Genomic DNA, 57671 nt, shown 5'->3' on the forward strand with positions numbered 1-57671 from the left:
GATCGACACGGAGCGGGAGAACGCGGAGAAGGAGGCCGAGAAGAAGAAGGAGGAGGAGAAGCCCGACGAAGGCTTCTTCGGCTGGCTCGCCGACGCGGTGAAGTCCGCGTTCAACGCGATCCTCGACGCCGTCACCGCGGTCTTCGACGCCGCGCGCAAGGTCGTCAACGGCATCATCGACACGTTCAAGGAGTGGGCCAACAAGGCCATCGACTTCGTACGTGACCTCGCCATCAAGGCGATCAATGTGCTCGCGGACGCGCTGATCGCGATCGGGGACGTGCTGCTGGCGGCGTTCCCGGAACTGCGGGACAAGTTCCGCAAGGCGATCGAGGGGCTGCGGGACAAAGCGATCGCCGCGGTCAACGCGCTGGCGGACGGCCTGAAAAAGGCGGTCAACGCGCTGCTCGACGCGCTGGCGGCGGGCTTGAACGCACTGCTGGACGTTCTGGAAGCCGGCATCAAGGCCGTCATCAAGGCCTACCAGGCGGTCATTCTCGGCGCGATCAAGTTCGCACAGGCGGCGATCGAGGCACTCGGCAAGTTCGCGGCACTGATCGCGGACATCGCGCCGGATCCGTTCGGATGGCTGGGCAAGGCGGGCAGCTCGGCGAAGGCCGGCATCAACGACCATCTGTGGGGCGCGATCAAGACCGGCGTCAAGCGGTGGTTCGACACCAAGGTCGAAGGCATCCTCGGCCTGGGCAAGGCCGTGATCAACGTCCTGGTGAAGGGCTGCGTCTCGATCAAGCAGATCGGGAAGATGGCGTGGGACGCGATCATCGCGTCGCTGCCGATGATGATCGCCTCGATCGTGATCGAGAAGGTCGTCTCGATGCTGGTGCCGGCGGCGGGCGCGATCCTGACGATCGTTCAGGGCCTGATGGCGGCATGGCAGAGCCTGAGCTCGATCCTCTCGGCGTTCAGCAAGTTCTGGGCGTACTTGAAGGCGGTCAAGGCGGGCCCGGCGGCATGCCTGTTCGCGGAGGCGGTGGCGGCGGGGATCGTGGCGCTGCTGGACTTCATCACCAACTTCCTTCTGATCCGCATCGAGAGCGCGACGAAGGGCGTCGGCAAACGTCTCAAGGCGATGGCCGAGACGATCATGAAGGGCCTGAAGAAGACGGGCAAGGGCGCGAAGCAGGCGGCGGGCGACGCGGTGAACCGGGCGCGGGGCGCGGTGCGCAGCGCGACGGAGGCGCTGCGGAAGCCGACGGGACCGGCGAAGCCGAAGGGGCCGCGGGTCCCGCCCCGCCGCTCGGCCACGACGGACCGCGGCCCGGGGGCGAACCGGGGCCCGAAGGACGCGACTTCGGACAGGCCGACAAGCAGGACGCCGGACAAGGAGCGGGACCGGCGGCGGGACGAGGACGAGGCGAGGCGGGACCAGCAGAAGCCGGACGCAACGCCGGCGAAGACCCAGGACAGGGCGCCGGACCAGAAGCCGGGCGGCACGCCTGACAGGACGCCCGATCAGAAGCCGGACGCCAAGAAGGACAAGTCCCCGGACACACCCAAGAAGAAAAAGGAGACGGAGGCACCGAAGCGCGAGAAGCCGCGCAAGCCGAAGTCCCCGCTGGGCAAGGCACTCCAGAAGATCAAGGGCAAGGTCAAGTCGGCGCTGAAGAAGGTCCGCAACGCCGGCAAGGCGCTGGGCAAGAAGCTGCGCAAGAGCAAGGTCGGTCAGGCCCTGAAGAACAGCGGCAAGAAGATGCGCGACTTCTTCAAGAAGAAGCGCGACCACATGCGCAATCAGAAGAAACAACGAATTGACCAGAAAAAGCAGCGGCACGACAACCGGAGAAGGAAGGAGAATTCAAAAGACCTCAAGTACGCTCGCCTCCAGAAGATCGTCGCCCGCATACGGCCCCAGATCAACGCGATGCTCAGCAAGGGCATACCGGAAAAGGTGCTCAATGCCGCACTGCGAGCCCTCAAGACATGGCACCGCTTGAGTGGCCTCACCGCGGCCGGAAAGGAGAACTTCGATGTCATTGCGTCCCTGAACCCGCAGGCGGAGGTAACAGAGGGTGAATTCGACATATTCGACCTGGGCTCCGAGGATGAGGTGACCAATGAAATCAAGAGAAGGATCATAGCGGCCTTCAAGGGGAAGGAGCTCTCGACGCTTGGGGATGTCATGGATGTCTGCGACGACATCGCAGAGGATATTCTCGGGAAGAGGATCACGGAACGAAACAACAACAGCTCTTCCCGTGTTGCGCAGAACAAGAGCAATAGCAAGGGTAATTCCGGAGCCAACAAGGACGCCAAGGGGAAGCTCGAATGGGAGCCGAGCGAGCCCGTCCTGAGGAGGACCCCGGCCAGGCTCTTCCCGGACCGCGTATCCCTGTTCTTCGAGCGTCCTACGCGCAGCAAGCAAGACATAGCGCGCATCGCGCTCGCAGAATTCCGACAGTTCAAGCAATACCACAAGGTGGGCGAGCGCGGGGATCAGGAAGAGTTCATGGACGACTACGGCAATCGATATGTGAAGGCCCATGGAGGCGGCTACGTCCCGCGCTTCGTGGAACGGAACCTTAACAAGGATGACAATCCGAAGGAGAAGAGCAGGGGCATTAGGGCATCCGATCCGAGCGCCCCGTCTGGACCGGAGCAGATTGCCCAGCATGTCCAAGGACCTAAAGGTGGAAAGAAGAAGGGGGCAAAGCGCCGCTCACCCTTCATATCCACGACCAAGGACTCGGCCCAGGGCCTTACGAACGCCAAGGGCGAAAAGCTCGGTGGCGAACATGGTCGAGCGGAAATCGATCTCCTCGAAGTCTCACCCAGCCAAATCTTCGACTTGACCCGCGCAAGCAATCACAAGGCGTACGGTCTGTCCGAGCCAAGTACACCCAAGCAGAAGCAGGCACTTCAGGACGTGATACGCACTCAGGAAGTGCTCGTGCTGGACCCGATTCCGGCAGCTGCCATAGTCAAGGTGTACCGCTAAGGAGAACGACTGATGTCCTTTGACTCCTATCACTGGCAAGAGGCACAGATCGATGACGCCGAACTTGCCCGCGCCCGTTCCCGACTGGCGTCCGGGGAGGGTGACGGGAACAATTTTCTCGCGCTCCTCCGGAGCGACAACATCGTCGCCGTCGGAGTGGCACTCGATCACTATCACCACGCAGAGACACTGACACGCTTCGGTGACGACAACCCATTCGATCCATATAGCGAAGAAGTCCTGGTAAAGGTTCGATCCATCCTCAATAGCCCCATTACGCTGAAAAGCGAAACAGGTGCATACGAAGACGGGGCGAACCATTCCAGCGCACTGCTTGTAATGACGATCCTGGCGGATCCCGATGACTCTGACGACCGTATGGCCATCGCGTCGGCCGTAGAAAAAGCCTCGACGCGCGCTTCGCTCGAGGCTGCGACCGAAGCCGCCGGCGTGATGCTGTCCGATGCGGACACAGTCGACCAGAATCTGCTGAACGCTGTTGCCGAGATCATTTTGGATGAATCCAGAGACGTGTGGGACCGCGTACGCGGCATCGTCGCCCTCGGAAATGTGACGGATCGGCGGGCCGGAGACGTGCTCGCAAAGGCTGCACACCAGAAGAACCAAAAGCTCCAACTTGAGGCAGCAATCATTCTCGCCAGCCGCCATATGTCCACTCACCGAAAGGTCATTGAGGAGATCACTGCGTCATGGCCCGAGGATGCGGATTATCCGGAGTCGCTCGTCCTTGATGCTTTGCGGGCATCGAAGGCTGACGGGCCGTAAGAAGCGCAGACCCATGACCTGGTTCACACCGAGGCAATAGAGGAAATCCATGACCCGCTACGCAGACATACCCAAACCCATCCGCTCCGGCATCGTCGTCGTCGACCCCGAGCGCGGCACCCCCCAACGCATCATCGTCCTCCAGTTCAACCCCGACACCCTCGAACGCTCCCTCGCCCCCCAGTCCGCCGGCGGCAGTGGTGACGCCGGCGGAGGCGGAAGTGGAGGGGATCGCAATGAGGCCCTCCGGCTGAAGGGGCCCGCCGAGGAGAGTTGGAAGTTCACTGCCGAGATCGATGCGACCGATCAGTTCGAGGTCTCCGCGCCCGACGGGATTCACCCGCAGCTCGCGACCCTCGAAATGCTCGTGCATCCCACCTCCGCCCAGTTGCGGGAGGCCGCCCGCAACACCCAGAAAGGCACCATCGAGATCAGTCCGATCGAGATGCCGCTCACCCTCTTCACCTGGGGGAGCAAGCGCGTCATGCCCGTGCGGCTCACCGAACTGTCCATCAACGAGTCGGCGTTCGACGTCAATCTCAATCCCATCCGGGCCAGCCTCGGCATCGGGATGAAGGTGCTCAGTGTGAGTGATCTGCCGGCCGGGCATCGCGGGGCCGATCTGTATCTCGCGCATCTGGCGCAGAAGGAACGGCTGGCTGCCGCCGCACGCGGCGGGCGGCTGGCGGAGCTAGGGCTTGGACGGGGGCTGTAGGTCGTGATTGATCCTTATGAGAGTGCGCTGGACGCGATACCGGGGGCCCATCCGTACCCCCGCACCAGCCGGTACCACGACGCGGAGATCGGGGTGCACCGGCAGGCCGACGGGACTGAAGTGCGGTACACCAAGCGGCGGTTGCTGCCGCCGCTGAGTGCGGCCGCCGACGAGACCGCGCCGCACACCGTCAGCAGCGGGGAGCGGCCCGATCATCTCGGGCAGCGGTACTTCGGTGATCCCGGGCAGTGGTGGCAGATCGCGGACGCCAATCCCGTTCTCGATCCCGGTGAGTTGACCGACGAGCCGGGGCGGGAGATCGACATTCCGCTGCCGGGTGGATTCCGTGGTGGGCTCCATGGCTGATGAGCCCATCGGGGCCGGGCCCGTACATCTCACCTTGCACATGGGGCCGAAGCTCACCCGGCCCGTGCCCGCGGAGGTGGCCGAGGCGCTGCTGTCCGCGCAGATCACCATGACTGCCGGCGAACGCAGCGGGTTTCAGCTCGCCTTCGACCTGACCAAGAAGGGGCTGATCACCCGGCGGCTGCTGCCCGAGGGCTTCTTCGATCCGAAGACCCGGGTGATCGTCACGACCTCGATCAAGGGGACGCCGACCGTCATCCTGGACGGGCTGATCGTGCGTCAGGAGGTCGGCGCCAGCAATCAGCCGGGGCAGACCACGCTCACCGTCACCGGTGAGGATCTGACACTGTTGATGGACCTCGAGGAGCGGACGGACCGGTATCCGAATCTGGCTCCGGCGCAGCGGGTGGACCGGATTCTGCGGAGGTACGCCGACTACGGAATCGATCCGTGGATCATCCGTGAGCAGATCCATCAGCCGCCCCGCGAGCAGCTGCGCGTCGACTACCAGACCGGGACCGATCTGCAGTATGTGAATGAGCTGGCGCGAGCCAACGGGTACACCTTCTACCTCGACCCCGGACCGACCCCCGGGCGGTCCGTCGCGTTCTGGGGGCCTGAGCAGCGGCTCGGTCAGCGACAGCACGCGCTCAACGTCAACATGGACAACAACTCCACCGTCGACCAGCTGACCTTCGCCTACGACGGGACCGCGCGCGAGGAGCCGCAGGCGCGCGTGCAGGATCCGCGGACCCGCGATGTGCGCTTGCTGGCGCAGCCCGACATCAGCCCGCTGCGGCCGCCGCTCGGCCGCCGGGCCTCGCCGGCGCTGAAGCGCAAGACCCTGTCCGGTACGGCGAAGAAGGAGCTCGGGCAGGCCGAGGCCGAGACCCTGGCCAGGGCCGCGACGTCGGCGGACGCGATTTCCGGGTCCGGGTCGCTGGATGTCAACCGGCACGGATATGTCCTGCGTCCACGGGAGTTGGTGGGGGTTCGCGGGTCCGGTGTGACCTACGACGGCGACTACTACGTCAAGAGCGTGACGCACAACCTGCGCCCCGGCTCGTACCAGCAGAACTTCACGCTCTCCCGCGAGGGCCTCATCGCCCGCAGCTCGACCGTGCGCCCGTAAGGGACTTCGGCACCTCTGTACGTAAGGACCAGGAGAACTTCGCATGGCTGCAGGACCGAACAACCGGTTTCTCGGCAAGTTCCGGGGGCGGGTGATCGACAACAAGGATCCGCTCAAGATCGGGCGGATCACGGCCCAGGTGCCGGACGTGCTCGGCGACGAGGCGTCCACCTGGGCGCTGCCGTGTCTGCCGTTCACCGGGCGGCAGGCGGGCCAGTACGTCGTGCCGGAGATCGGGGCGGGCGTGTGGATGGAGTTCGAGCAGGGCGATCCCAGCTTCCCCATCTGGACGGGGAGTTGGTACGGGGACGCGTCCGAGGTGCCGCCGCGGGCGGCCGCGGAGCTGCCCGCCTCGCAGCCGGTGGTGATCCAGACGCCGGGCGATCACAAGCTGGTGATGTCGGACGTGCCCGGCGGGACCGGGATTCTGCTCGAGGCCAGCGGCGGTGCGTACGTCCAGATCGACGAGAAGGGCGTGACCATCGGCAACGGCAAGGGGGCGTCGATCGTGCTGATCGGCAACGAGGTCAACATCAACGAGGGCCGGCTGATCGTGCCGAAGAAGCGATGAGCACCAGGAACTACGAAACGGGGAGATACGTGTTGTCCGGGAATCTCGTGAACGGCGGTACCGCGATCAGCTGTCCGCACGGCGGCCGCGTCGTGCCCGCATCCGCGCCCTCGTCCGGTGTCCGGATCGACGGGCATCCCGTGCCCACCGCCGCCGATGTCTTCACCGTCAGCGGCTGCCGGCACATGGTCGACCGTGTGCCGCATCCGTGCACCACGGCCCGCTGGACGCCGGCCCGCGACAGCGTGCTGATCGACGGCTCGCCGGTGCTGCTCGAGGGCACGTCGGCGCTCTGCTTCAGCGCCGCCCTGCTTCCGCAGGGGCCGCCCGTCGTGACCGGGACGGCGAAGGGGGTGGCGTCGCGATGAGGACCGTGAGGACCCGTACCGATATCGCTTTCCCGTACCGGATCGACCGGCTTGGTCGGACCGCGCACGCGGACTACGACGACCATGTGCGCGATCTCGTCGAGCAGTTGCTGTTCACCAGTCCCGGCGAGCGCGTGATGCGCCCCGACTTCGGCTGCGGCCTGCTCGATCTGGTGTTCACGCCCAACAGTCCGGAGCTGGCCTCCGCGCTTGAGCTGTCCGTGCAGGCCTCGTTGCAGCGCTGGCTGGGCGAGCTGATCGACGTGGAGTCGCTGGACGTGGTGAGCGAGGAGAACGTGGTGCGGGTCCATCTGCGCTATGTCGTGCGCTCCACCGCGAACCGGCGCGACGAGGTGTTCGAAGGGAGGGGCGCGGTATGAGCGCCCGCAGCAGCGAGCTCGTCTGCCGTACGGACGGCAGGCGCGCCAAGGTCAGGGAGGCCCGGCTCGGTGGCGTGGACGCGGTCGAGGCCGGTGACGACGGGCTCACGCTGACCGTCACGTTCCTCGGCAAGGCGCCGCACGGGCTGTGCCCGGAGAACATTCGCATCGACGGCGGCCGCCGGGTCACCGGCATCGAGGCCCTCGAGGTGTCGGTCGAGCGCGAGGAGGATCCCGAGCTCGACGACCGGCTTCATGTGACGCTCGACCGCACCGGTGACACCAGCACCTACCGCCTGTCGGTGGTGGACACCGATCCGTACGGACGTCCCGGCACCGCGCCCTTCCCGGGCTTCGACCAGCGGTACTTCTCCGGCGAGTTCGTCTTCCGGCCGGACTGCCCCACGCCGTTCGACTGCAAGGACGAGCAGCCCGATTGCCCGCCGGAGCTGAAGGCCCCGCCGGTCATCGACTACACGGCGCGCGACTACGACACGATCCGCCGATTGATCCTGGACCGGCTGGCGCTGACGACTCCGGACTGGGTCGAGCGCAATGCCGCCGACCTCGGTACGACCCTGGTCGAACTGCTCGCGCACACCGCCGACCGGATCAGCTACCAGCAGGACGCGGTGGCGACGGAGGCGTATCTGGACACGGCGCGGCGGCGTGTGTCGGTCCGCCGGCATGTGCGGCTCATCGACTATCCGATGCACGACGGCGTCAACGCGCGGGCGTATGTCGCGGTCGAGGTGGTACGTGAACTGGCCCTGGCGCCGGGCACGTTCCGGTTCGCCGCGGTCGACGTCCGCACGCTCGGGCCGCGCGACCGGCCCGAGATCGGCACCATCATCGAGGACCGGGATCTGGCCGTGCTCGACGAGCGCGGCTCGGTCGAGGTTTTCGAACCGGTCGTCGGCTCGGAGCCGCTGGTGCTGCGGCCGGAGCACAACACGATCCGCTTCTGGACCTGGGGCGACGAGGTGTGCTCGCTGCCGAAGGGCGCGACCGCGGCGACGCTGCGGGACGAGTGGACGGACGAGGAGTGCACGGCCCGCGAGCTGGAGCTGGCGCCGGGCGATCTGCTGCTGATCGAGGAGGTGCTCGGGTCGCGTTCGGGTACGCCCGGTGACGCGGACCCGGCCCACCGTCAGGCCGTACGCCTCACCTCCGTCACGCCGGTCGTGGACAAGCTGGGCGACCAGCCGGTCCTGGAGGTGACCTGGGCGCGGGAGGACGCGCTCGCGTTCCCGGTCTGTCTCGCCACGCGCGGCGGCCCCGGCTGTGAGCCGGTGGCGGATGTGAGCGTGGCGCGCGGCAATGTGGCGCTGGTCGACCACGGCCGCTCGCTGACGTTCTGCGACGGCACTCCGGAGACGGTCACCGTGCCGCCGGCGTCGGCTGTCCTCGGCTCGTGCGAGCCTTCCGGCTTCGGCTGCTGGGACCGGGACGAAGGCAACCCGACGGCGGATCTGATCAACTCGCTGCTGGACCGGACGCGTTCCGGACGGCTGCTGACCGCCGATCAGATACGAAAGCTCTTCACCGTCGTCGGCGACGATGCGACCGCCCGCGCCGGTCTCGGTCTCGAACTCGCGGGCCGCCGGCGCGCGAAGGTCGTGCCGGGCACGGCGTACGAGCAGGCCGCCGCGCTTCAGACGCTGCTGGCACAGGTGGTCTATCCGGGCATCGAGCCGCGGTTCCGGCCGGTGCTGCAGCGCTCCCCCGTCGTACAGTCCGTGCCGTTCCCGCAGCCGCGCCATGTCTCGGCCGGTCAGGCCGAGCGGCTGGCGGCGATCCCGGGCCGGGTGCGCGATCGGCTTGTGGAGCTGTGGCGCAGCGCCCGCGACCACGACGGGCTCGAAGAGCCGGAGATCGCGGAGCTGACCGTGCTGTTCGGGCTGAAGGTCCTGGAGCGTCTGGAGCTGCGCCGCCATCCGGTGCGCGCGCTGCGGGAGTTGCTGCATCGCAGCGAACGGCTGCTGGCCGCGAAGCTGCGCAGGATCGACGTGCTGTCTGCGCGGGCCCGCGCGGGCGCGGTGCTCGACCCCGGCATCGCCTGGGAGATCGTGCACAGTTGGGGCCCGCAGTACGCGGCCGGGCTCGACCCGGACGAGCCGGTGCTCCACGGTCCTGCCACGGCGATCGTCCAGGACCCGCGGGCGGCACTGCCCGCGGTGACCGCCGTGGACGGCGACGAGCGCTGGACACCGCGGCGCGATCTGCTCGACAGCGGCCCCCGCGACAGGCACTTCGTCGGCGAGCTGGAGGACGACGGCCGGATCGCGCTGCGCTTCGGCGACGGCCGTTACGGCGCCAAGCCGGAGCCCGGGGCGCGGCTCGCGCTGCACTACCGCCTCGGCGGCGGCACCGCGGGCAATGTCGGCGCGGAGGCCATCAACCATCTGGTGCTGTGCCGCGATCCAAAGGCGTCCGACTCCGGCGAACCGATGCCGGTCGCGGGCGTACGCAATCCGCTCCCGGCCGTCGGCGGCACCGGGCCCGAGCCGGTCGAGCAGGTGCGCCAGCTCGCGCCACTCGATCTGAAGCGGACGCGGCTGCGGGCCGTCACCGCCGAGGACTATGCGGCGCTGGCGTCCGGGCTGCCGGGCGTGCAGCGGGCGGCAGCGGAGATCCGCTGGACCGGAAGCGTGCAGGAGGCGCATGTCGCCGTGGACGCGCAGGGCACCGGTGACGCTTCGCCGGAGCTGCTCGACTCGGTGGCGTACGCCCTGGAGAGCTACCGCCGGATCGGGCACGACCTGGTGGTGGCGCCGGCGAGGTCGGTGCCGCTGGACATCGCGCTGACGGTGTGTGCGGCCCCGGGGCATCAGCACGGCCAGATCCTGGCCGAGTTGTACCGGCTGCTCGGCAGCCGCCGGCTGTCCGGCGGACGGCTCGGCTTTTTCCACCCCGATGCGCTGACCTTCGGCGAACCGGTGCGGCTCAGCCGTCTGGTGGCCGCCGCGGCGGCCGTGCAGGGCGTGGAGAGCGTCACGGTGACGCGACTGCGCCGGCTCCTGGATGAGAACCCGCTCGACGACACGGCTTTGGAGGCAGGCGTGCTGCGGCTCGGCCCGCTGGAGATCGCGCGTTGCGACAACGACCCCGACCGGCCCGAGCTGGGCCGGCTGTCGATCGAGCTCGGCGGAGGTGCACGATGAGCGGCTCCTGCGGTTGCGGCTGCGGCGGGCACGACGAGCGCCACGCGCCCGAGGCCCTGTACAACCCGCCGGGCCGGACGGCCCTGGACTACCGGGTGGCCGAGTACGGCTCGTTCCTGGCCGCCATGCTCGACCGGCTGGCCTCGCCCGCCTATCCGGCGCTGCGCGGCCTTACCGTGCGCACTCCGGACGATCCGTCGATCGGGCTGATCGACGCGTGGGCGGTGGTCGGCGATCTGCTGACCTTCCACTCCGAGCGCATCGCCGACGAGGGCTATCTGCGTACGGCGAACGAGCACCGTTCGCTGGCGCTGCTCGGCCGGCTCGTCGGCCACCGGCCGCGGCCGGGCATCGCCGCGGACACTCATCTCGCGTACGCCCTGGACCGTGATCCGCGGGCCGAGGACGTGCCGGTGCTGATCCCGCGCGGCGCGCGCTCCAACAGCGTGCCGTCCACCTCCGACGAGGAGTCGCAGTCCTTCGAGACCAGTGAGGACCTGGTCGCCCGCTGGGCCTGGAACGAGCTGGCGGTGCGGCGTCGCCGGCCCGCCCTGCTCACGCCGGACGATCTGCGCAAGCGGTCCGAGATCTTCGTCTCCGGCACCGATGCCTCGGTGCAGACCGGCGACAAGCTGCTCTTCGTCTTCGGCGGCGGGAACGACACGGCCGGGCAGCGGCAGCTGCTCCCGGTGGCGCGGATCCGCTTCGACCGGGACGACGACGTGACCGCGATCGGTCTGCCGCAGTCCGCGCCGCCGTCGCTGGCCGAGCTGGTGGCCGAGCTGCGCGAGTGGATCGCCCAGGACCCGTTCGAGGTCGAGGAGGGCGAGCCGACGCCCGACAATCCCAATCCGCGGCCGATCAGCCTGCTCATCGAGGACTTCGACGCGCAGGTGCTGGCGCCGCTGCGGGCCGATCTGGACGCGATCACCACGCCGGAGAAGTTCGCGGCCCGGCTCGCCGGTCCGCACGAGCGGCTGGCTGAGGCACAGGCCATCGCCGCGCCGTACGAGGAAGTCGCCTCCTGGTTCGAGGAGTTGGAGGCGGTCGTCGGCGAACTGATGGAACGTGCGGCCGATCTGGAGCCGTCGCGTCCGGCACCGCCGACGGGCGACGGCTCACCGGCCATGCGGGCCCTCGGCGCGGTGCTTCCGGCGCTGCGCACCCGGGTCGTCCGGCCGCCGTCCGGCGCACGCGTGCTGTCCCACGATCCGGGCCGGTACTTCGCTCCGGGCTCGGATCTCGGCGCGCAGCTGCTGTCCGCCCTCGATCCGCGGGTCTCCGACGGGATGTACGCGGCCTGGCGGCAGTCCGCTCCGGCCGTGCCCGCACTGCTGCGTGAGCTGCAGGCGATGCGGGTGACGGCGGCTCCGTTCGGCTCCACGGCACCGCTGAAGCCGGTGCAGGACGAACGGGGGCGGGTCGTCAGGCAGTCGGACTGGCCGCTCGGCGGCTCGTCGCTGACTACGATGCGGGTCGTGTTCGACCCGGCGGGACGGGTGCCGGTGCGCGCCGAGTTCCAGCACATCGAGACCGGTTTGTCGGTGCAGGTCTCGGAGAATCTGCCGTCCGAGAAGACCTTCCCGCTCGGTCCCGGCCAGGTCGCGCTGATGACCCGGGCCGCGCAGGACCACGATCTGAGCTGGCTGAGCCGGCGTCCGGCGGACTCCCAGGAGCCCGGGGTGACGGCCCAGCTGCTCTCGGCGCTGCCGGAGCGGACGCTGTTCGTCTCCCGTCCCGGCGAGGACGGCCGTGTCCATGTCGCGGTCCACAACGGCGAGTCGCTGGAGCGGTATCTGGCTCCCGGCGAGCATCTCCAGATCAAGCACGGCGAGTACGAGGTGACGCTGAAGTACACGGTCGGCAGCGAGCCGGCCAATGTGGAGATCGGCATCGCGACCGTGCCCGAGCAGGCCGACCGCCATGTCCTTCCGCTGGACTCGGTGCACGACACGATCACCGTCGGCAGCTGGGTCGCGATCGAGCGGCCGCGCAAGGGAGCGGAGGGCCCCGACGGCATCCCGGGCGACAAGAATCTGCGGTTCGTGACCAGCCGGGTGACCTCCGTACGCACTGCCGCGTACACCAACTACGGGATCACCGGCCGCGGCACCGAGCTCACGCTCGCCGATCCGTGGCTGGACGAGCACGATGTGCTGCTCTCCACGATCCGGGACGCCACCGTGCACGCGGGCGGTGAGGCGCTGCGACCGGCGGCCGAGCCGCTCGGCGAGGATGTGCACGGCAACGAGATCGAACTGGCCGAGCTGTACGACGGGTTGCGGCCGGGCCGTCATCTGGTGGTGTCGGGCGAACGCACCGACATCCCGAACGCGGCCGGTGTCCGCGGCACCGAACTGGCGGTGATCGCCGCGGTGGAACAGGAGCTGGATCCGCAACTGCCCGGCGACCATGTCCATACGAAGCTGACGCTGACCACCGATCTGGCCTACCGCTACCGCCGCGACACGGTGCGGATCCAGGGCAATGTGGTGCCGGCGACGCACGGCGAGAGCCGTGACGAGGCGATCGGCAGCGGCGATGCGGACCGTGCCAACCAGACGTTCACGCTCTGGCAGTCGCCGCTGACCTGGCTGCCTGCGGACAACCCGCTGGGCGCTACGCCGACGCTGGAGGTGCGCGTCGACGGGCTGCTGTGGCACGAGGTGGACAGCCTCGCGGGCCGGGGGCCGCGCGAGCGGGTGTATGTGTCGGGCACGGCCGGGGACGGACGTACGACGGTGACGTTCGGCGACGGAGTGCACGGCGCCCGGCTGCCCGGCGGCCACGAGAACGTCCGCGCCCGGTACCGCTTCGGCACCGGACAGGCCGCCAACGTACGGGCCGATCGCATCACTCAGGCAGTCACACGGCCGCTCGGCGTCACCGCGGTCACCAATCCGCAGCCCGCGACCGGCGGCGCGGACGCCGACGGTCCCGGGCTCACCCGGCGCACCATCCCGCTCGCGGTCTCCGCACTCGACCGTCTGGTGTCCGTCAAGGACTACGAGGACTTCGCCCGTTCGCGGGCCGGCATCGGACGGGCCGCGGCCCGGGAGATCTTCGACGGGCGGCGGCGGGTGCTGCAGGTGACGGTCGCCGGGGTGGACGACATCGCGATCGGCGAGGACTCGCAGGTGCTGCGCGCGCTGCGCTCCTCGCTCGCCGAGTACGGCGATGCACGGCTCCCGGTCCGGGTCGACGTGCGCGAGCTGGTGCTGTTGCTGCTCGCCGCGCGGGTCAAGGTCGCCCGGGACCACACCTGGACGGTGGTCGAGCCTCGGCTGCGCCGGGCGCTGCTGGCCGAATTCGGCAGTGGGCGGCGCGAGTTGGGACGTCCTGCGCGACTGTCCGACGTCCTGGCGACCGCCCACCGGGTACCCGGTGTGGACTATGTGGACGTGGACGTCTTCACCGGAGTGCCGGCGTCCGTCACCCCCGGCGAGCTGACCGCTCTCGCGGGCTCGCTCGCCGAGCCGCGGACCGCCGTCGGGGCCCGTCTCGCCGAGTACGACGAGGACGTGCACCGCGTCACCGCGAAGGACGGCGAGACGCTCACCCACATCGCCGCCCGGTACGGCATCGCGCTGGCCGAACTGCTGCGGCTCAACCCGGACATCGCCGATACGCGGCCGCTGGAGAAGGGCCGCGCGGTGTTCGTCTTCCGCGGCATCCGGCCCGCCCAGCTCGCGCTGCTGTCACCGGATGTCCCGGACACGCTGATCCTTAACGAGGTCACCGCATGAACACCCACGAAGGGGGCACGGCATGAGCAGGGAGCCGGACGGGCTCGCGGAGCTTCTTCCGCAGTGGCACCGGCTGCGGGACGCCGAGGGCGGCGAGCCGCTGCGCGCCCTGCTCGCGGTGATCGCCGAGCAGGTCGACCGGGTGCGGGACGGTGTCGAGCAGAACTACGAGGACTGGTTCGTGGAGACCGCGGCACCATGGGTGCTGCCGTATCTCGGCGACCTCGTCGGCTTCACCCCGCTGCCCGGCTATGAGCGGGTGCAGGCCCGGGGACTGGGCGGAGACGAGAATTCGCGGGCCCGTCTCGCGGAAGCGCTGGCGCCGCGCCGCGATGTGGCGGCCACGGTCGCCAACCGGAGGCGCAAGGGCACGCTGGCGCTCCTGGAGGAGCTGGCCGAGGACGTCGCCGGATGGCCCTCGCGTGCCGTGGAGTTCTCCCGGCTCGTCTCGCATCAGCAGCCGGTGAAGCTGTACGGACCGGGCACGGAGGCCGCGAACGCGCGCCGTCTGGAGCGCGGTCGGCTCGTCGACGTACGGGAGGGGGCCGCGCTCGATCTGGCCGGCGGGCCGTTCGGCGCGGTCGCACAGTCCGTCAATGTGCGGCGGGCCGGCTCGGCGCGTACGCAGGGCGGCTACTCCCCCGCGGGCGTGGGCCTGTTCATCTGGCGGCTGAAGCCGTACCACGTCACCGAGGCACCGGCGTACTGCATCGACCGGGCCCGCAATCTGTACACCTTCTCGATCCTGGGCAATGACACGCCGCTGGTCACCAAGCCGGTGCCGGAGCCGTCGGCGACGCATGTCGCGACGATCGACCATGTGCCCGCGTACATCCGGCGCCGGCAGCTCCACGACCGGCTCGCGGACTACTACGGGCCCGGCAAGAGCTTCACGATCTGGCGGGACGGCCAGGACGAGCCGGTGCCGTTGTCGGACATCGTGGTGGCGGATCTGACGGACTGGCGCTACCGGCCCAAGCGCGGTCAGGTGGCGGTCGATCCGGCGCTCGGCCGGATCGCGTTCGGCTCGCGTTCCGCGCCGCGCCAGGGCGTCTGGGTCACCTACCACTACGCGTTCTCGGACGACATGGGCGGCGGAGAGTATCCGCGCGAGCGTGAGACGCCGACGGCCGCCAAGGTCTACCGCGTCGGCCCCGGTCAGAGCCATCAGCGCATCATGGACGCGTACGCCGAGTGGCGGGGCGACCGCCGTGGTGGCCGCTGCGGACCCGACGGCATCATCGAGATCACGCACAGCGGGGCGTACCAGGAGCAGCTGGACTTCGACCTCGATCCCGGCGACCGTCTTGAGGTGCGCGCCGCCGAGGGCACGCGGCCGGTGATCCGGCTGCTCGACTGGTACAGCAACCGGCCCGACGCGCTCAACATCCGTGCGCAGGAGGACTGTGCGGACGACGCTCCGCGCATCGTGCTCGACGGGCTGCTGATCACCGGGCGCGGGCTCAATGTCACCGGCCCTGTCGGCGCGGTCGTGCTGCGGCACTGCACGCTCGTGCCGGGCTGGTCGCTGGAGCCCGAGTGCGATCCGCACTCGCCGGAGGAGCCGAGCCTGGTGCTGGACCGGACCACGGCATGCGTGCAGATCGAGCACAGCATCCTCGGCACGATCGAGGTGATCGGCGACGAGGTGAACCACGATCCGCTGGCCATCCACATCCGGGACAGCGTCCTGGACGCCACGGGCCATGACCGGGCGGCGCTGTCGGCCCCGGACTGCCGCCATGCGCACGCCGTGCTGCACGCGCACCGCACGACCGTCATCGGCGAAGTCCACACGCACGCCGTGGAGATCGCCGAGAACAGCATCTTCACCGGCCGGATGAATGTCGCCCGCAGGGGCATCGGCTGCCTGCGCTTCTGCTACGTGCCGCCCGGCTCGCGCACTCCGCGCCGCCACCGCTGCCAGCCGGACCTGGCCGGCCGGGAGAACGCGCAGCTGGTGCGGCCGCTGTTCACCAGCGAGCGGTACGGCACGCCCGCGTACGCGCAACTGGCCGCGGGCTGTGCGGAGGAGATCCGCAGAGGCGCGGACGACGGTGCCGAGATGGGCACCTTCCACGACCTGTACCAGCCGCAGCGCGAGGACAGCCTGCGGGCCCGGCTCGCCGAGTACACCCCGGCCGGCTCCGACGCCGGGATCATCCCCGTCACCTGACACGACATCAACTGCCCAATCTTTGAGGGGGACCCCTTCCCATGCACGCAGACATCTCCCGCAGCACCTTCCGGCCGGACCGGCGCTACTCGGCGGTGATCGCACAGCAGGGCCGCGTCCAGCTCGACGCCGACGCCAACGAGCAGACCGCGATCCAGCTGCAGCAGGCCCGTACGACCGCGGCCGATCTGATCGGGCAGCACGGCGGCCCGAGCGGTGCGACCGGATTCGAGCTGCACTTCACGGGCGACCGGCGGGAGCTCGACGATCTGTCCATCGGCGGCGGCCGCTACTACGTGGACGGCATCCTGCTGGACGCGACGCGTCCCGCGCCCGGCGTCCCGGTCGAGGACGACGCGCACACCGCCGACGAGGGCGAGAAGGACGCGACGCCGGCGCCGCAGCCGCCCGCCACCTGGACGTACTGGGACCAGCCGGACGGCTACCGGGACCCGGAGCGCCCGGGCGACCGGCTGCCGTCGGCCTACCCGTATCTCGCCTGTCTGAAGGTCTGGGAGCGTTCGGTCACGGCGGCCGAGGACCCGCTGCTGCGCGAGGTGGCGCTGGGTTCGGCGATGCCCGACACGGCGGCCCGGCTGAAGGTGGTCTGGCAGGTGCTGCCGCTGCCCGGCTCGCAGTTGGAGATCGAGGACGGCGCGACGAAGGACCAGGTCCGTGCGGCGTTCGCCAAGTGGGCGGCGGCGCAGGCGCCGAGCGCGCGGATGGCGGCGCGCAGCGAGCGTCCCGACCACGCGGACGAGGACCCGTGCCTGGTGAAGCCGGACGCGCGGTACCGCGGCCCGGAGAACCAGATGTACCGGGTGGAGATCCATGACGGCGGAGCGGCGAAGGACGCGACGTTCAAGTGGTCCCGGGAGAACGGTTCGGTGACCTTCCCGGTCGACGAACTCGACGGCACCTGGGTCGAGCTGGCATCGCTCGGCAGCGACGACAAGCTCGATCTGAACGTCGGCGACTGGGTGGAGTTCGTGGACAGTGCCTACATCAGCCGTGGCGAGCCGCTGCCGCTGCTGCGGGTCGAGGAGCTCGATCTGCCGGGCCGGCGCGTTCGGCTCTCCGGCGAGCCGGACCCGTCGGTGGGCCGGCGTCCCGAACTGCATCCGTTCCTGCGCCGCTGGGACCAGCGGACCGCCTCGCGGGGCGCGGGCTCGGCGCCCGGCAAGCAGGGCGCTTCGAAGCTGAAGGGCGGCGCGGTCCGGATCGAGGAAGGCGGCTGGCTGCCGCTGGAGGACGGCGTGTTCGTCTACTTCGAGGCCGGAAAGACCTATCGCTCGGGCGACTTCTGGCTGGTGCCGGCGCGCACCGCGACGGGCAATGTCGAGTGGCCCACGGACGCGGCGCGCCGGCCGCTGCTCCAGGCCCCGGCCGGGAATCAGGTCCACTACGCGCCGCTGGCCTGGGTGCTCGGCGAGGGTTCGGTGGCCGATCTGCGCTTCGCGTTCGCGCCGCTCGCGACCGCCGTACCGGCCGCGGACGCGCAGGCCCTGGCGGCGGAGGAGAGCGCCGAGGCAGAGGCTGCGCCGGTCGAGGTCCTGACGGCGGAAGGTTCCGCCGCTCCGGGCACCGGGCACGACGCCGTCGGACAGCCCGAGAACTGACGCAACCTGGGAAGGAGCACCACGATGGCAACGCCTCTGTCCGCCTCCAGACTGCTCAAGGCGCTGCGTGACGAAGGCCTCAAGGTCGTCGAGCACCGCAGCTGGCGTACGCACAACCGCAACCACAAGGGCCCGTGGGGGCCCATGCACGGTGTGATGATCCATCACACCGTGACCTCGGGCACCGAGAGCTCCGTGGAGCTCTGCTACAACGGCCACTCCAGCCTGCCGGGGCCGCTGTGCCACGGCGTGATAGCCAAGGACGGCACGGTCTATCTCGTCGGCAACGGCCGCGCCAACCACGCGGGCCTCGGCGACGACGATGTGCTGCGCGCGGTGATCAACGAGACCGGGCTGCCGGCCGACAACGAGGCCAACACCGACGGCAACCGGTATTTCTACGGCTTCGAGTGCGTCAACAAGGGCAATGGCACGGACCCTTGGCCCGCCGCGCAGCTGGAGGCGATCGAGAAGGCGGCGGCCGCGATCTGCCGGGCGCACGGCTGGTCCCAGCGCTCGGTGATCGGCCACAAGGAGTGGCAGCCGGGGAAGGTCGACCCGCGCGGATTCACGATGGATTCGATGCGCGCCCGGATCGGGCAGCGCCTCGGCGGCAAGCCGTCGGGACCGACGAAGCCGCCGGCGTCCAAGCCGTCGGCCACGTTCGAGCCGTTCCCCGGAGCCGCCTTCTTCGCGGCGGGCCGGCGCAGCCCGATCATCACGGCCATGGGCAAGCGGCTGGTCGCGGAGGGCTGCGGACGGTACGAGGAGGGACCGAGCCCGGACTGGTCGGAGGCCGACCGCAAGTCGTACGCCGCCTGGCAGCGCAAGCTGGGTTTCTCGGGCAGCGACGCGGACGGTATTCCGGGAAAGGCGAGTTGGGACAAGCTCAAAGTGCCGAACGTCTGATCCGGCCCGGTGCGACGGCGGCCCGGCGCTCTCTGCGCCGGGCCGCCGCCCGTCGTCCGCGGGACATCGGGGGTAACGTCCGGAGCAATGGACGATCTTCCGCTGGAGGGCCGGATGAGCCAGGGCACGACGGCATTCATGGACGCCGACGAAGTGCGCGCGGCACTGCCGATGGGCACGTTGATCACTGCGCTCCAGGAGGCGCTGCGCGCCGGGCTCGACCCGGAGGCCGACCCGGCGCGTGCCGTCGTCCCGGTCGAGCACGGGCAGCTGCTGCTGATGCCGTCGCACTCCTTCCGCCATGCGGGCGTCAAGATCGCCACGGTGGCGCCGGGCAACGCGACACTCGGGCTGCCGCGCATCCAGGGCAGCTATCTGCTGCTCGACGCACGCACGTTGACTCCGCTCGCCGTGCTGGACGGGGTCGCGCTGACCGCCATCCGTACCGCCGCGGTCTCGGCCGCCGCGGCCGACCTGCTCGCCGTGCCGGAGGCCGAACGCCTGGTCGTCTTCGGGACCGGCCCACAGGCACACAGCCATATCGAGGCCCTGTGCACCGTCCGCGAACTGCGGCACATCACGGTCGTCGGCCGTGATCCGGCGCGGCTCGCGAACTTCCTGCGGCAGTACGGAGATTCGGGCCCGGCGGTCGAGGCCGGTACGCCCGACGCGGTGGACCGGGCGGATCTGGTCGCCTGCTGCACCACGGCCCGTACGCCGCTCTTCGACGGTTCGGCGCTGCCCGCGCATGCGACGGTCGTCGCGGTCGGCTCGCACGAGCCCGAGGCGCGCGAGGTGGACGACGAGACGGTGCGCCGCTCGACGGTGGTGGTCGAGGCGCGCGGCGCCGCGCTGCGTGAGGCGGGCGATGTGATCCAGGCCGTCGCTTCGGGAGCGCTGGACCCCGACTGGCTCGTCGGCCTCGCGGATCTCGCGCGCGGCACGGTCGTGGCCGACGGCTCCCGGCCCCGGCTGTTCAAGAGCGTCGGCATGGCCTGGGAGGACCTGGTCGCCGCCGGGGTCGCGTACGACTCGCGCAAGGGGTAGGTGCGCGCAGGTCAGTCGGAGGGAAACGCCGGTCGGACCGTGGGGCAGAATGCGGGCCAAGGCTCGGGGGTGGGAGGGGAAACATCGTGCTGCAGGAGGCGGGTCTTTCGACGTCCGAGGAGGGTGTGTACCGGATTCTCGTGACCCTCGCTTCGGCCACCGCGCGGGAAGTGTCGCAGCGGTCGGATCTGGGGCCCGGCGAGACCGAGGCCGTGCTGTCGGCGCTGGAGCGCAAGGGGCTGGCCAGCAGCGTGGGCGGGACTCCGCGGCGTTTCACCGCCACTCCACCGGATGTCGCGCTCCTGCCCCAACTGCGGCAGCGGGCCGACGCTCTGGAGCAGGCTCGTGTCGCGGTGGGCGATCTGGTGGAGACGTACCGCAGCAATACGCGCCGCCGGGACGCCGGACAGCTCATCGAGGTGATCACCGGCGCCGAGGCGCTGCGGCAGAATCTGCGACAGGTGCAGGACAACGCCCGCCATGAACTGCTCTGGTTCTGCAAGGCCCAGTACGTGGCCATGCCGTCGGGCAGCAACAGCGCCGAGTTCGACGCTCTCGCCCGCGGAGTGCGCTACCGGGTCCTGTACGAGCAGGCCTTCTTCGACGACCCGGGCTCGGTGGACAACGTTGCCAAGGCCGTGATCGCCGGGGAGGTCGCCCGTGCGGTTCCGCAGCTGCCGTTGCGCCTCGCGGTCGCGGACCGGACCGTTGCGGTGTGCCCGCTGGTGCCCGGCGGTCCCGGCGGCAGCCAGGAGGAGCCGACGGCGGCGCTGGTCCGCGGCAGCAGCCTGCTGGACGCGCTGGTCGCGCTGTTCGAGCGGTACTGGGAGACCGCCGTGCCGTTGAACGTGACGGAGTCCGGGGCCGTCAGCGGCACGGACGGTTCGGCTAACGGGGCTTCGCTGTCGGCGGCCGACCAGCATCTGCTCTCCCTGCTGGTCGCGGGCATCGCGGACAAGGCGATCGCCAGTCAACTGGGGCTGAGCAAGCGCACGGTGCAGCGCCGGATCCAGCATCTGATGACGCTCGCTGGCGCCGCCACCAGGATGCAACTGGCCTGGCAGGCCGCCCGCCGGGGCTGGATGTGACCCCGGCGGGCGGGACGGGTCAGTGCTTGGCGATGCCGTAGGCGCGCAGCACCGTCTGTTCGACCGCGTTGCCCGCGGTGTCCCATGCCTTCACACGAAGTGAGACATGGCTGCCCGCGGGGGTGCGGGAGTGGTCGACCCGGGCCGTGTAGCTGCCGTGGCCCCCGGAGTCCAGGTGCCGTGCCTCGGTCCAGTGGACGCCGTCGTCGGTGGAGGTCCACAACTGGAGGCGGGCGATGCGCGGCCCGCTGAAGCCGTCCTGGTGACGTGCGGTGACCCCCAGCTCGACGCGGGCTCGCCGGACCAGGTTCCGGGTGTCCACCGGCACGTCGTAGTCGAGCTGGATCAGCGGCAGGAGCGCGCTCTTGGCGGAGGGAGCGGAGGTGAAGCTCCAGCGGGTGCCGGTCTCCGTGGAGAAGTTCCAGTCGGCCGACTTGCGGCTGGTCTCCACCAGGAGCTGGTACGTGCCCCTGCCCGGTCCGGCCGGGAAGTCGCCCCAGGGGGACGTGCCGTCCGCGACGAGTTCGCCGTCGCGGTAGAGGCGCGTCCTGACCCGGTCACCTTCGTCGCCGCCGATGAAGCCGTAGTGGCCGCGGCCGCTGTCGGCGAACTCCGGCAGGCGCAGCGTGAAGCGGTCCGCGTCGCGCACCGAGTCGAACCCGTCGACGCCCTGCGGGGCAGCGGGCCGGATCACCGAACCGAACCAGTCCTCGTGCTCGGTCCGGCCCGCCCGGTGGACTCGGAGGGCGTCGTTCAATCCGCCGGCGAGGGACCCCAGTTGGTTCCAGGGGATCTGATGGGTGACCCGGTGCCGCCACAGCGTGTCGCCGGCGCTGACCGTCTCCACCCGGGTGCTCGGGATCTTGACGTAGCTCTGGTGGTCCAGAGCGAAGCTGGTGGCCTGCCAGGGACGCCAGGCGAAACGCTGCTCCCCCGTCCACTGGGTCCGACCGGGCCGGTGGTAGCGGGAGACGACCGTGGCGGTGCCGGACTTCTTGACCGTGTAGTCGAGCCGCGCGGGGACGGCCGACTTCTCGACGAGCGTGAGGTCGTACAGATACGAGCTGGCCGACGTGCCCGACAGTTCGAGCGTCACCGGCCGCCGCTTCAACAGCTCGACCAGTGCTTCGCCCTGCTCCTGCGGCACTTGGAGGCTCAGTGCGGCGTCGCGTTCGCCCTCCGGCGTCCACGGCTTCCACACCGGTCCGCTGAACTCGTTGATGACCATTCCGGCGGACGCGCCGGCCGCGGCGACCCGCGCGATCTGATCTCCGTGGTGGCCGTCGGCGCGCATGAGGGCCAGCTTGCCGCGCAGGTCCTTGCCCGCCAGATCCTGCTCGCTGCCCGTTCCGACGAACACGACGGGCAGGCGCCGGCTGCCGTCCAACGGCGGCGACTGGTTGAAGAGGACCGGGTTCAGCTGCGGCGCCCCGGCACCCTGCGCACGGACGAGGAGCCGCGGTGCGACCATCCGCCAGCGCGAGTAGAGCTCGAACGTGCCCTTCCTGACCTTCTCGGTAGGAGTGACGAACACCTTTTTGACGGTGTCGAATTCGATGACGGTGCTGGAGATGTCCCGCACGCCCACGGCGCGGTGGGTGCCGAAGTGAATCATGCCCTGCTGTTCCGAGGGCTTCGGCGTACGGACGTTGACGGGCGTGGCGGTCCGGGCGTCGAGCACGACCGTACGGTCCCCGGTCAGCTCGACCTCCGGGCGGACGGCCTGGGTGAGCTGACCGCCGGTGACGTCCTCGCCGGGAATCAGGGCCTTGAGGAAGTACGTGTCCTCGGGGAGGGTCACTCTGGCCGTGCCGTTGCCGCCGGGCAGGATTCCGCCGAGCGTGTCCCAGCGGTAGTCGGAGCCGTAGACCTCGAACACCGGCACCGGGGCCGGCTTTCCGTGACGGTCGAGCATCTTCAGGGTCAGGGTGCGGAGCTTGCCCTGGACGGTCATGCCGATCGAGGTGTGCACGGCGGTGGTGCCGTCGGCGGATACGGCGGACAGATGTCCGCTGAATCTGCCGCGGCCCGCGATCTGCGGATCGGCCGTCACCGGCACCTGGACACTCTCGCCGGGGGCGATGGACACCGAGGCGGTTCCAAGCCTGGAAGGCCCCGGCCGGGACGGTGTCGCCCGTGATGTTCTGCACCGTCAGTTTCAGGTCCAGGCGTACCGGCGCGGTGGTGGCGTTGGTGTACGAGACCTGCTTGACGACCTTCTCGGTGCCGATCTCACGCAGTCCGAGGTCGAGCGTGCCGGTGGCGAACACAGATTGTGCCGAGGCCCGGGCGACATCGACCCTGCCGCCGCCCTGCTCGTCCGCCGATCGGCCCTGCGCGGTCCGGGCCGTGCTGATCAGGGCGTCCTTGATGTTCTGCGGAGTCCACGCGGGGTGCTGCTGGACCAACAGGGCCGCCGCGCCCGCCACATGGGGAGTGGCCATCGACGTGCCGGAGGCGGCGGTGTACGAGGCTCCTTCGGGCGTTCCCATCGTCGTCCCCGCGGCCCGGGCCGCGACGATGCCGACGCCGGGTGCGGTGAGGTCGGGCTTGAGCGCGTCGTCCGTGCCTGCCGGGCCCCGGCTGGAGAAGTCGGCGAGCGTCTCGTCGCGGTCCACGGCGCCCACGGTCAGGGCCTGGGGCGCGGTGCCGGGCGAGCCCACGGTGGAGGCTCCGGGGCCGTCGTTGCCCGCGGCCACCACGAACAGCGCACCGGTCTCGGCCGTCAGCTGTTCCACCGCGGTGACCAGCGGGTCGTCCTCGCCCGCCGGGCCGCCCAGGCTCATGTTCACCACCTTGGCGCCGGAACGCGCGGCCCACTCCATCCCTTGCAGCACCTGGGAGTACGAGCCCGAGCCGCTGTCTCCGAGCACCTTGCCGACGAGCAGCTCCGCGTCCGGAGCGACGCCCTTGCGGGTCCCGTTGGCGGCCGCGCCGCTGCCCGCGATGGTCGCGGCGACATGCGTGCCGTGGCCGACGAGGTCGCGGGTGCTGTCGGAGTCGCTGAAGTTGCGGGCCTCGCTGACCCGGCCCTTCAGGTCCGGGTGTTCGGCGTCGACGCCGGTGTCCAGGACGGCGACCTTGACGCCCTTGCCGGTCGCTCCGCTCTTCCACACCTCAGGAGCGCCGATCTGGGCCACGCTGCGGTCGAGAGTGCCCCGGACCCGCTGGTCCAGCCAGATCTTCTCGATGCCCTGGCCGAGCCGCGGTTCGGTGGCGGCAGCGGACTTCGTGGACGTCTCGTTGGTGACCGAGTCCCAGAAGTCGTCGAGTTCGGTCTTGGCAGAACTGATCGCGGCACCGTCGATGCTCGTCAGAACGGCCTTCCGGGTGCTGCCTTCCGGCAGTTGCCGTGCGGCAGTCCGGGCGGAGGAGCCGTAGGTGACGATGAGAGGCAGGCGGGCGGCGCGGGTGTCGTCGTATCCCTGCTCGATCAGCCCGGTGATGTCGAACAGCGCGGCGTCCAGCTGCCCCGAGGACAGATACGGCACCACCGACAGCGGCACGACGTGCACTCTGCCGTCGACCTCGCGGGTGCTGAATCCGCCTCTGGCGTGACCGGGAGCGGGGTGCACGAGGGCCGACTGCCTGCCGTCGGGGTAGCGGTCGACGGTGACCGAGTCGCCGGTGATGAGGGTGACGGTATGGCTCTGCGGCGCGGACTTCGCCGCGGCCGGCCGGGCGCCCGCGGCGTTCGCGTTCTGCGCCGCGCCGGGGACGGCACTGCCTGCCGCGAGTGTTGCCATCGCGGCTCCCACAACGGCTGTCCGCCGCCGCCAATTCTTGGTTGGTTGCATGGTCAATCAGAGTGAGGGCGGCCGACCCGTCGGGTCATCGTCTGCCGGTGTCCAGGTTGCGCCAAGTCGCCGTTGCGCCAGAGGCGTCCGGGGCGCCTGGGTGCGTCAGCCACGCCTCGTCGGTCGCCTCGAGCAGTTCGGCGATGCGGTCCGGGGACGGCAGCGGGCCGTGGTCGCCGCTGACGCGCAGGGCCGAACCGGCGGTGAGATGGCCGAGCCGCAGTGCCCGCACGGTGTCGTGTCCGCGCAGCACTCCGCAGAGGAACCCGGCCGCGAAGGCGTCGCCCGCGCCGACGGGTTCGACGACCTCGGCAGGCCGGGTGGGGACCGTGCACGGTCCGTCGCCGGTGAACGCGGTCGCGGCGCGGCCGCCGTCCTTGACGACGAGGATGCGCGGACCCGGCAGCAGCTTCCGTACCGCAGCGGCGTCCGCAAGGCCGCCCCACAGAGCCTGAGCCTCGTCGAGGCCGACGAAGGTGATGTCGGCGCGGTCGGCGAGGTCGTGCAGGACGTCAGGGGCCGAACCGTCGATCCACAGCGCGGGCCGGTGGTTGACGTCGAAGCTCACGGCGTAAGGGCGTTCAGCCGTTGCCGACGCCAGCGCCTCGGTGACCAGGGCGCGGCAGGACGGTGAGAGGGCCGCGGTGATTCCGGTGAGATGGACGACGGACGCGGTGCGCACGGCCGCGTCGTGCAGCACCTCGGGAGTGAGAGCGGAGGCCGCTGAGCCCCGGCGGTAGTAGTGGACGCGGGTGCCGTCGGCGGCCGGGGTCTTGACGAGCAGTCCGGTCGGGCGGTCCGGGTCGGTGCGTACGCCGCCGGTGTCGACGCCGCGGGCGGCGATGCGGCCGCGGACCCGCCGTCCGAACGGATCGTCGCCGAGCGCCGAGACCCAGCGGACGGGGACGCCGTGATCGGCGAGGTACATCGCCACATTCGACTCGGCGCCCGCCACATCGAGGCGGAGCAGCTCCGCCGACTCCAGCGGCGCGAGCGGCTCGGGTGCCAGCGCGGCCATGGTCTCGCCGATGCAGGCCACCGGGCCCGGTGCAGGCCGCCACTGGGCAGTCCGATCGGTTGTCATGTCGGCGGTCATGCGGGTTTCTCCGGGCGGTAGACGGCGGCCGGCGGTCCGGGGACGTCGACGCGCGCGGTGAAGACGGCGCCGTCCAGCGGGCCGGGCTCCGCGAGACCGATGCGGGCGCTGGTGATCCAGAGCGTGTGTCCGTCCAGGCAGACACCGGCCGGCTGCGGGGCCGGGACCCGGACCACGCGGTCGAGTGTGCCGTCGGGGAGATAGCGGTGGACCGCACCCGCGCCCCAGACGGCGGTCCACAGACCGCCGTTGACGTCGACGGTCATCCCGTCGGGGCTGCCCTCATCCAGCGCGGCGAAGTCCGTGGGCGCGCCGAGGGCGCCGGTGCCCGGGTCGACGGAGTAGCTGCGGATGACGCCGCGGGCGCTGTCGGCGAGGTACATGAGCGAGCAATCCGCCGTGAACGCGGGGCCGTTCGGGATGGTGATGCCGGTCAGCGCGCGGCTGACGGTGCCGTCCCGGTCCACGCGGTAGAGGGAGCCCGCGGCCTTTGTGGTGTCGTACGCCATGCTGCCGGCCCAGAACCGGCCGTACGGGTCGGCGGTGGCGTCGTTCATGCGCATGGGCACGGGCGCTTCGTCCTCGGGACGGGCCAGCCACTGGGCGTTTCCATCGGGGCCGATACGGCAGATGCCGGTGCCCGCGGCGGCGATCCAGCTGCCGGGAGATCCGGCGACCGGGGCCACCGCGCCGAGCGGGACGGGCAGTTGGGCCCGTACGCGCAGCGGAGACTTACGGTCCGGTGCGGACAGCAGCCTGCCGCTGAGTATGTCGACCAGCACGATCGAGTCGTCGAACCGTCGGATGCCCTCGCCGAGTTCGAAGCGCTCGGACCAGCAGCCCACCGGTTCCGGTCCCGGTTCCGGTTCCGGTTCCGGTTCTGGGGCGCTCATCGCGGCTCTCCTTCCGTTTCCGCCACGGCCTTGACGAAGGCGCGGGCCCGCGCCCGCAGTGCCTCCAGGCTCCCGCCGGCGGCCGCGTCGCCGATGAGCGGTGAACCGACGCCAACGGCCGTCGCACCGGCCGCCAGACAGTCCCGCGCCACGCCCGCGTCCACTCCCCCGACGGGCACGAACCGCACCTCGGGAAACGGTCCGCGCAGCGCCCGCAGATACTCCAAACCGCCTGCCTGAGCAGCTGGGAACAGCTTGAGCGCATCGGCGCCGAGCCGCAGTCCCGCCACGATCTCGCTCGGCGTCATCACGCCGGCGAGCACCGGGAGCCCCAGCTCCTTGGCCGTAGTGATGCCCTCGCAGAGCGCGGGCGTGACCACGAAGTCGGCCCCTGCGCGTTGCACCGCGCGGGCGTCGCCGGAAGTCAGCACCGTGCCCGCGCCCAGTGGCGCGTCGGGTCCCAGCGCGGCGCGGGCCTCGGCGATCACGTCGAGCGCGTCCTGGCCGCTGAGCGAGATCTCGACCAGCGTGATGTCCTCGTCGACCAGGGTCAGTACGGTGTCGAGCGCCGCCTGAGGGTTGTCGCCGCGCACGATGGCGACAAGACGGCGGGAGCGCAGTGCGGCCGTCAGATCCACGGGCCGGAGTCCTTTCTGGTGCGTGATCGGGTTCGTACGGGTCCAGATCTCGTACACGTGGTCGCGGTCAGGGACGGTGGGAGGCCGTCACCGTCAGCCGCCAGCGGACTTCTCCGGTCGCCGGTACGCGTGCTGCGTCCGCCGGGCCTGCCGCCGCGAGATCGAAGACGCGCCCGAGCATCGGCTCGACGCCGATGGAGCGGTACGGATCCTCGTCCGGAAAGCCGCGCAGGTTGCGCCAGAGCGCCACGGACACGGGCTGGCCTTCGGCCTCGACCGCCAAGTGCAGTGTGTGGCCCTCGTCATGGACGTATGCCTCATGGCTGTCGATCACCGCGCCGACCGCAGTGCCGTCGTCGGGGCCGAGCCGGTCGAGCCGCATTCCACCGGCCAGCGGCCAGGGTGCCTGCTGCCACTGTGCGCCGCCGTCCGGGTACAGCCGTGTCGTCGCGCCGTCCCGAATCCCGAGCCTGGCCGTCGGGGACAGGTCGAGCAGCGCGTGCGCGGCCCACAGGAAGCGGTAGCCGGGCTCGGCGGTCAGCCGGTAGTCGACGACGGCCGCCGGTCCGTCCGTACGGATCCGCCGGCCGAGGCGGAAGTCCGGGCATTCGACGTACTCCTCACCGCCGTTCGCGCGCCAGGGCCGCGCCCAGGCGTCGCCGTGGTCGGGCACGCCCCGGATCGTGGGGACGCACTCCTCCAGTCCGCCGGCGTCGGCGAAAGGGTCATCCGGAGCGACGTCCGCCCGACGGGGCTCGTCCCGGTGCCACAGCCACTCCCGCCCGGCTGCGCTGAGTGAGGTCCAACGCCCGCCGTGGGCGGCGTCGGTGGTGATCCGCAAGGTGTCCATGTGGCTCACCATTCCCCGAACGAGCCGTCCGAGTGCCGCCACACCGGATTGCGCCAGGAGTGGCCGGTGCGATCGGCGGCGCGCACGGCCGCCTCGTCGATGTCGATGCCGAGCCCGGGGAGCTCGGTGCGGTGCGCATGGCCGGCGACGAACCGGAAGGGCTCGGTGTCCACGAGATACGAGAGCAGATCGGCCTCCTTGTTGTAGTGGATGCCCCGGCTCTGCTCCTGGATCAGGAAGTTCGGCGTGCAGAAGGCGACTTGGAGACTGGCGGCGAGCGCGATCGGGCCGAGCGGGCAGTGTGGTGCGAGCTGGGCGCCGTACGTGTCGGCGAGCGAGGCGATCCGGTGGACCTCCGAGATGCCGCCGGCGTGCGAGAGGTCCGGCTGGGCGACGGCGATGCCCGCGGCGAGTGCGGGCAGGAACTCGGCGCGTCCGTAGAGCCGTTCGCCGGTCGCGATCGGCACCGGGCTGGCGGCGACCAGGCCGGGCAGCAGATGTCCGTGCTCGGGCAGCAGCGGTTCCTCGGCGAACAGCGGGTGCAGCGGGCCCAGTTCGGCGAGCACCCGACGGCTGCTCGCGGGGGTGAAACGGCCGTGGAAGTCGACGGCGACGTCCCGGTGCGGGCCGAGCGCCTCGCGGGCCGCCGCCACCCGGTCGACCACCGCGGCGGTCTCGGCCGCAGTGGTGATCGGCGAGGTGCAGCCCGCGGCGTTCATCTTGACCGCGGTGAATCCGGCCTCGACCTGGGCGGCGATCTCCTCGGTGAGCCGCGCGGGTTCGTCGCCGCCGACCCAGGCGTAGACCCGCACCCTGTCGCGGACGGGCCCGCCGAGCAGGGCGTGCACCGGCGCTCCGTACGTCTTGCCCGCGATGTCCCACAGGGCCTGGTCAAGGCCGGCGACGGCGCTGGAGAGCACCGGGCCGCCGCGGTAGAAGCCGCCCTTGCTCAGCACCTGCCAGTGGTCCTCGATACGCAACGGGTCCTGGCCCACAAGGTATTCGGCGAGGACGCCGACGGCCGCGCGGACCACCTCGGCGCGGCCTTCGACGACCGGCTCGCCCCAGCCGACGACCCCGTCGTCCGTCTCGATACGGCAGAACAGCCAGCGGGGCGGTGCGAGGAACGTTTCGACGCGAGCGATCTTCACAGGCTGTCGGGGCCCTTCTTGTCGGCGGACTCCTCCGCGGAACTGCCGGTCGAACCGTGGACCTTGTCGAGGTCGCGCGACGCCTGGTCGAGCAGGGCCCGCATCGCGGCCTCCGCGCGGTCCGGGTCCCGCGCGCGTACGGCGTCGAGCACGGCCCGGTGGCTGGGCACCGGGTCCTCGGTGTGCGGGGAGCTGTGCACGATCCGGTCGCGGTGCGCGAGGCCGGACTCGATGACCATCTCCATGCGTTCCAGCAGTTCGTTGTGGGTGGCGGCGAGGAGCGCCCGGTGGAAGGCGAGGTCGGCCTCCACGGCGTGGGCGGCTCCGGCGTGCTGCTCGGCCATCGCCGTCAACGCGGCGTCCAGGGCATCGAGGTCGGCTTCGGTGCGGCGTGCGGCTGCCAGCCGTACGGCGGCGGGCTCGATGATCCCGCGGACCTCGCCGAGGTCGCGGAGCAGTCCGAGGTCGTTGCCGGAGGAGGTGGTGCCGCCCGCGAACTGCCAGCGCAGTACGTCCGCGTCGAGCAGGTTCCAGTCGGACCGTGCCCTGACGAACGTGCCGCGCTTCTGGCGTGCGTCGACCATGCCCTTGGCCGCCAGCACCTTCAGCGATTCACGCAGCGCGGTCAGACTGACGTCGAGTTCCCCCTGCAACGCGACGAGATCGAGCGTCGCGCCTTCCGGTATCTCGCCGCTGAGCACCCGGCGCGCGAGCGTCTCCACGGTCTGGCCGTGCACTCCGCGACGCGCGTATGGCGTCATATGGTTCTGCCTTTCTGCTGGTCGGGTCGTGGTGGACGGGAGCGCAGCGGCCTCATGCCGAGGCCTTGAGCACGCTCCAGCCGCCGTCCACGACCAGGCTCGATCCGGTGATGTAGGAGGCTTCGTCGGCGGCCAGGAAGGCGATGGCGGCGGCGACTTCGTCCGGTGTGCCGAAGCGGCGGGCCGCGGTCTCGGCGACGCTGCGCCGCCGGTCCTCCTCCGGTACCCGGTCCCAGGCGGCGGTGAGGATCGGCCCGGGCAGCACGGCGTTGACCCGCACCTCGGGCCCGTACTCCACGGCGAGCTGACCGCACAGGGACAGCAGGGCTCCTTTGGACGCGGCGTAGGCGGGATGGCCCGGGATGCCTTTGCGTGCGTGGACGGAGGAGGTCAGCACCACCGCTCCGCGCTGCTCCCGCAGATCGGGCAGCGCCGCCTTGAATCCGAGGAAGCCGCCGGTGAGATTGACGGCGAGCTGGCGCTCCCAGGAGGCGAGCGACAGCTCGTGGGCCGCGGCGACGTCGACGGTGAAGGCGTTGCTGACGAGGACGCCGACGGGACCGAAGGCGTGCGCGGCACGTACCACCTGCTCCCAGTCGCTCTCCCGCGAGACGTCCGCCTCGACGAAGCCGGCGCGGCCGCCGGTTTCGGTGATGGTCTTGGCGACGCTCCGGCCGCGATCGGCGGCTGTGTCGGCGAGGACGACGGCCGCACCCTCGGCGGCGAGGCGTTCGGCGGTGGCCGCGCCGATGCCCGATGCGGCTCCGGTGACCACGGCGACACGGTCGTGGAAGCGGGCGGCGTGGTTCATGGGCGGATCGGCTCCTTACAAGGTCAGAGGAGTGCGACTGCGACTCTAGGGCGTGTCTTTTGGAGGCTGTTCGCGCTGGAGCACGACCAGCTCCGCGTCGTGGTCGGCACTCCAGGCGAACGGCAGCCCGGAATGCAGGAGATGGGCTCCGCTGTACGTCAGTCCCGATGCCGCGTCGGCATAGCGCGAGCACGGATCGAGGCCGCGGAGCCGCAGCCTCGACGCCCGCCCCGGCACCAGCGGCGCGCCGTCCAGCCGTCCGGTGTTCCACGCGGTCACCACGAGACGCCCGCCGCCCGGCTCCTCGTACTGGATTCCGCAGGTCGGATCGGCCGGAGCGTTGAGCAGTCGTGCCTCGCCGTGGTGGACGACGTCGCCGATCTCCTTGTACCGGGCGATCCACTGCGCCGCCTCCGCGCGCTGCTTCTGGCTCCACGCCCGGACGTCGGCTCCGATGCCGAGAACACCCGCGACGGCGGTGACGAAGCGGAAGGCGAGGGAACGCGGCCGCGGGTCGAAGATCCCCGGTGCGTCGCTGACCCAGGAGCTCATGGTGTGCGGGGCGTGGGCGTGCAGATAGCCGTACTGGATGGCGAGCCGGTCGAGCGGCGCGGTGTTGTCGCTGGGCCAGACCACGTCGGTACGGGCCAGGGTGGCGTGCTCGATACGGCCGCCTCCGCCGGCGCAGCCCTCCACCGTGACATGAGGGTGGCGGGAGCGGAGATGGTCGAGAATCCGCAGATAGCCGGCGACATGTGCGGCGTCGAGGTCCTGTTCCTCGACCGGGCCGCCGCCGGGTCGGCCGCGTTCGGTGGGCGGTCGGTTCATGTCCCATTTGAGGTAGCTGACGGCATGGTCGGTCAGCAGCCGGTCGAGTCCGGCGACGACATGGTCCTGTACGTCCGGGCGGCCGAGGTCGAGCAGCAGCTGTTCGCGTACGAGCGTCGCGGGCCGGTCCTCCACGCGGTAGACCCATTCCGGGTGCTCGGCGTAGAGCGCGGACGCCGGGCTCACCGCCTCCGGCTCCACCCACAGCCCGAAGTCCATTCCCAGTGCCCGCACTCGGGCGATGAACGTGTCGAACCCTTCCGGGAAGTTGTCCGGGTCGGCATGCCAGTCGCCGAGGCCGCCCCGCTCGTCGTGGCGGCCGGCGAACCAGCCGTCGTCCACGACGAACAGCTCGCAGCCGATCCCGGCGGCGATCCTCGCGAGTTCGAGCTGGCCGGCCGCATCAACGTCGAATCCGGTGGCTTCCCAGGAGTTGTAGGGGACCTTGCGCGTGCGGCCCATCCGGTCGCCGGTGAGCCGGCGTTCGTAGCGGTGCCAGACCCGGGCCAGACCGTCCAGGCCGTCCGGGCTGAAGGCGCAGGCGAGGCGCGGGGTGGTCAGGGTGTCGCCGGGCGCGAGGCGGACCGCGCCCTCGTGCGGCAGCCGTCCCGCGCGCACGCGCACCGCGCCGCCGGGCTCGGCGTCGGCCGTGATGTGCCAGTTCCCGGACCATTCCAGGGCGATGCCGTAGGTGGGAGCGGACTCGGCGTCATCCGCGGCGTCCTGGAGCGCGAGCCAGGGCGCGTACGCATGCCCCGGCACGGCCTGGGTGCTGGCGATCTCGAACCGGCCGCGGGTCAGCTCCACTTGGGTGAGCTGGAACTCCTGCGACCACTGTCCGGCGAGATACGTCAGCCGGGTTCCGGAGGCGACGGGCAGGTTCACGGCGGCGGAGTCGAAGCGCTCCAGGCGCAGTCCGTCCACGCCGAAGCAGGTCAGCTCGGCCCAGCGCAGGATGACATCGGTGCCGGGGACGGTCTCGTAGCACAGCGTGGCGCGCAGCCCCAGCTTCTCGTCCGTGAACTCGATGCGCAGCGCACGGTCCGCGTCCTGGGTCGCGCCGGTGAACTCCCACCAGACGCCGCGTTCCTCGCCGGGCCGCTGCGCGACCAGGTCGGCGCCGGTGAACGGCCGGATGCCGTACGGGATGTACTCGGCGGGCGCCGCGTCGGCCGGCGTGATGAAGTGGGTGCGCCGCGACCAGTCGAGCGGCGAGGGGCCGCTCTCCACGCCGTGCGGCCCCCAGGCCTCGAGCTCGGCCCACCGCCGGCCCTCGTCGAGCCGGACCGCGTAGGTGGTGTTCTCGGTGCGCAGCAGCCACCTGTCGTGCGCGGTCATTTGACGGCTCCCAGGTTGAGTCCGGCGACGAAGTGCCGCTGGAACCGCAGGAATACGGCGACGGTCGGAGCGGCCGCGATGACCGATCCGGCGGCGATGACATTCCACATGGACACGTACTGCCCCTGGAGGCCGATGAGGGATGCGGTGATCGGCATCCGGCTGTCCGTCCGCAGCACGGTGATGGCCCACAGCAGATCGTTGAAGATCCAGGTGAAGGACAGCGCGCCGAGTGCGGCGAGTGCGGGCCTGGTCAGCGGCAGGACGATGCGCCAGTAGATCTGCACCGGGCCCGCGCCGTCGATGACGGCCGCCTGCTGGATCTCGGGCGGGATGGAGCGCATGAAGCCGTACAGCACGAAGACGTAGAAGCCGACGCCGAATCCGATCTGCACACCGATCAGTGCGGGGAGCGTGTCGTACACGCCGAGCATCTCGCTCAGCTTGGAGACCGGGATGAGCAGGATCTGCGGCGGCAGGAGGTTGCCGCCGAGCATGGTCAGCAGCAGGGTGCGGCGCAGCGGAAGGTCGTAGCGGCTGAGCGCGAAGGCGGCCATGGAGGCGAGAACCAGCGTGACGAGCACGGTCGGCACGGTGACGATCATGCTGTTGATGAGCGCCTGTTGCTGTCCGCCGTCGACCCATGCCTGCCGGAATCCGTCGAACGTGAAGGAGCGCGGCAGGCTGCCGAGGCCGTTGGCCGCGATGTCGTCGAAGGAGCGGACGCTGGTGACAAGGACCAGGGCGATCGGCAGGAGCCACAGCACGGCGAGCGTGCCGGCGCCGAGGTGGAAGCCCGCGGTGGCCCACTGCCTGCGTCGCCGCGGCCGGCCCTCCGGTGGCGCGGTGGGTGCGGTCGCTGTGCCGGTCGCCGGTGGGGAGGCGTGTGCGACGGTCATCAGTCGGCCTCCCGGAAGGCGCGTACGAGATAGGAGACGATGACGCCGAAGGCCAGCACGAAGATCACCACGGCGAGCGCGGAGCCGTAACCGAGCCGCAGGGACTGGAAGGCCGTCGAGTACATATAGGTGCTGAGCAGTTCGGACGAGTGGTACGGGCCGCCGCGGGTGAGGGCCCAGACGACATCGAACGAGCGCAGTGAGTCGATGACGATGACCGACAGGACGACGGCGTTGACGCCCCGCAGCTGCGGCAGCGTGATGTGGCGGAACCGGTGCCACGGTCCTGCGCCGTCGACCTTGGCCGCCTCGTACAGCACCGGGTCGATGCCCTTGAGTCCCGCGAGATAGAGGACCATGACGTAGCCGATCTGCCGCCACAGGGCAGGCACGATCACGGCGTACAGGGCGGTGTCCTGGTCGGCGAGCCAGGCGCGGGTGAGGCTGCCGAGTCCGACCGCTTCGAGCGCGTTGTTGATCAGGCCGTCGGGCTGGTACATCGCCTGCCACACCAGCGCGGTGGCGACCAGCGAGAAGACCACGGGCAGGAAGAGCGCGGCCCGGTAGAAGCCGACGCCGCGGCGCTCCTGCTGGAGCAGCAGGGCCGCGCCGAGACCGAGGAGCGCGGACAGCCCGCCGAACAGCACCAGCCACAGAACGGTGTCGCCGGCCGCGGTGCGGAAGGTGGCGTCGACGAGCATCTCGCGGAAGTTGCCGAGTCCGATGAACTTCGGCGCGGAGACTCCGTCCCAGTCGGTGAGCGAGAGATAGAAGCCCTGGACGGCGGGCCAGAACACCCAGAACGCCTCGGCCAGCAGCGGAATCAGCACAAAGGCGAGGACGACGGGCGGGACGCGGGTCGCCCTGCGCCGCCTCTTCGGACTCGTGCCGCTGCTCGCCGGGGCGGTCGTGGTCAGTACCGCCATCTCACTGGCCCCGGATCTTCTCGGCGTCCCGCTGCCAGGTGGTGAGAATGGCGCCTATCTCCTTGGGCCTGGCGATGAAGCGGGTGAGTGCGGTGTCCGCGGTGGGCGAGAGCGCGTCGCTGGAGTCGCGGTTGAAGTACTGGGTGATCTCGGCGGCCTCCTCGATCAGTTTGCGTCCCTTGGCGACGAGCGGAGTTCCGCTGTCCTTGGCGTCGGGATGGGTGGGCAGCGCCGTGCCGGACGAGCTCTTGAGATAGATCTCCTGGGCCTCGGCGGTGGCCAGATAGCGCAGCAGGTCCTTGACCTCGTCGGTACGGCTGGTGCGCGCGCCGGCGAAGTAGCCGTCGGTGGGGGCCTCTTCGGCGAGCGGGATCTTCGGGTCGATCACCGGGAAGCGGAAGAAGTCGATGTCGCCGAGCTGCTCCTTGGGGGCGGAGTCGGCGAAGAAGGTGCCGATCAGCATCATCCCGGTGCGGCCCTGGAGCAGGGCGGTGGTGGCGTCCTGGAAGGGCAGCGCGGTGCCGTTCGGGTCGAAGTAGGGCAGCGCCTCGGTCCACCGGTCGAAGACTTTGCGGACCTCCGGGTCGTCGAAGCGGTGCTTTCCGGCGAGCAGATCGCGGTGGTAGGCCGCGCCGTTGATGCGGATGTTGAGGTAGTCGAACCAGGAGGACGCGACCCAGGGGGTGTTGCCGCCGGCGCCGAGTCCGATCGGCGCGACGCCCCTGCCTTTGAGCGTGTCGCACAGATCGAGGAACTCGTCCCAGGTCTTGGGCTCCTTGACGCCCCACTTGGCGAAGTTGGACTTCCGGTAGAAGACCCCCCACCAGTAGTAGGTGGTCGGGACGAAGACCTTCTTGCCGGAGGCTGCCGTGCAGAGCTTGTTGAGGGCCCCGGAGTAGCCCTTCAGCTCCGGCTGCTGCCAGACGTCGGAGACATCGAGCAGCAGATCCTTCTTCGCGTACGCCTCCGCGACCGAGCCCGGGTACCAGGTGTAGACGTCGGGCGGGTTCGCGGAGGTCAGATAGGTCGGCAGCTGGGTCCGGAAGGTCTCGGAGGCGACCGTGTTCAGCTTCGCCCCGGCTCCGCCGCGCTTGTTGTAGGCGGCGACGAGGGCCTCCATCGCGGTCTTGGCCTGCGGCGAGGACAGGTTGGACTGCAGGCTGACGGCGCCGCCGCCTTCGCTCTTGCCCTTCGACGACGAGGTGACGCAGCCGCTGATCGCTGCCGTGGCGCCCAGCGCGCCGATTCCCGCGAGGAAGCGGCGGCGGCCCGGTGGTGGGACATTCATGGTGCAACTCCTTGCTGATGAAGGAACGTTGGAGCTCGGGGTCAGAACCGGCTCTGGTGGACGCGGCCGTCGACCCCGCGGAAGACGACCAGGACGCTGCTGTCGGCCCCGGCGGCCGCGCCGAGTGCGCCGCTGAGGACCGCGCTCGCGAACTCGTGCCGCTTGGACCAGTCGCTCCAGGCGCCGTTCGCGTAGCCGCGCTGCCAGAGCGTGTAGTCACCGGCCCGGGCGTACAGCCGCACGGTGCCTTGGGCCGTGACGAGGGTGGGGCTGCCGCCGACCGTGCCGCCCAGCGACGTCCACGGCGACCAGCTGCCGGACGTGTCACGCACTCGCCACCACACCGCGTCCGCGGCGGTCCGGACGGCGACATGTGTGCGGCCCTCGGCGTCGGTCACGGCAGTCGGCCGCCCGTACACCGGCCGGTCGTCCGGCGCTCCGATCGAGGTCCAGCCGGTCGCGGGCCCGCGCATCCGGATGCGGCCGTCCGCGTCGCGGGCGAACAGGGTCCAGCGGTCGGGGCTTCGGTAGGCGACGCCGGGAGCGTCGGTGAGGGTGCCGCCGAGCCGCTGCCAGCGGCCCCATCGGCCGTCGGCGAAGCTGCGCCGGTATGCCGCGTCGTCGGTGCCGCGTACGAACACATCGATCCGCCCGGCCGCCGAGCCGTAGGCAGCGGGCTGCCCGAGGAACGTGCCGCGCGTGGGCCCGCCGAGATCCGTCGTACGGGAGGACCACCGGCCGTCAACTCCGCTCTGCTGCCGCAGCGATCCGTCGACGCCGCGCGAGAACGCGAACAGCCGCTCGCCGTCGCGCACGACCGCCGGGCTCGCCGAGGTCCGCGATCCGAGCGACACGCCCGGCGCGTCGTCCTCGCCCGCCAGGCGGAGGAAGGCCGTGCCATGTGCTGGGACGGTGACGGTGTACGAACCGGTCTGTGTGCCGCGGTTGGCGCGTGCGCGCAGATCCCGTACGGCGACCGGGCCGGTGAGTCCGGCGTCGGCGAACTGGACGGTGCGCTCGGCGGCCTGGTCCGAGCGGTTGAGGAGGACGACCGCTCGCCGGCCGGAGCCCTGGAGCACCTTGCTGTAGACGTCGCCCGCACCGTCGGTGGCGATCCGTACGCCCTGGACGGCGAGCGGGTCCTGGTTCACGGCGATGATCTCGGGGTTGCGCAGGGTGTCGGTCATCGACTTCGTCAGCGTCCGCGGGTCGGAGCCGATCACCAGCGGTGACGCCATTACGGCCCACATGACGAACTGGGTCGTGGACTCCTCCTCGGTCAGCTCGTACGAGCCGTCCTGGAGCCTGCGCATCGGGATCAGGTAGTCGGGGTCGTTGTACCGTCCCGGTCCCTGGGCCTCGGGATGCCAGGCGTTGGCGTCCATGTTGCGCAGCACATTGGGCCACTGGCCGGCGGTGGGTGTGCCCCAGGCGATGTCGGTGCCGGTGCGCCAGGAGTCGGCGGTCGTCGGGCCGTAGACATAGGCGTTGTGCGCGTCCTGCTCCGGTGTGTGCGGCAGGCCCCAGTCGTCGGTGAGCGGGTTGCACAGGTTCAGCAGCATGCGCCGGCCTGACTTGGCAACGGCGTCGCTGAACTCCTTGAACGCCGGGCCCGGGTCGAGTTTCGCGGAGATCCCGCAGAGGAAGTCGACCTTGATCGCGTCGACCTTCCAGCCGGCGAACTGCCTGGCGTCCTGCTCGTAGTGTCCGCGGCTGCCGAGCCCGCAGCTCTTGCCGCCGTCGTACGTGCCGGCGTCGGTGTAGATCCCGGCGCGCAGCCCGAGCTGGTGGAGGTAGCTCACCAGCGCCGGGATGCCGGAGGGGAAGCGGCCCGGGTGGGCGGCGAGCCGGCCCTGCACGTCGCGCGGCGTGTCGGCCTGCCAGCCGCCGTCGAGCCACACGATGTCGTAGCCGCTGTCCCGCAGTCCGCTGCTGACCAGATGGTCGGCGACCGACTTGACCTGCGTCTCGGTGGGCGTGCCGAGGCCGTAGTAGGTGTTCCAGCCCATGTAGGGCGTGGGTGCGAGGCCGCTGTCGTAGTACCGCGGCGCGCCCTGGTCGTCGGCGGGTGCGGCCTGCGCCTCAGGTGTGGCGATGGCGACCAGTGCGCCGGCCGTGAGCGCCGCGGCGGTGCGCCGCAAGGCGACGGTTCCCACGGTTCCTGCACGGAGCGAAGTCACGTGTGTCTCCCGAGAGTTGGGGATCTCGGCGATGACTGTGACGCTCACCGGGCCCACTGTCAACGATTATTACTAATTAACTGATACTCGATCCCGGCCATGGATCGTCAGACAACTCGGTGCCCCTGGCAGGCATTTGGCGACGTCACCCGGCCCCACCTGAGACTTCACAGGGTTTCGGTTTCGTTTATTGACAGCGGAAATTAACTCACCTACGTTTCCCGCCATGCCGTCGACGTACCACGTTGAGACGTTCCCGGCGGCCACCCCGGCCGCCTCATCGGTGTTCGCCGCCGTACTGTCCCAAGGTCCGCTCACCCGGGTCGAACTGGCCCGCCGCACCGGCCTGTCCTCCGCCGCGGTGACCAAGGCGGTGCGTCCGCTGATGGAGGCCGGATACGTCGTGGAGGCGGCGGACGACGGTGTTCGCGCATCGGTCGGGCGTCCCGCCAATCCCGTACGGGTCGACGGCGGACGCGCCCTGTTCATCGGCGTGAAGGTGACCGGCGACGAGGTCATCGCGGTGCTGACGGATCTGTGCTGCCGTATCCGCGTGGCTCGGCACGCACCGCTGACGGCACACGAACCGTCCGCCGTCATCGGCCTCATCACCGCACTGACCGAGGAGTTGCTGACCGAGGCGCTGGGCTACGGCGTCGCCGTGCAGGGCATGGGGATCGCCGTCTCCGGCGATGTGGACCGGTCCGACGGAGTCGTGCGCTACTCGCCGTTCCTGGGCTGGCGCGACATCGCGCTCGCCGAACTCGCCACCGCGGCCACGGGACTTCCGGTCACCGTGGACAACGATGTCCGCGCGCTGACCGTCGCCGAGCAGTGGTTCGGCGGCGGCGTGGGCTGTGCCAACTTCGCCGTCGTCACCGTCGGCGCCGGCATCGGCTGCGGCCTCGTCGTGAACGGCCGGGTGGTCTCCGGCTCGCACGGCGTGGCCGGTGAGATCGGGCATCTCTCCATCGATCCACAGGGCCCGCTCTGCCACTGCGGCAACACCGGCTGCGTCGAGGCGATCGCCTCCGACTCCGCGATCCTGCACCGCATCCGCGAGGACACCGGCCGGCCCGTCGCCGACTCGGCCGAGGCGCTGGCTCTGGCCCGTGCCGACGCACCCGGCGCCCGTGCCGCGTATGCGCGAGCGGGTGAGGCGATCGGACGGGCCATCGGAGCCGTGGTCAATCTGCTCGGGCCCGAGCGGGTGATCATCTCTGGCGAGGGCCTGGCCGCGTACGACCTGTTCGCGGAGCAGATCCGGGACGCCTTCGCGGCGGCCGCCTTCGGCACGGCCGAGCAGTGCGAGGTGACGACCCGTCCGCTGCCCTTCGACGAATGGGCGCGCGGGGCCGCGGCCGCCGCGATTCAGACGTTCATCGGATCCGACACCTGTTAGGAGCTCTCATGCTGTCCCCCGCAGCCCTCACCGCAGGAGCCGTCGCCCTCACCGTCGCCGCCTCCCTCACCGCAGCAGCACCCACCACAGCTCAGGCCACCACCGCACCGGCCGCCGCGCCCGTCTCCTCCGTAGAACAACAAGCCCTCGCCCAGAAGCCGTACATGGGCTGGAGCAGCTGGTCCATGCAGTCCAGCAAGTATCCGGGCCTCAACCCCGACGGCGACTACAGCTATCTCACCGAGGCGAACGTCCTCAAGCAGGCGGACGCCATGGCCGCCAAGCTCAAGGCGTTCGGCTACGAGTACATCAACATCGACGCCGGCTGGTGGCGCGACTGGTCCTGGAAGCCGAAGTTCGACGAGTTCGGACGGCAGAAGGCCGACCCCGAGAGATTCCCGAGCGGCATGAAGGCGGTGGCCGACCGCATCCACGCCAAGGGCCTCAAGGCGGGCATCTACCTCCCGGTCGGCCTGGAGAAGGAGGCGTACGGCGAAGGGAAGTTGCCGATCTGGAACGCGCCGGGCTGTACGACCGGCGACATCGTCCACGCCGATCTGCGCACCACCAACGGCTGGGACAGCGCATACAAGATCGACTTCTCCAAGCCGTGCGCACCGAAGTACATCGAGTCCCAGGCCCGGTTGTTCGCCGACTGGGGCTATGACTTCCTCAAGGTCGACGGCGTCGGACCCGGCTCCTTCAAGAGCGGCGACAACTACGACAACCGCGCCGACATCGCCGCGTGGAAGCAGGCCATCGCGGGCACCGGCCGCCCCATTCATCTCGAGATCTCCTGGTCGCTCGACGTCAACTACATAGCCGACTGGAAGCAGCACTCCAACGGCTGGCGCATCGACACCGATGTCGAGTGCTACTGCAACACGCTGGTGACCTGGGACAACTCCGTCGAGGACCGCTGGCGCGACACTCCGGCGTGGACCCGGCACGCGGGTCCCGGCGGCTTCAACGACCTGGACTCGCTGGACGTCGGCAACGGTGCGATGGACGGTCTCACCAAGGCCGAGCGGCAGAGCTATATGACGCTGTGGGCGATCTCCAAGTCCCCGCTGTACACGGGCGACGACCTGACCCGGCTGGACGACTACGGCCTGTCGCTGCTGACCAACCGCGAGGTGCTCAAGGTCAACCAGCAGGCGTCGCCGCCCGCCCGGCCGGTGACGGCGGGCGACACACAGGTCTGGGGCGCGAAGAACCCGGACGGGACGTACACCATCGCGCTGTTCAACCTCGGCGAGTCCCCGGCCGCCGTGACGGCGAACTGGTCCAGCTTCGGCTTCTCGGGCCAGGCGTCGGTGCGCGATCTGTGGAACCGCGAGAATCTCGGCCGGTACCGGGGCAGCATCACTCAGGCCCTGCCCGCCCACGGCTCACGGCTGTTCACCGTCACGCCGCAGGGACCGGCTCCGGCCATGACGGCGTACGAGGCGGAGTCCCCGGCCAACACGCTCAGCGGGAACGCCTCCGTCGCGGGCTGCGACGAGTGCTCCGGCGCGAAGAAGGTCGGCAATCTGTATCTCGGCGGCGCGGTGCGCTTCAACGACGTGGTGGTCAAGCAGGCCGGCACGTACATCGTCAATGTCGCCTACACCTCCGGCGATCCGCGGCCCATCAAGGTATCGGCGAACGGAAAGCCCGCCGCCACCTGGGACTTCCCGTCCAGCGGCGGCTGGGGCGCGGCCGAGATGATCAGCGTCCCGGTCACGCTGAAGGCAGGCAGCAACACGATCACTCTCGACAGCGGTTCCAGTTACGCGCCGGACATCGACAGGATCGACGTCCCGCAGCAGCGCTCCTGATCCGGAAGGGGCCGGAGGCCTCCCCCGCCCCCGGCCCCTTCCCCGGTTCTCCCTCGCCCGGCCCTTTTCCTCGCTTCGTCTCCTCCGGTTTCCTCTCCCCCGAATCACCGTGGAGTGCCTCGTGGACGACCAGCACGCCGTGACACCCGCACAGCCCAGCCGCCGCGGATTCCTCTCCCTCGCCACCGCGCTCGGCACGGCCACTGCCCTCGGCGGACTTCCCGCCTTCACGGCCACCGCCGCACCCGTCAGACCCACCGTGTCGCCGATGCCGGCGCAGGCATCGACGACACGGCTCTGGTACCGGGCCCCGGCCTCCGACCGCAAGATGATCGAGCAGGCGCTCCCGGTCGGGAACGGCAGGCTCGGCGCGCTCGTGAGCAACGACCCGGGTCGTGAGCTGCTCTGTGTCACCGACGCGAGCCTGTGGACCGGCCATCTCAACGACACACTCGACCAGGACGGCCAATTCCCTTACGAGCGCCAGAACTTCGGCAGCTTCACGCTGCTCGCGCAGCTCATCGTCGAGATACCGGACCACGAGCTGTCCGCGGTCTCCGAGTTCCGCCGGACCCTCGACCTCAGCCAGGGCACAGTCGGCGCCGAGTACCGCAGAGCGGGTGTCACCTACGAGCGGCAGATCTACGCCAGCCGGCCCGACGACGCGATCGTCATCCGGCTCACCCAGCGCGGCGGAGGCAGCTACACCGGCTCGATCACCCTCGACGGCACACACGGCGAGACGACATCCGCGGACGGCGCCAAGGCCTCGCTGTGGTTCGGCGACTCCTTCGACAACGGCCTGCGCTACGGTGCCGCCGTCACCGCCCGGGGCCGTGGCGGCCCGGTCGCCGTCAGCGGCTCGCGGATCGTGTTCACGCGGTGCTCGGAGCTCACGATCGTGATCAGCGGCGGTACGAACTACGCCCCCGACGCGGCCACCGGTTACCGCGATCCGAAGCTGGTCCCCTCGGCCCTGGCCCGTACGAAGGCCACCGCCGCCGTCCGGCAGTCGCCGACCGATCTGCTGTACACCCATGTCGCCGACTACCGCGAGCTGTTCGACCGGATGAGCCTCTCGCTCGGCGAGTCCAGCGAGGAGCAGCGGCGGCTCGACACCTGGGAGCGGCTCAAGGCACGTACGCAGCAGGCCGAGCCGGATCCGGAACTGGAGGCGGCCTATGTGCAGTTCGGCCGCTATCTGATGATCAGCGGTTCCAGGGACGGTCTGCCGCTCAATCTGCAGGGCCTGTGGCTGGACGGCAACGACCCGGACTGGATGGGCGACTACCACAGCGACGTCAATATCCAGATGAACTACTGGATGGCCGACCGCACCGGTCTCTCCTCCTGTTTCGGCGCGCTCGCCGACTACTGCCTGGCTCAGTTGCCGTCGTGGTCGAAGGTCACCCGGGAGCTGTTCAACGATCCGCGCAACCGCTTCCGCAACACCTCCGGCAAGGTCGCCGGCTGGACCGTCGCGTACTCGACCAATGTGCACGGCGGACTCGGCTGGTGGTGGCATCCGCCGGGCAACGCCTGGCTGTGCCAGTCCCTGTGGGAGCACTACGAGTTCACGCAGGACACCACGTATCTGGCGAAGATCTACCCGTTGTTGAAGGGCGCCGTCCAGTTCTGGGAGGCGCGGCTGGTGACGATGACCGTCGGCGGCCGGGAGGTGCTGGTCGCCGACCACGACTGGTCGCCGGAGCACGGGCCACAGGACGCGAGAGGCATCACCTACGCACAGGAGCTGGTCCGGGAGCTGTTCGCGAACTACCGGCAGGCGTGCGCGGTGCTGCGGAAGGACTCCGGTTACGGCAGGACGGTCGGCGCCCTGCAGGACCGGCTGTACATGCCCGAGGTCAGCCCGAAGACCGGCTGGCTCCAGGAGTGGATGTCGCCGGACAACCTGGGCGAGACCACACACCGCCATCTCTCCCCGCTCATCGGCCTGTTCCCCGGCGACCGGATCCGCCCGGACGCCGTCCCCGACGAGCTGCTGAAGGGAGCGACGGCGCTGCTCACCGCCCGCGGCATGGAGAGCTTCGGGTGGGCCAACGCCTGGCGTGCGCTGTGCTGGGCGCGGCTGAAGCACGCGGACAACGCCTACCAGTTGTTCGTCACGAACCTCCGGCCGTCGACCGGCGGCATCAACGGCACGGCGATGAACCTCTTCGACATCTACGAAGCCGGCCAGGGCCGCGGCATCTTCCAGATCGACGCGAACTTCGGCACTCCGTCCGCGGTGATCGAAATGCTGGTGTACTCGCGGCCGGGACAGGTCGAGCTGCTTCCCGCTCTGCCCGCGGCCTGGTCCGCCTCCGGCTCTGTGACCGGGGTCGGTGTGCGCGGCGGCTTCACCCTCGATCTGAACTGGCGGGACTCAAAGCCCGAACGGGCCAGGATCGTGAGCGTCGGCGGCCGTACGACCACGGTGTCCTGGCCCGGCGGGTCCCGCACGGTCACGCTGCGGCCCGGACAGTCCGTCACCCTGCGGGACTTCGGATGACGGCCCGCCGTCGCTGGGCCGTCATCGCGCCCGTGCTGGCCCTGTCGGCATGCGCGTCGGGCCAGGCCGCTTCGGTGCCGGCGGCCCTCGCACCGGACGAGCGGGTGGTGACCTGGGCCGCGAGCGCGGACCGGCTCGGCAACGCGGTGTCCGACCATAGCCACCGGCTTGTCGTGCACACCAGCACGGGCGGTCGGGGGCTGCGCATCCGGCTCTCCAACGCCTTCGGCGAGCGGCCCGTCACCTTCGGCGCGGCCTTCGCCGGAGTCCAGGCACAAGGGGCCCAACTGGTGCCGGGGACCAACAGAAGGCTGACCTTCTCCGGCTCGCGCACGGTGACGCTCGCACCCGGCGAGATCCGGTACAGCGACCCGCTGTCCGGCCAGGTGAAGGCCCAGAGCAATCTGTCGGTCAGCCTCTACGTGCAGAGCGCCGGCGGCCCGGCGACGGGTCATGGCATGGCGCTCCAGACGTCGTACTCCGCCGCCGGCGACCACGCCGGCGAGGAGAACTCCGACGCGTACGACGCGGTGACCGGCTCCTGGCTCTATCTCGACGCGCTCACCGTGGAGGCCCCGTCCGGCACCGGGGCCGTCGTCGCGCTCGGCGACTCGATCACCGACGGCTGGCAGTCCACGGTCGACAGGAACCGCCGCTGGCCGGACTATCTCGCGAGGCGGCTCCAGACCTCCCCGGACAGCACGGTCCGCGGCGTCGCCAACGAGGGCATCTCCGGCAACAAGGTGCTGACGGACGGCGCGGGGCAGAGCGCGCTGAAGCGGCTGGACCGCGATGTGCTCTCGCAGTCGGGTGTGCGGACCGTCGTCCTCTTCGAAGGCGTCAACGACATCAAGGCCCACGACGGCCCGACGGCCGCCGACATGATCGCCGGTTACCGCGAGATCGTCGCCCGCGCGCATGCGGCCGGGAAGTGTGTGGTGGGCGCGACCGTGCTGCCGTTCAAGGGCTGGTCCGAGTGGAGCCCGGCCGGGGAGGCGGTACGGCAGGAGGTGAACGCGTTCATCCGGACCGGCGGGGAGTTCGACGCCGTGGCCGATTTCGACCGGGTGCTGAGGAGTCCGTACGACGCCGAACGGATGCTGCCGACCTTCGACGGCGGCGATCATCTCCATCCCAACGACAAGGGCATGCAGGCCATGGCGGACTCCGTCCCGCTCAAGTCCCTGGAGTGCGACGGCTGATACGAAGACTGCTCTGACCCGTGCGACGGGCCGCGATGCATTCAGGATGAACCGGTCCTGTTGAATTTCGCGGCCCGCCCGCAGGTCCGGTATGCGAGACCGATCCGGAATCCCTTGACTGGCCGGTACTCGCGCTTGTTTGATCGATGACATGAAGACGCGACTGGACCTCACACGGCGACGCCATGTCGACCTCGCCCGTGTCTCCAGTGCCTCCTGTTGCCGCGCCACGTGCCGCTCTGCCCGCTAGCAGGGCCCGTTACCGCACGTCCTGCCGCCGCCCGGCACGACGTTTTCCCCGAATCAATTGTTGCAGGCACATGAAGAATTCCCCGCGGAATTCCCGCCTGTCCGAATTCGGTGACCGCAACCGGAATTTCGCTTCCCAGGAGTCACTCATGTCCGTCGTCCTGTCCGTGTCCGGAAGTCCCTCCCCCACCTCCCGCACCGGCCGGCTGCTGCGTCATCTCGACGCCCGGCTCGCCTCGCTCGGCCACGAGGTGCTCCCCCTCGACATCCGTACCGTCCCCGCGGAGGCGCTGCTGGGCGCCGACTTCAAGCATCCGGCGATCGTCGAGGCCACCGAACTCTTCGCGCGCGCCGACGGGATCGTTGTCGGCACTCCCGTCTACAAGGCCTCGTACTCCGGAGTCCTCAAGGCACTGCTGGATCTGCTTCCGCAGTACGCCCTCGCCGGCAAGACCGTGCTTCCGCTGGCCACCGGCGGCACCACCGCGCATGTGCTGGCCATCGACTACGCGCTGCGTCCGGTGCTGACCTCGATGGGCGCGACTCATGTCGTCCCGGGCTGGTTCACTCTCGACAAGGACATCGTGGTCGGCGACGACGGCGGTCTCACGATCGCGCCCGCGGCGGCGGAAGGCCTCGGTCAGGTCGTCGACACGTTCTCCGCGGCTCTGGGGCGGCCCGCGGTGCTCGCGGCCGTCGGCTGACAACGGTGCGCGCGGGCCAGGAGGGCCTGGCCCGCGAGGAGTCCACCTCGCGCCGGCCGACCGGTCAGACCTGGGCCGGGGCTTCGGTCCCGGCGGAGCGGATCTCGTCGAGGTGGCCCTCGACCCAGCCGCGCAACAGGCCGAGCGGTTCGGCGACGCCGCGGCCGAGCGGCGTCAGCGCGTACTCGACATGCGCCGGGACGGCGGGATAGACCGTACGGTCGACGAAGCCGAGCGTCTCCAGTCGGCGCAGCGTGTTGGTCAGCACCTTGGGGCTGACTCCCTCGAGACGGCGCTGGATCGAGCCGAAGCGCTGCGGGCCCTCCTCCATCGCGCCGATCGCCAGCGCCGACCACTTGCTCGCCAGCACGTCGAGAACATCGCGGCACGGGCACTGTGCCGCGAACACGTCGTGGTCGTCGTGCCGGCCCGTCGTACAGGGTATGGACATGGAACCTGCCTTCGTGCGGCCGTGAGCTGGATGCTTCCCGAGAGATAGTAATAGCCCTTGCGGGTTACCACTACCCCTCGGGTAGCTTTTCGCTGTCGTTGATCAGCCGCCGGCGGTGAGTCCGCCGGCATGCCTTGCAGGAGAACCCATATGTCTGCCAGCCAGACCATGCGCGCGATCACCCAGGACACCTTCGGCGGGCCCGAGGTGCTGCGCCTGGCCGAGGTGCCCCGGCCCGAGCCGCTGCCCACCGAGGTGCTGGTGCGGGTGCATGCGGCCGGAGTGAACCCGGTGGACTGGAAGACCCGCGGCGGCAGCGGCATGGCCGGCCTGTTCGGGCCGCCGCCGCACATCCTCGGCTGGGACGTGTCCGGTGTCGTGGAGGAGGTCGGCTTCGGCGTCCATACGCTCGAGGTCGGCGACGAGGTGTACGGGATGCCGTGGTTCCCGCGCCCGGCCGGTGCGTACGCGGAGTATGTGACGGCGCCCGCGCGGCAGTTCGCGCGCAAGCCCGCGACGGCCGGCCACGACGTGGCCGCCGCCGTGCCGCTCGCCGGACTCACCGCGTGGCAGTCACTCGTCGACGCCGCGCAGGTCGAGGCGGGCCAGCGGGTGCTGATCCATGCCGCCGCAGGCGGTGTCGGGCACCTCGCCGTGCAGTTCGCCAAGCACCTCGGCGCGCATGTCATCGGCACCGCACGGGCCGGGAAGCACGACTGGCTGCGCTCGCTCGGCGCCGACGAGCTGGTCGACTACACCGCGGTCCGCTTCGAGGACGTGGTGCGGGACGTCGACGTCGTGATCGATCTGATCGGTGACGGCCACGACTCGACCGGCGTCCGCTCGCTGAAGACCCTGCGCCCCGGCGGCACGGTCATCGCGGTGCCCTCGGGCGTATCTGCCGAGCTGAAGGAGGCGGCCGAGGCGCAGGGCCTGTCGGCGAAGCCCTACCTGGTGGAGCCGGACGGCCCGGCGCTCGCCCGGATCGCCTCGCTGATCGACAAGGGCGAGGTGCGGGTCGAGGTCGAGGACGTGCTGCCGCTGGCGGACGCGGCCGAGGCGCACCGCCGCGGCGAGACGGGCCGCACGCGCGGCAAGCTGGTGCTGCGGGTGACCGGCTGAGCGCCGCCTCGCCGGTCTCAGCGCAGCAGGTCGAGCCTGCCGACCAGCTTGCTCACCTGGTTGCGCGGGCCGACGAGGCTGACCGCGTGGTACGTCAGTTCCTCGCGCTTCATTCCGGCGAGCTGTTCGAGGTACTCGGTGTAGACCCGGGTGCTCTGGGCGAGTTCGGGCATGTCGGCGACGAAGAAGCCGTCCTTGTCGACGGCCTTCTCGCGCAGTTCGCGCAGCGTGGCCGTGTCCGCGGCCAGTACGGAACAGCCGAGCCAGGGCAGTCCCGGGTGGACGGTGCCCGAGCCGTCGTGGGCGTGGCCGCCGAGCAGGTCCGGAAGGGCCTTGCCGACGGCCGCGGCCATGCAGGCCGCGGCGTTCGCCGCCCGCCCGGCGGGCAGCTCCTCGTCGACGACGATGACCCACTTCAGCTTGGCCTGGCGGGTCGACAGATCGATACGGACGTCTTCAGGAGACAACAACGGGGCCGTCATGTCGTTCTGAGCGGTCATACCGCAGAACGCTAGGCAATGATGCGTACGCTGGGGAGATCCACCGAACTTTGTCAGGCCAAGGAGCACAATCGTGGAACTTGATGCACTGGACTGGGCTCTGCTGCGGGAGCTGCAGGACGATGCACGGCAGACCAACCGCGATCTGGCCGCCAAGACCGGTGTCTCGCCGTCCACCTCGCTGGAGCGCGTCAAGGCGCTGCGCGAGCGCGGCGTCATCGGCGGCTACCACGCGGCGCTGGACCTGGAGGCGGTCGGCCGTCCGGTGCAGGCGCTGATCTCGGTGCGGATCCGGCCGCCGTCGCGCCCGGTCATCGAGGGCTTTCGCGAGTGGGCGGCCCAACTGCCCGAGACCATCGGGCTGTTCGTCACCTCAGGGCCGCACGACTTCCTGATCCATGTCGCGGTCCCGGATGTGAACGGCCTGTACGCCTTTGTCATCGACCGTCTCACCGAGCGCCGCGAGGTCGCGGACGTGCAGTCGACGATGGTGTACGAGCATGTCCAGTCACGCTCGATCACGCCGCCGGCCGGCCGGCGGCGGGGCCAGGCGTGACGTTGCGGGTCAGGCGGCGGGGCCGTGCCAGAGCGTGGTGATGTTGCAGAACTCGCGGATGCCGTGGCCCGACAGCTCCCTGCCGTAGCCGGAGCGCTTGGCGCCGCCGAACGGCAGGGCCGGGTGGGAGGCGGTCATCCCGTTGAAGAACACGCCGCCGGCCTCGATGTCCCGCTCGAACCGGCCGACTTCGGCGGTGTCCCGCGTCCACACATTGGAGCTCAGGCCGAACGGCGTGTCGTTGGCGAGTCCGACCGCCTCGTCCACGTCCGCCACGCGGTAGACCGTGGCCACCGGGCCGAAAGCCTCCTCGCGGTGGATGCGCATGCCGGCGGTGATACCGGCCAGGATGGTGGGCTCGTAGTACCAGCCGCTGTCGAAGTCCTTGGGACGCCGGCCGCCGCACAGCGCCGTCGCGCCGAGGTTCAGCGCGTCGTCGACCAGCTCCTCGAGGTCCGCCCGGCCCTGCTCCGTGGCGAGCGGTCCCACCTTGACGTCCTCTTCCATCGGATCGCCGACCGGCAGCGCCCGCATACCGGCGGTGAAGCGCTCGCAGAACGCGTCGTAGACGTCGGAGTGCACGATGAATCGCTTTGCCGCGATGCAGGACTGGCCGTTGTTCTGGACACGGGCGGTGACGGCGGTGGCGGCGGCCTTCTCGATGTCCGCCGAGGCCATCACGACAAAGGGGTCACTGCCGCCGAGCTCCATAACGGTCTTCTTCACCTCGTCGCCAGCGATGGACGCGACCGAGCGCCCGGCGGGCTCACTGCCGGTGAGGGTCGCCGCGGCCACCCGGCTGTCGCGCAGAATCCCTTCGACGGCGCCGGACCCCACGAGCAGCGTCTGGAAGCAGCCTTCGGGATATCCCGCGCGCCTGAAGAGATCCTCCAGATAGATCGCGGTCTGCGGGACGTTCGAGGCGTGCTTGAGCAGTCCTGTGTTGCCCGCCATCAGGGCGGGTGCGGCAAAGCGCACGACCTGCCAGAGCGGGAAGTTCCACGGCATGACGGCCAGTACGACGCCGATCGGTCGGTAGCGCACGACCACCTGAGTGGCCCCGGAGTCCTTGACGTCGGCGTCCGCCGGGTGCTCGTCGGCCAGCAGGGCCTCGGCGTGCTCGGCGTACCAGTGCATCGCCTTGGCGCACTTCGCGGCCTCCGCCCGGGCGGCCGCGATCGGCTTGCCCATCTCGGTGGTCATGGTGCGGGCGATGTCGTCCTGGTCTTCGCTCAGCAGGTCCGCCGCACGGTGCAGCAGCCGCGACCGCGTGGCGAAGTCGGTGGTGCGGTGCTCGCGGAAGGCGCTCTCGGCGAGCGCGAGCCGCCTTTCGATCTCGTCGGCGCCGATCGCGTCGTAGGTCCGGAGCGTCTCACCGGTGGCCGGGTTCACCGTGGCGATGGGCATGGCACTGTCCTCCTCGGACTCGGTCCTTGGACACTTGAGACACTTGCGCGGTTCGGCCCGTCCGGCAATGCGGCTCGTACGGCCGTCGCGGACACGACCTAGCGGCTTCCGCTCTCCAGACGCATCTGCACGTCCTTCTCCTGGTCCCCCGCCGCCATGCCCTCCACGCGGACGCTGAACGCGGACGCGAGTGTCTCCTCCATCCGGTCGACCGCCCAGTAGCCGCCCTGCATCTCGGCCTCGACGGGCGCGGTCAGCGCCGCGGGTCCGGCCGCGGTCTGCGTTCCGGAGACCTCGAAGGTCGCCGTCCACACGGTCTGATGGCCTTCGGACACGTACTGCGGGGCGTCGTCGTCCGCACGGTCGGACTCGTAGGACTGCTTCAGTACGCGGAAGACGGTGTCGGCGTCCTCCTTGGCACAACCGCTGATCGTCACCACGACCGGCGTGGTGGAGTGCTCGGTCCTGTTCACCGTGTTCCTCGCTCTCGGGCGTTGTTCCCGCACCGTCACCTACAGGCTCGCCCGTCGCCGCACCGAATGCGAGCGGGACGTGCCGACGGGTCCCGGAGTATCGGATTCAGCCCGTCACGCGCGCCATCGGCGGCGTCCGCTCCCGCCGCCGCACCCAGCCCAGCAGGACGACCGAGGCGACCGCGGCGAGTGCGCACCAGGTCGAGACGAACTCCATGCGCCACAGCGCCGCGCAGACCACCGCACCGGCGCCGACCACGACTCCGAGCAGCCGCAGCACCGGGTCGCCGGCGAGGAGCAGCGCTCCGACGGTGGCCAGCAGATACCCGGCGACCACCAGCGGCGACTGCGGCAGGCCGATGACATAGCCGATGGTGTGTCCGCGGATCTCGGCCGTCACCGTCCGGGTGACGAGGCTGTACACGAGCACCGCGGACGTGGCGAGCCCGGCGGCCACGGGGACGATCAGCCGGCGTCGCACGGCCCGGCCGGTCGCGGCCGCCAGGACGGCGAGCGGCACCCAGAACGGCAGCAGCGGCAGCGCGATGACGGCCCAGGCGTCGGTCGCCGGACCCGGTCCGCCGCCGCTGCGCCAGACGACGGACTCGATGATCTGGTGCGCGCCGAGCAGCAGCGGCAGCGCGGCGAGCGGCAGATCGCGGGCCCGCCGTACGTGCGCCACACAGACCACTCCGATCGCGGAGACGCCGATGCCCGCCACGAGGTCGGCGGTCGCGCTCCAGCACATGGGGTCATCCGTTCCCCGCGATCGCCGTCAGTTCTGCGGCAGCCTGCGATTGGCGAGCACCGGCACCGCACGGCGCACGGAAGCGACCTCCTCGATGTCCAGGTCCGCGACCAGCAGCCCCGGTTCCATGCCGAGCCGGTCCCGGACCGCCCCGTCCGGGCCGACGACCGCGCTGAATCCGATGCCGGTGGGGGCCTTGGAGGTGACCGTCGCGCCGGACGCCGCCGGGTCGGCCTGGCCGACGGCCGCGAGCCAGAGCGTGGCGTCGAGCGCCCGCGCGCGGATCAGCAGCTCCCACTGCTCGCGCTTGCCGGGGCCCGCGCCCCAGGACGCGGGCAGCAGCGAGACGACGGCTCCCGCGTCGGCGTGTGCCCGGAACAGTTCGGGGAAGCGGACGTCGTAGCAGGTGGCGAGGCCGATACGGACGTCGTCGACGTCGATGGTGACGACCTCGGAGCCGGCGGCGACAGTGTCGGACTCGGCGAAGCCGAAGGCGTCGTACAGATGGATCTTGTCGTAGGAGGCCTCGACGCCGGGTCCGGTGGCCAGCAGCGTGTTGGTCACCTTGCCGTCGGGAGCCGGAGTGAACATCCCGGCGACCACGACCAGCCCGGCCTCCTTGGCGATGCCTCGCAGCTCGGTGGCCCAAGGCCCGTCCAGGGGTTCGGCCAGCGGCCCGAGCTTCACTCCGAAGCAGGCCATCGTCGCTTCGGGAAAGGCGACGAGGCGGGCGCCGGACTCCGCGGCGAGGTGGGCCTGTTCGCGCACGACGTCCAGGTTCCTCTTGGGGTCGGGGCCGGTGGTGATCTGGCTCAGAGCGATGCGCATGAAGGTCCTTCCTCGTGGGCCGCTGCCGACTGCCCCATTCTCACTTCGGCGGCTCGTGCAGCCCGAACGGCGAACCCTGATTGTCGTGGCAGAGCTTGAAGCGGCCGAAGCGGGCGGCCGTCTCGTCGTCGTCGCCGGCGTCGAAGTCGTCGATCGTGCCGCCGAGTTCACGGACCTTGTCGAGCGCGGTCAACATGTCGTCGACGCGGAAGAAGAGGTACGGGCTCGCGCCGGTGTCGCCGCCGTGGACTCCGCCGGGGACATTGGGCGTGGTGATCGCAAAGCCGCCGCCGTCCGTCGTGCCCGGCTCGAAGGTCCAGCCGAACAGCCCGCTGTAGAACGTACGCGCCTGTTCGGGGTCGCCCACACCCAGTTCGAAGAAGGAGATCTCACCGGCCATCGCCAAGTCCCGCCTTTCGCACGGTGCCAGTCGTTCACAGTGCCAGTCGTTCCACGGTGCCAGTCGGTCCCACCGTACGACCGGCCCTGGGGCGCCGCACCCGGCCCGTCAGGCCTCCGGCCGGACCGCGGCGAGGTAGGCGAGGATCGCGTCGCGGTTGCGCGCCAGGCACTCGATCCGCTGCTGGATCCGCTCCGCCTCGCCGCGCAGCAGCCCGGCCGTCTCCTCCGTCAGGCACTGAGGATGGACATGGATCTCGTCCGGTTCGGTGAGGAACGGCAGGATCCTGCGGATGATCTCCGTGGTGAGGCCGGAGTCGAGCAGCCCGCGGATCTGCTGGACCCGGTGGACCGCGGCGGCGTCGTACGAGCGGTAGCCGTTCTCGGACCGCTGCGGGTGCAGCAGGTTCTGTTCCTCGTAGTAGCGCAGCATCCTGGTGGGGACGCCGGTGCGCCGGGACAGCTCGCCGATCTTCATGGCCGCACGAATCTCCTTGCCTTCACATTGATGTGAAGGTTTCACCATGGTCGCATGCCGACCGCATCGACCGCGAACGCCGCCCGTCCGCAGCCCGCTCCATCCGCCGCGGGCCTGCCGTGGTGGGGCCTGTCCGCTCTGTTCATGGCGGCGTTCACGGCCGTGATGACCGAGCTGCTTCCGGCCGGGCTGCTGCTTCGGATGGGCGACAGCCTCCAGGTGCCGGAAGGCCGCGTCGGCTTCCTCGTCACGGCGTACGCGGCCGCTTCCTTCCTCGCCGCGATCCCGCTGACCGCCGCGCTGCGCGGGCAGCCGCGCCGCCGGGTGCTGATCGGCACGCTCGCCGGATTCGCGCTGTGCAATGCGGTGACCGCGTTCTCCTCCTCGTACGGCCTGACGTTCGCGGCGCGGCTCGTGGCGGGCGCGATGGGCGGCACGCTGTGGGCGATGCTGGCCGGCTGTGCGGCCCGGATGGTCCCGGCCGAACGCCGGGGCCGCGCGATCGCCGTCGTCCTGGCCGGGATCACCGTCGCGCTCTGTCTCGGCGTCCCGGCGGGCACCGCTCTCGCGAGCGTCTTCGGCTGGCGGGCCGCGTTCGCCGCGCTGGCCGTGCTGCCGCTGGCTCTTGTGGTGTGGGTGCGGCTGTGTGTGCCCGGCCTTCCGGGCGAACCGGCCGGCGGGCGGATGCCGCTGCGCCGGGTCGCGACGCTGCGCGGGATACCCGGCGTGCTGGCCGTCACGCTGCTTCTGCTGCTGGGTCATCAGGCGATGTACACGTACCTGGGTCCGTTCGCCGGGCGCGCCGGGTTCCCTCAGGCCGGTGTGGTGCTCTTTGTCTTCGGCATCGCGACGGTCGCGGGCATCTGGACGGTCGGGGTCGTCGTCGACCGGCATCTGCGGGCGGCGCTGTTGACGGCGCTGGGAGTGATCGGGGGCGCGATGCTCGTACTGGGGGCGGCCGGGGACCGTCCCGCGGTGATGCTGGTCGCGGTCGGCGTGTGGGGGGCGGCGTTCGGGGGCGCGCCCACGTTGTTGCAGACGTCGCTGGTCGGGAGCTCGGGTCCGGCGAACGCGGATGTGGCGACGTCGATGCAGGCGACGGTCTACAACGTGGGGATCGCGGGAGGGTCGCTGACGGGCGGGGTCGTGCTGGACGGCGCGGGGGCGGCGTGGTTGCCGTGGACCGCGCTGCCTCTGGTGCTCGCTGCGCTGGTCGCCTGCGGCGGACTCCTGCGACCCGCGGCTCCCAGGTAGTCCATCCGCGTGGAAGGATCAAGGCCGTCCGGAGAGTGCAAGGTCACAGCCCTCGGACCTGCTGCCCAGTTGTGTGCTTGACCTAGCATCTGAGCATGACGGTCCTCCCCGATGACGGGTTCTCACTGGCCGCCGAATTCCCGGATGTCACCCATGAGCAGTGGCAGCGACTGGTGGCCGGCGTGCTGCGCAAGGCAGGCAAGGACACGCCGGACACGGCTGCCGAGGACGCGTTGTCCACGGCTCTCGAGGACGGTCTCACGACCCGTCCTCTCTATACGGCAGACCCGGCAGACACGGCGGCGGACGGCCCGGACAGCGCCGGGTTCCCCGGCTTCGCTCCCTTCACCCGGGGCGGCAGGCCCGAGGCCGGCGCGGTCTCCGGCTGGGACGTACGCCAGCGGCACGACCGGCCCGATCCGGTGCGTACGAACGAAGCCGTGCTTGCGGACCTGGAGAACGGGGTCACCTCGCTCTGGCTGTCCGTCGGCGCGGCCGGAGTACCGGTCTCCGGGCTCGCCGCAGCGCTGGACGGCGTCTTTCTCGACCTGGCTCCCGTTGTGCTCGACGCCGGATCCGAATTCGGTGCCGCCGCCCAGGAGTTGCTGAGCCTGTACGAGAAGCGGGGCGTCCCCAGGGAGTCGGCGAGCGGCAACCTCGGCGGCGACCCGATCGGGTACGAGGCCCGGACCGGCGAGGCTCTCGATGTCTCGGACGCGGTCGCGACGGCGGCACTGTGTGCACGCGAGTGGCCGGCCCTGCGGGCGCTGACCGTCGACGCGCTGCCGTACCACGAGGCCGGCGGATCCGCGGCGCAGGAGCTGGGCTGCTCGCTGGCGACGGGGGTCGCGTATCTGCGGGCGCTCGTCGACGGCGGGCTGAGCGTCGAAGCGGCGTGCGGTCAGCTGGAGTTCCGCTACGCGGCCACCGCCGACCAGTTCCTGACGATCGCGAAGCTCCGCGCCGCACGCCGCGTCTGGGCCCGCGTCGCCGAGGCCTGTGGTGCTGATCCCGCCGCCGGCGCCCAGCGCCAGCACGCGGTGACGTCCTCGGTGATGATGACCCGGCGCGATCCATGGGTGAACATGCTGCGCACCACCGTCGCCTCGCTCGCCGCGGGCGTCGGCGGGGCGGATTCCGTGACCGTGCTGCCCTTCGACCATGTACTCGGTCTTCCGGACGGCTTCGCCCGCCGGATCGCCCGCAACACCTCGACGATCCTGCTCGAGGAGTCGCACGTCGGCCGCGTCATCGACCCGGCGGGCGGTTCCTGGTACGTGGAGCAGCTCACCGACGAACTCGCGCACGCCGCCTGGGCCTGGTTCCAGGAGATCGAGCGCGCGGGCGGCCAACTGGCCGCGCTGCGCGGCGGTCTGGTGTCCGAGCGGATCGGCGCGACCTGGCAGGACCGCAAGAAGAACCTGGCCAAGCGGCGTGAACCGGTCACCGGCGTCAGCGAGTTCCCGCTGCTCGACCAGGCCCCGGTGGAGCGCGATCCCGCTCCCGCGGCACCGTCCGGCGGACTGCCGCGAGTGCGCCGGGACGAGGCGTACGAGACCCTGCGCGCCCGTTCCGACGCGCATCTGGCCGCCACCGGCGCACGCCCGCGGGTGTTTGTCGCGGCCATCGGCCCGGCGTCGGCGCACACCGCGCGCGCCTCGTTCGCCGTCAATCTCTTCCAGGCCGGTGGCCTCGAACCGGTCCACGACCCGGTTTCCGTCGACGCGGAATCGGCCGCTGCGGCGTTCGCCGCCAGCGGCGCCTCGGTCGCCTGCATCTGTTCCAGCGACGCGCTCTACGCCGAGCAGGCGGCGGGTGTCGCCGAGGCGCTGAAGTCGGCCGGCGCACTGCGGGTCCTTCTCGCGGGCCGCCCGGGTGAGCAGCGTGAGACCTATGTACGGGCCGGAGTCGACGAGTTCGTCGTCGCGGGCGGGGACGCGGTTGCCGTCCTCACCTCCGTACTCGACCGGATCGGAGTGAATTGATGCGGATCCCGGACTTCTCAGGAATCGACCTCGGGGCCGGCAGCGCGTCCGGCGTCTCCGAGGACCAGTGGCGCAGCGCCGTCAAGGAGTCCACCGGCAAAGACACGGGCGACCTGGTGTGGGACACGCCGGAAGGCATCCCGGTCAAGCCGCTGTACACCGATGAGGATCTGGCCGGTCTCGACTTCCTCGGCACCTACCCGGGCGTCGCGCCGTATCTGCGCGGCCCGTATCCGACGATGTACGTCAACCAGCCGTGGACGATCCGTCAGTACGCGGGCTTCTCCACCGCCGAGGAGTCCAACGCGTTCTACCGGCGCAATCTGGCCGCCGGGCAGAAGGGTCTGTCGGTCGCCTTCGATCTGCCGACCCACCGTGGCTACGACAGCGACCATCCGCGGGTGACGGGCGATGTCGGCATGGCGGGTGTGGCCATCGACTCGATCTACGACATGCGCCAGCTGTTCGACGGCATTCCGCTGGACCGGATGAGCGTGTCGATGACGATGAACGGGGCCGTGCTGCCCGTTCTCGCGCTGTACATCGTGGCCGCCGAGGAGCAGGGCGTACCGCCCGAGAAGCTGGCCGGGACCATCCAGAACGACATCCTCAAAGAGTTCATGGTCCGCAACACCTACATCTATCCGCCCGGGCCCTCGATGCGGATCATCTCGGACATCTTCGCGTACACCTCGCAGAAGATGCCCCGCTACAACTCCATCTCCATCTCCGGCTATCACATCCAGGAGGCCGGAGCGACGGCCGATCTGGAGCTGGCGTACACGCTCGCCGACGGGATGGAGTATCTGCGGGCCGGACTCGGCGCGGGCCTCGACGTGGACGCCTTCGCGCCGCGGCTGTCGTTCTTCTGGGCGATCGGCATGAACTTCTTCATGGAGATCGCCAAGCTGCGGGCCGCCCGGCTGCTGTGGGCCAAGCTGGTCAAGACGTTCGACCCGCAGAACCCCAAGTCGCTCTCGCTGCGCACCCATTGCCAGACCTCGGGCTGGTCGCTGACGGCGCAGGACGTCTTCAACAACGTCACCCGCACCTGTGTCGAGGCCATGGCCGCCACACAGGGACACACCCAGTCGCTGCACAC

The 57671-nt window shown here is 70.4% G+C and carries 48 protein-coding genes and 1 pseudogene (2 of these 49 cut by a window edge); 27 read left to right on the forward strand and 22 right to left on the reverse strand.

The genetic code is table 11. The features are described from left to right. The 15 genes from ACH4YL_RS01370 to ACH4YL_RS01440 all read left to right on the forward strand — a co-directional run. On the forward strand, positions 1–2956 hold the 3' portion of the coding sequence (locus ACH4YL_RS01370) for a DUF4157 domain-containing protein (protein WP_398503614.1). Its footprint begins 3581 nt before the window's first position; only the last 2956 of its 6537 coding nucleotides appear in the window; its start codon lies off the left edge, out of view; its stop codon occupies positions 2954–2956. Between the two features lie 12 nt (positions 2957–2968). After that, the gene (locus ACH4YL_RS01375) at positions 2969–3742 is read left to right on the forward strand and encodes a hypothetical protein (RefSeq protein ID WP_398503616.1); all 774 of its coding nucleotides are present in this window, start codon (positions 2969–2971) and stop codon (positions 3740–3742) included. A 49-nt stretch (positions 3743–3791) separates the two neighbouring features. Further along, positions 3792–4457 (forward strand): hypothetical protein, encoded by a 666-nt coding sequence (locus tag ACH4YL_RS01380; RefSeq protein ID WP_398503618.1) that lies wholly within the window; start codon positions 3792–3794, stop codon positions 4455–4457. A 3-nt stretch (positions 4458–4460) separates the two neighbouring features. Then, positions 4461–4823, forward strand: coding sequence for a hypothetical protein (locus tag ACH4YL_RS01385; RefSeq protein WP_398503620.1), 363 nt, complete (start codon positions 4461–4463; stop codon positions 4821–4823). After that, complete coding sequence (locus ACH4YL_RS01390) at positions 4816–5955, forward strand: hypothetical protein (RefSeq protein ID WP_398503622.1); 1140 nt, start codon at positions 4816–4818, stop codon at positions 5953–5955. The genes ACH4YL_RS01385 and ACH4YL_RS01390 overlap by 8 nt, the downstream gene beginning before the upstream one ends. A gap of 43 nt (positions 5956–5998) precedes the next feature. Next, positions 5999–6526: a phage baseplate assembly protein V gene (locus tag ACH4YL_RS01395; RefSeq protein ID WP_398503624.1), complete on the forward strand. Its 528-nt coding sequence runs from the start codon at positions 5999–6001 to the stop codon at positions 6524–6526. Further along, the gene (locus ACH4YL_RS01400; protein ID WP_398503626.1) at positions 6523–6894 is read left to right on the forward strand and encodes a hypothetical protein; all 372 of its coding nucleotides are present in this window, start codon (positions 6523–6525) and stop codon (positions 6892–6894) included. Before ACH4YL_RS01395 ends, ACH4YL_RS01400 begins: the two co-directional genes overlap by 4 nt. Then, positions 6891–7274: a GPW/gp25 family protein gene (locus ACH4YL_RS01405; protein ID WP_398503627.1), complete on the forward strand. Its 384-nt coding sequence runs from the start codon at positions 6891–6893 to the stop codon at positions 7272–7274. Before ACH4YL_RS01400 ends, ACH4YL_RS01405 begins: the two co-directional genes overlap by 4 nt. After that, complete coding sequence (locus ACH4YL_RS01410) at positions 7271–10438, forward strand: putative baseplate assembly protein (RefSeq protein WP_398503629.1); 3168 nt, start codon at positions 7271–7273, stop codon at positions 10436–10438. The genes ACH4YL_RS01405 and ACH4YL_RS01410 overlap by 4 nt, the downstream gene beginning before the upstream one ends. Next, entirely contained in the window at positions 10435–14184 is a 3750-nt protein-coding gene (locus tag ACH4YL_RS01415) for a putative baseplate assembly protein (RefSeq protein ID WP_398503631.1), read from the forward strand. The genes ACH4YL_RS01410 and ACH4YL_RS01415 overlap by 4 nt, the downstream gene beginning before the upstream one ends. A 22-nt stretch (positions 14185–14206) precedes the next feature. Next, a complete protein-coding gene (locus ACH4YL_RS01420; protein WP_398503632.1) occupies positions 14207–16360 on the forward strand; it encodes a hypothetical protein in 2154 nt (717 codons plus the stop codon). A gap of 41 nt (positions 16361–16401) precedes the next feature. Then, entirely contained in the window at positions 16402–17979 is a 1578-nt protein-coding gene (locus tag ACH4YL_RS01425; RefSeq protein ID WP_398503634.1) for a DUF6519 domain-containing protein, read from the forward strand. Positions 17980–18003: 24 nt separating this feature from the next. After that, complete coding sequence (locus ACH4YL_RS01430; protein WP_398503636.1) at positions 18004–18888, forward strand: peptidoglycan-binding protein; 885 nt, start codon at positions 18004–18006, stop codon at positions 18886–18888. A gap of 87 nt (positions 18889–18975) precedes the next feature. Continuing rightward, positions 18976–19935, forward strand: coding sequence for an ornithine cyclodeaminase family protein (locus ACH4YL_RS01435; protein ID WP_398503637.1), 960 nt, complete (start codon positions 18976–18978; stop codon positions 19933–19935). 83 nt (positions 19936–20018) lie between these two features. Continuing rightward, complete coding sequence (locus ACH4YL_RS01440) at positions 20019–21023, forward strand: helix-turn-helix domain-containing protein (protein ID WP_398504360.1); 1005 nt, start codon at positions 20019–20021, stop codon at positions 21021–21023. 19 nt (positions 21024–21042) lie between these two features. Here ACH4YL_RS01440 and ACH4YL_RS01445 read toward each other — a convergent pair whose 3' ends face one another. Then, positions 21043–23112: a hypothetical protein gene (locus ACH4YL_RS01445; RefSeq protein WP_398503638.1), complete on the reverse strand. Its 2070-nt coding sequence runs from the start codon at positions 23110–23112 to the stop codon at positions 21043–21045. A 280-nt stretch (positions 23113–23392) separates the two neighbouring features. Then, positions 23393–24163: pseudogene (locus tag ACH4YL_RS01450) on the reverse strand (S8 family peptidase); the annotation flags it as partial. Between the two features lie 241 nt (positions 24164–24404). Here ACH4YL_RS01450 and ACH4YL_RS01455 point away from each other — a divergent pair. Next, positions 24405–24581 carry a hypothetical protein gene (locus ACH4YL_RS01455; RefSeq protein WP_398503640.1) on the forward strand — a complete coding sequence of 59 codons (177 nt, stop codon included), beginning with the start codon at positions 24405–24407 and terminating at the stop codon, positions 24579–24581. A gap of 273 nt (positions 24582–24854) precedes the next feature. Here ACH4YL_RS01455 and ACH4YL_RS01460 read toward each other — a convergent pair whose 3' ends face one another. The 12 genes from ACH4YL_RS01460 to ACH4YL_RS01515 form a co-directional block, all read right to left on the reverse strand. Further along, the gene (locus ACH4YL_RS01460) at positions 24855–25904 is read right to left on the reverse strand and encodes a sugar kinase (protein ID WP_398503641.1); all 1050 of its coding nucleotides are present in this window, start codon (positions 25902–25904) and stop codon (positions 24855–24857) included. An 8-nt stretch (positions 25905–25912) separates the two neighbouring features. Next, positions 25913–26809, reverse strand: coding sequence for an SMP-30/gluconolactonase/LRE family protein (locus tag ACH4YL_RS01465; protein WP_398503643.1), 897 nt, complete (start codon positions 26807–26809; stop codon positions 25913–25915). Further along, positions 26806–27447, reverse strand: a complete 642-nt coding sequence (locus ACH4YL_RS01470; protein WP_398504362.1) for a bifunctional 4-hydroxy-2-oxoglutarate aldolase/2-dehydro-3-deoxy-phosphogluconate aldolase — start codon at positions 27445–27447, stop codon at positions 26806–26808. The genes ACH4YL_RS01465 and ACH4YL_RS01470 overlap by 4 nt, the downstream gene beginning before the upstream one ends. A 67-nt stretch (positions 27448–27514) precedes the next feature. After that, a complete protein-coding gene (locus ACH4YL_RS01475; protein WP_398503644.1) occupies positions 27515–28297 on the reverse strand; it encodes a hypothetical protein in 783 nt (260 codons plus the stop codon). A gap of 5 nt (positions 28298–28302) precedes the next feature. Then, on the reverse strand, positions 28303–29448 hold the full coding sequence (gene dgoD / locus ACH4YL_RS01480; protein ID WP_398503645.1) for a galactonate dehydratase: 1146 nt from the start codon (positions 29446–29448) through the stop codon (positions 28303–28305). Further along, positions 29445–30209 carry a FadR/GntR family transcriptional regulator gene (locus ACH4YL_RS01485; protein ID WP_398503647.1) on the reverse strand — a complete coding sequence of 255 codons (765 nt, stop codon included), beginning with the start codon at positions 30207–30209 and terminating at the stop codon, positions 29445–29447. Before ACH4YL_RS01485 ends, dgoD begins: the two co-directional genes overlap by 4 nt. A 52-nt stretch (positions 30210–30261) precedes the next feature. Further along, on the reverse strand, positions 30262–31020 hold the full coding sequence (locus tag ACH4YL_RS01490; protein WP_398503649.1) for an SDR family NAD(P)-dependent oxidoreductase: 759 nt from the start codon (positions 31018–31020) through the stop codon (positions 30262–30264). 45 nt (positions 31021–31065) lie between these two features. After that, on the reverse strand, positions 31066–33186 hold the full coding sequence (locus ACH4YL_RS01495; RefSeq protein WP_398503651.1) for an alpha-galactosidase: 2121 nt from the start codon (positions 33184–33186) through the stop codon (positions 31066–31068). Further along, a complete protein-coding gene (locus ACH4YL_RS01500) occupies positions 33183–34085 on the reverse strand; it encodes a carbohydrate ABC transporter permease (RefSeq protein ID WP_398503653.1) in 903 nt (300 codons plus the stop codon). Before ACH4YL_RS01500 ends, ACH4YL_RS01495 begins: the two co-directional genes overlap by 4 nt. Then, entirely contained in the window at positions 34085–35011 is a 927-nt protein-coding gene (locus ACH4YL_RS01505) for a carbohydrate ABC transporter permease (protein ID WP_398503654.1), read from the reverse strand. The genes ACH4YL_RS01500 and ACH4YL_RS01505 overlap by 1 nt, the downstream gene beginning before the upstream one ends. Position 35012: 1 nt before the next feature. Beyond that, complete coding sequence (locus ACH4YL_RS01510) at positions 35013–36299, reverse strand: ABC transporter substrate-binding protein (protein WP_398503656.1); 1287 nt, start codon at positions 36297–36299, stop codon at positions 35013–35015. A 41-nt stretch (positions 36300–36340) separates the two neighbouring features. Further along, complete coding sequence (locus tag ACH4YL_RS01515) at positions 36341–38440, reverse strand: glycoside hydrolase family 27 protein (RefSeq protein ID WP_398504364.1); 2100 nt, start codon at positions 38438–38440, stop codon at positions 36341–36343. 265 nt (positions 38441–38705) lie between these two features. Here ACH4YL_RS01515 and ACH4YL_RS01520 point away from each other — a divergent pair, with 265 nt between their 5' ends. The 6 genes from ACH4YL_RS01520 to ssuE all read left to right on the forward strand — a co-directional run bounded on the left by ACH4YL_RS01520 (position 38706) and on the right by ssuE (position 46368). Continuing rightward, entirely contained in the window at positions 38706–39881 is a 1176-nt protein-coding gene (locus ACH4YL_RS01520; protein ID WP_398503657.1) for an ROK family protein, read from the forward strand. Positions 39882–39889: 8 nt separating this feature from the next. Further along, the gene (locus ACH4YL_RS01525; RefSeq protein WP_398503658.1) at positions 39890–41701 is read left to right on the forward strand and encodes an alpha-galactosidase D; all 1812 of its coding nucleotides are present in this window, start codon (positions 39890–39892) and stop codon (positions 41699–41701) included. A gap of 121 nt (positions 41702–41822) precedes the next feature. Then, positions 41823–44213 carry a glycosyl hydrolase family 95 catalytic domain-containing protein gene (locus ACH4YL_RS01530; RefSeq protein WP_398503659.1) on the forward strand — a complete coding sequence of 797 codons (2391 nt, stop codon included), beginning with the start codon at positions 41823–41825 and terminating at the stop codon, positions 44211–44213. Beyond that, positions 44210–45415 (forward strand): SGNH/GDSL hydrolase family protein, encoded by a 1206-nt coding sequence (locus ACH4YL_RS01535; RefSeq protein WP_398503660.1) that lies wholly within the window; start codon positions 44210–44212, stop codon positions 45413–45415. The genes ACH4YL_RS01530 and ACH4YL_RS01535 overlap by 4 nt, the downstream gene beginning before the upstream one ends. Before the next feature lie 151 nt (positions 45416–45566). Then, positions 45567–45665, forward strand: a complete 99-nt coding sequence (locus ACH4YL_RS01540; protein WP_398503661.1) for a putative leader peptide — start codon at positions 45567–45569, stop codon at positions 45663–45665. Between the two features lie 148 nt (positions 45666–45813). Next, on the forward strand, positions 45814–46368 hold the full coding sequence (gene ssuE / locus ACH4YL_RS01545; protein ID WP_398503662.1) for an NADPH-dependent FMN reductase: 555 nt from the start codon (positions 45814–45816) through the stop codon (positions 46366–46368). Positions 46369–46432: 64 nt separating this feature from the next. Here ssuE and ACH4YL_RS01550 read toward each other — a convergent pair whose 3' ends face one another. Then, a complete protein-coding gene (locus tag ACH4YL_RS01550; RefSeq protein WP_398503664.1) occupies positions 46433–46819 on the reverse strand; it encodes a winged helix-turn-helix transcriptional regulator in 387 nt (128 codons plus the stop codon). Positions 46820–46969: 150 nt separating this feature from the next. Here ACH4YL_RS01550 and ACH4YL_RS01555 point away from each other — a divergent pair, with 150 nt between their 5' ends. Further along, a complete protein-coding gene (locus ACH4YL_RS01555; RefSeq protein WP_398503666.1) occupies positions 46970–47941 on the forward strand; it encodes an NADP-dependent oxidoreductase in 972 nt (323 codons plus the stop codon). A 17-nt stretch (positions 47942–47958) separates the two neighbouring features. On the opposite strand, the gene ACH4YL_RS01560 is transcribed toward ACH4YL_RS01555, so the two are convergent. Beyond that, positions 47959–48441, reverse strand: a complete 483-nt coding sequence (locus ACH4YL_RS01560) for a DUF2000 domain-containing protein (RefSeq protein WP_398503668.1) — start codon at positions 48439–48441, stop codon at positions 47959–47961. Between the two features lie 73 nt (positions 48442–48514). Here ACH4YL_RS01560 and ACH4YL_RS01565 point away from each other — a divergent pair, with 73 nt between their 5' ends. After that, positions 48515–48997: an Lrp/AsnC family transcriptional regulator gene (locus ACH4YL_RS01565; protein WP_398503670.1), complete on the forward strand. Its 483-nt coding sequence runs from the start codon at positions 48515–48517 to the stop codon at positions 48995–48997. A 9-nt stretch (positions 48998–49006) separates the two neighbouring features. Here the strand turns inward: ACH4YL_RS01565 and ACH4YL_RS01570 are convergent, their stop codons facing one another. The 6 genes from ACH4YL_RS01570 to ACH4YL_RS01595 all read right to left on the reverse strand — a co-directional run bounded on the left by ACH4YL_RS01570 (position 49007) and on the right by ACH4YL_RS01595 (position 53330). Then, positions 49007–50404, reverse strand: a complete 1398-nt coding sequence (locus ACH4YL_RS01570; RefSeq protein ID WP_398503672.1) for an NADP-dependent succinic semialdehyde dehydrogenase — start codon at positions 50402–50404, stop codon at positions 49007–49009. A gap of 98 nt (positions 50405–50502) precedes the next feature. Beyond that, positions 50503–50877 (reverse strand): hypothetical protein, encoded by a 375-nt coding sequence (locus tag ACH4YL_RS01575; RefSeq protein ID WP_398503674.1) that lies wholly within the window; start codon positions 50875–50877, stop codon positions 50503–50505. A 106-nt stretch (positions 50878–50983) separates the two neighbouring features. Then, the gene (locus ACH4YL_RS01580) at positions 50984–51625 is read right to left on the reverse strand and encodes a DUF6629 family protein (protein WP_398503676.1); all 642 of its coding nucleotides are present in this window, start codon (positions 51623–51625) and stop codon (positions 50984–50986) included. A 27-nt stretch (positions 51626–51652) separates the two neighbouring features. Beyond that, positions 51653–52453: a carbon-nitrogen hydrolase family protein gene (locus ACH4YL_RS01585; protein WP_398503678.1), complete on the reverse strand. Its 801-nt coding sequence runs from the start codon at positions 52451–52453 to the stop codon at positions 51653–51655. Between the two features lie 40 nt (positions 52454–52493). Next, on the reverse strand, positions 52494–52853 hold the full coding sequence (locus ACH4YL_RS01590) for a VOC family protein (RefSeq protein WP_398503679.1): 360 nt from the start codon (positions 52851–52853) through the stop codon (positions 52494–52496). A 108-nt stretch (positions 52854–52961) separates the two neighbouring features. Continuing rightward, positions 52962–53330: a MerR family transcriptional regulator gene (locus ACH4YL_RS01595; RefSeq protein ID WP_398503681.1), complete on the reverse strand. Its 369-nt coding sequence runs from the start codon at positions 53328–53330 to the stop codon at positions 52962–52964. 54 nt (positions 53331–53384) lie between these two features. On the opposite strand from ACH4YL_RS01595, the gene ACH4YL_RS01600 reads away from it, so the two are divergent. From ACH4YL_RS01600 to scpA, 3 genes are all read left to right on the forward strand, one after another. Continuing rightward, positions 53385–54584 carry an MFS transporter gene (locus ACH4YL_RS01600; RefSeq protein WP_398503683.1) on the forward strand — a complete coding sequence of 400 codons (1200 nt, stop codon included), beginning with the start codon at positions 53385–53387 and terminating at the stop codon, positions 54582–54584. A gap of 95 nt (positions 54585–54679) precedes the next feature. Next, a complete protein-coding gene (locus ACH4YL_RS01605) occupies positions 54680–56569 on the forward strand; it encodes a methylmalonyl-CoA mutase family protein (protein ID WP_398503685.1) in 1890 nt (629 codons plus the stop codon). Beyond that, positions 56569–57671, forward strand: the 5' portion of a protein-coding gene (gene scpA, locus ACH4YL_RS01610; RefSeq protein ID WP_398503687.1) for a methylmalonyl-CoA mutase. It continues 1084 nt past the right edge of the window; the window shows 1103 of its 2187 coding nt (coding positions 1–1103); the start codon lies at positions 56569–56571; its stop codon lies beyond the right edge, outside the window. The genes ACH4YL_RS01605 and scpA overlap by 1 nt, the downstream gene beginning before the upstream one ends.

Origin of the sequence: Streptomyces sp. NPDC020681 (assembly GCF_044334895.1) — a bacterium.
In the GTDB taxonomy this organism is placed as follows: Bacteria; Actinomycetota; Actinomycetes; order Streptomycetales; family Streptomycetaceae; genus Streptomyces.

Bases quoted from the DNA above. Each gene is read 5' to 3' on its own strand.
- ACH4YL_RS01375 (WP_398503616.1), top strand. From the start codon at position 2,969: ATGTCCTTTGACTCCTATCACTGGCAAGAGGCACAGATCGATGACGCC.
- ACH4YL_RS01380 (WP_398503618.1), top strand. From the start codon at position 3,792: ATGACCCGCTACGCAGACATACCCAAACCCATCCGCTCCGGCATCGTC.
- ACH4YL_RS01390 (WP_398503622.1), top strand. From the start codon at position 4,816: ATGGCTGATGAGCCCATCGGGGCCGGGCCCGTACATCTCACCTTGCAC.
- ACH4YL_RS01395 (WP_398503624.1), top strand. From the start codon at position 5,999: ATGGCTGCAGGACCGAACAACCGGTTTCTCGGCAAGTTCCGGGGGCGG.
- ACH4YL_RS01400 (WP_398503626.1), top strand. From the start codon at position 6,523: ATGAGCACCAGGAACTACGAAACGGGGAGATACGTGTTGTCCGGGAAT.
- ACH4YL_RS01405 (WP_398503627.1), top strand. From the start codon at position 6,891: ATGAGGACCGTGAGGACCCGTACCGATATCGCTTTCCCGTACCGGATC.
- ACH4YL_RS01410 (WP_398503629.1), top strand. From the start codon at position 7,271: ATGAGCGCCCGCAGCAGCGAGCTCGTCTGCCGTACGGACGGCAGGCGC.
- ACH4YL_RS01415 (WP_398503631.1), top strand. From the start codon at position 10,435: ATGAGCGGCTCCTGCGGTTGCGGCTGCGGCGGGCACGACGAGCGCCAC.
- ACH4YL_RS01420 (WP_398503632.1), top strand. From the start codon at position 14,207: ATGAGCAGGGAGCCGGACGGGCTCGCGGAGCTTCTTCCGCAGTGGCAC.
- ACH4YL_RS01425 (WP_398503634.1), top strand. From the start codon at position 16,402: ATGCACGCAGACATCTCCCGCAGCACCTTCCGGCCGGACCGGCGCTAC.
- ACH4YL_RS01430 (WP_398503636.1), top strand. From the start codon at position 18,004: ATGGCAACGCCTCTGTCCGCCTCCAGACTGCTCAAGGCGCTGCGTGAC.
- ACH4YL_RS01435 (WP_398503637.1), top strand. From the start codon at position 18,976: ATGGACGATCTTCCGCTGGAGGGCCGGATGAGCCAGGGCACGACGGCA.
- ACH4YL_RS01460 (WP_398503641.1), bottom strand. From the start codon at position 25,904: ATGACAACCGATCGGACTGCCCAGTGGCGGCCTGCACCGGGCCCGGTG.
- ACH4YL_RS01465 (WP_398503643.1), bottom strand. From the start codon at position 26,809: ATGAGCGCCCCAGAACCGGAACCGGAACCGGAACCGGGACCGGAACCG.
- ACH4YL_RS01475 (WP_398503644.1), bottom strand. From the start codon at position 28,297: ATGGACACCTTGCGGATCACCACCGACGCCGCCCACGGCGGGCGTTGG.
- ACH4YL_RS01485 (WP_398503647.1), bottom strand. From the start codon at position 30,209: ATGACGCCATACGCGCGTCGCGGAGTGCACGGCCAGACCGTGGAGACG.
- ACH4YL_RS01490 (WP_398503649.1), bottom strand. From the start codon at position 31,020: ATGAACCACGCCGCCCGCTTCCACGACCGTGTCGCCGTGGTCACCGGA.
- ACH4YL_RS01495 (WP_398503651.1), bottom strand. From the start codon at position 33,186: ATGACCGCGCACGACAGGTGGCTGCTGCGCACCGAGAACACCACCTAC.
- ACH4YL_RS01500 (WP_398503653.1), bottom strand. From the start codon at position 34,085: ATGACCGTCGCACACGCCTCCCCACCGGCGACCGGCACAGCGACCGCA.
- ACH4YL_RS01505 (WP_398503654.1), bottom strand. From the start codon at position 35,011: ATGGCGGTACTGACCACGACCGCCCCGGCGAGCAGCGGCACGAGTCCG.
- ACH4YL_RS01510 (WP_398503656.1), bottom strand. From the start codon at position 36,299: ATGAATGTCCCACCACCGGGCCGCCGCCGCTTCCTCGCGGGAATCGGC.
- ACH4YL_RS01520 (WP_398503657.1), top strand. From the start codon at position 38,706: ATGCCGTCGACGTACCACGTTGAGACGTTCCCGGCGGCCACCCCGGCC.
- ACH4YL_RS01525 (WP_398503658.1), top strand. From the start codon at position 39,890: ATGCTGTCCCCCGCAGCCCTCACCGCAGGAGCCGTCGCCCTCACCGTC.
- ACH4YL_RS01535 (WP_398503660.1), top strand. From the start codon at position 44,210: ATGACGGCCCGCCGTCGCTGGGCCGTCATCGCGCCCGTGCTGGCCCTG.
- ACH4YL_RS01540 (WP_398503661.1), top strand. From the start codon at position 45,567: ATGAAGACGCGACTGGACCTCACACGGCGACGCCATGTCGACCTCGCC.
- ssuE (WP_398503662.1), top strand. From the start codon at position 45,814: ATGTCCGTCGTCCTGTCCGTGTCCGGAAGTCCCTCCCCCACCTCCCGC.
- ACH4YL_RS01550 (WP_398503664.1), bottom strand. From the start codon at position 46,819: ATGTCCATACCCTGTACGACGGGCCGGCACGACGACCACGACGTGTTC.
- ACH4YL_RS01555 (WP_398503666.1), top strand. From the start codon at position 46,970: ATGTCTGCCAGCCAGACCATGCGCGCGATCACCCAGGACACCTTCGGC.
- ACH4YL_RS01560 (WP_398503668.1), bottom strand. From the start codon at position 48,441: ATGACCGCTCAGAACGACATGACGGCCCCGTTGTTGTCTCCTGAAGAC.
- ACH4YL_RS01570 (WP_398503672.1), bottom strand. From the start codon at position 50,404: ATGCCCATCGCCACGGTGAACCCGGCCACCGGTGAGACGCTCCGGACC.
- ACH4YL_RS01580 (WP_398503676.1), bottom strand. From the start codon at position 51,625: ATGTGCTGGAGCGCGACCGCCGACCTCGTGGCGGGCATCGGCGTCTCC.
- ACH4YL_RS01585 (WP_398503678.1), bottom strand. From the start codon at position 52,453: ATGCGCATCGCTCTGAGCCAGATCACCACCGGCCCCGACCCCAAGAGG.
- ACH4YL_RS01590 (WP_398503679.1), bottom strand. From the start codon at position 52,853: ATGGCCGGTGAGATCTCCTTCTTCGAACTGGGTGTGGGCGACCCCGAA.
- ACH4YL_RS01595 (WP_398503681.1), bottom strand. From the start codon at position 53,330: ATGAAGATCGGCGAGCTGTCCCGGCGCACCGGCGTCCCCACCAGGATG.
- ACH4YL_RS01600 (WP_398503683.1), top strand. From the start codon at position 53,385: ATGCCGACCGCATCGACCGCGAACGCCGCCCGTCCGCAGCCCGCTCCA.
- ACH4YL_RS01605 (WP_398503685.1), top strand. From the start codon at position 54,680: ATGACGGTCCTCCCCGATGACGGGTTCTCACTGGCCGCCGAATTCCCG.